The sequence below is a fragment of the Streptococcus sanguinis SK355 genome (assembly GCF_000212855.1).
Classification (GTDB): domain Bacteria; phylum Bacillota; class Bacilli; order Lactobacillales; family Streptococcaceae; genus Streptococcus; species Streptococcus sanguinis_A.
Genome location: NZ_GL890993.1, coordinates 1336696 through 1394366 on the forward strand (window position 1 = coordinate 1336696; position 57671 = coordinate 1394366).

A 57671-nucleotide genomic window follows, 5' to 3' on the forward strand; every position below is an offset into this window, starting at 1 on the left:
AGCGAAGGAAATCGCTGGTTTGAAGGTACCAGCCATGCGATTTACCAAAATATCGACTATATCGACAGCATCAATCCTGAATATGTCCTGATTTTGTCTGGGGACCATATCTACAAGATGGACTATGATGACATGCTTCAGTCTCACAAGGACAACAATGCCAGCCTGACAGTTGCCGTTCTGGATGTGCCTCTCAAAGAAGCCAGCCGTTTTGGAATCATGAATACAGATGCTAATAATCGGATTGTTGAATTTGAAGAAAAACCAGCAAATCCTAAGTCAACCAAGGCTTCTATGGGGATTTATATCTTTGATTGGCAGCGTCTGCGCAATATGCTGGTAGCTGCTGAAAAGAGCAATGTGGATATGTCTGACTTTGGTAAGAATGTTATCCCTAACTACCTTGAATCTGGCGAAAGCGTTTATGCTTATGATTTTGCAGGCTATTGGAAAGACGTTGGTACAGTAGAGTCTCTCTGGGAAGCCAACATGGAATACATCAGCCCAGAAAATGCTCTGGATAGCCGCAATCGTCGCTGGAAAATTTATTCTCGCAACTTGATTTCTCCGCCAAACTTCATCAGTGAAAATTCCCATGTAGAAGATTCGCTGGTCGTTGATGGCTGTTTCGTTGACGGTACAGTAAAACACTCTATTCTTTCTACTGGCGCTCAGGTCAAAAAGGGCGCAGTCATTGAAGACTCTGTCATCATGAGTGGAGCTGTTATTGGCAAAGACGCTAAGATTAAGCGGGCCATTATCGGCGAAGGTGCTATCATCTCTGATGGTGTAGAGATTGATGGTACAGAGGAAGTATATGTTGTCGGATACAACGAGAAAGTGGGGGTACCAAAAGATGAAGATTGATAAATATTCAGCAATTTTAGGAAACACAGTCGGCTTCCATGATATGTCAACTCTGACAAATCATCGTCCAGTAGCCAGCTTGCCATTCGGTGGGAAATACCGCTTGATTGACTTCCCGCTTTCAAGTCTTGCCAATGCTGGTATCCGCAGTGTCTTTGGTATCTTCCAGCAGGATAATATCAGCTCTGTCTTTGACCATATTCGTTCTGGTCGTGAGTGGGGATTGTCTACTTTGCTTAGCCACTATTACCTGGGAATCTACAATACCCGTGTAGAAAGCTCTACAGTCGGTGAGGAATACTATAAGCAGCTTTTGATCTACCTCAAACGCTCTGGTTCCAACCAAACGGTCGCTCTCAACTGCGATATCTTGGTTAATATTGACCTCAATCAAGTTTTCCACTTGCACAATACAACAGAGCAGCCGATTACAGTTGTCTATAAGAAATTGCATAAGGAAAATATTTCGGATGTGAATGCTGTCCTAGATATTGACGAAACGGACCATGTCAGAGGGCATAAACTCTTTGATGGCCGAGAAAATACTGAGCTCTTCAATATGTCTACAGACATCTTTGTGGTAGATACTCCATGGCTGATTGAAAAACTGGAAGAAGAAGCTAAGAAAGAGCATCCCCAAAAACTGCGCTATGTCCTGCGTGATTTAGCAACTCAGGAAGGGGCATTTGCCTACGAATATACAGGCTATCTGGCGAATATCTATTCTGTAGAGACCTACTACAGATCCAATATCGATATGCTTGAAAGTAAAAAATTCTACTCTCTCTTCAGTCCGAACCAAAAGATTTACACCAAGGTTAAGAATGAAGAGCCAACTTACTATGCTGAGTCTTCAAAAGTATCTCGCTCCCAGTTTGCGTCAGGAAGCATTGTGGAAGGTGAAGTCATCGATTCTGTGATTTCACGGAATACCAAGATTAAGACTGGAAGCAGTGTTAAATCCAGTGTTCTCTTCCCTCGAGTCAAAGTTGGAGAAAATGCAACTGTTGAGTACGCGATTGTGGATAAGGGTGTTGAAATTGCCGAAGGAGTGGTGATTCGAGGAACAGCAGAAGACCCAATCGTAGTCAAGAAGGGCCAAAAAGTTACAGAGGACATAATTCGATGAAGATTTTATTTGCAGCAGCAGAAGGAGCCCCATTTTCTAAGACAGGTGGTTTGGGAGACGTTATCGGCGCTCTCCCCAAATCACTGGTCAAGGCTGGCCATGAAGTTGGTGTTATTCTGCCTTACTATGACATGACCCATGCTAAATTTGGCGACCAAGTGGAAGACCTTTTCTACTTTGAAGTCAGTGTTGGTTGGCGCCGCCAGTACGTCGGGGTCAAGCGACTGGTCTTGAACGGTGTGTCCTTCTATTTTATTGACAATCAGCATTATTTCTTCCGTGGCCATGTTTATGGGGATTTTGATGATGGTGAGCGTTTTGCTTACTTCCAGTTAGCAGCCGTAGAGCTGATGGAGCGGATTGATTTCATTCCGGATGTTCTGCATGTTCACGATTATCATACAGCTATGATTCCTTTCTTGGTTAAGGAAAAATACCATTGGATTCAAGCCTATCAGAATATCAAGACTGTCTTAACCATCCATAATCTGGAGTTCCAAGGTCAATTCCCTGATAGTATGCTTTGGGAACTGTTTGGAGTGGGTTATGAGCGCTATGCAGACGGAACCCTACGTTGGAATGACTGTCTCAACTGGATGAAGGCTGGTATTCTATATGCGGATCGAGTGACAACTGTATCGCCAAGCTATGCAGGTGAAATCCGTACACCAGAATTTGGTTGCAATTTGGATCAAATCCTGCGGATGGAGTCCGGTAAGCTGGTCGGAATTGTCAATGGGATTGATACAGATATCTATAATCCAGAAACGGATCCGCTATTAGCTCACCACTTTGACAAATCTGACTTATCTGGTAAACTAGAAAACAAGCGAGCTTTACAAGAGCGAGTTGGTCTGCCTGTGCGTGACGATGTGCCGGTTGTTGGGATTGTTTCCCGCCTGACACGTCAGAAAGGCTTTGACTTGGTAGTGGAAGAGCTGCACAATCTCCTGCAGGAAGATGTGCAGATTATCCTCTTGGGAACAGGCGATCCAGCTTTTGAGCAGGCTTTCGCTTGGTTTGGTCATGCCTATCCTGATAAGCTTTCAGCTAACATCCTCTTTGATGTGACCTTGGCTCAGGAGATTTACGCTGCCAGCGATATTTTCCTCATGCCAAGCCGCTTCGAGCCTTGTGGCCTGTCACAAATGATGGCTATGCGCTATGGAACCTTGCCTTTGGTGCACGAAGTGGGCGGTCTGCGTGATACCGTAGAGCCTTACAATGCCTATACAGGACAGGGAACTGGCTTTAGCTTCAATAACTTTTCTGGCTACTGGCTGACTTGGACCTTCAAGGAAGCACTCAGGCTTTATGTCGATGACAAGGAAGCTTGGAAATCTCTGCAAGAGCAGGCGATGGAGAGAGACTTCTCTTGGGATACAGCTAGCCAGGCTTACAGTGATTTATATCAATCACTTCTATAACATTTACTTCGGAATCAGTGTAAACAAATCCTCTCTTGTCCATGGGACAAGGGAGGATTTCCGTGAGAATTACATTTTTATATATTATCATACTGTTTTGGAGCTCTGTTTTTAGCTTGTGGCTGAAGCGAGTACTTCTCATCTTGATTGAAAAAAAGTATTCCTGCGTTTAAAAACTGTTTCCCACTTTTAAGAAAGGGAGATAACCACCCACCATGGAACTGACAAAAGAACGTTTTATTAGAGATTTTAAGGACATGCTGCACGAACGAACGCTGATTAAGGTTGCCGATGCGACTTCAGTGGAGCTTTTTCAGGCCTTAGCCAGCACTGTCCGCAAGTATATCACGCCCCTATGGCTGGAGCGCCGTAATCAGTTGATTGAGCAGCAGCAAAAGACAGCTTATTACTTTTCTATCGAGTTTCTTCCAGGACGCATGCTGGAAACCAATCTGCTCAACTTAGGTATCCTCGATACGGTCAAGGAAGGCTTTGCTGATTTGGGCGTTGACTTTGAGGATGTTAAGAATGCTGAGTATGACATGGCCTTGGGCAATGGCGGTCTGGGCCGCTTGGCGGCTGCCTTTATGGACTCGCTGGCAACCACTGGCTATCCTGGCTTTGGAAATGGGATTCGCTATCGCTATGGTCTCTTTAAGCAACGCATCGTAGATGGCTATCAGGTAGAAATTCCTGATGATTGGTTTGGCAGTCTGGGCAATGTCTGGGAAACCCGTAAGGACCATGATATTGTTGATGTTAAAATCTTCGGAAATGTTTCCCTACATGCTAATGAAAAGGGCCGGATTGTGCCTCTTTATGAGAATTCCAAAATCTTGCGGGCCGTTCCTTACGATGTGCCGCAGATTGGCTTTGGCAATGATAATGTCAACAATCTCCGTCTTTGGGATGTTGAAATCCCAGAAGAGCATGAACTGGATTATCCGACCATTGAAGCTCGTCGCCGGGTGCAAGACATCACTGCTATTCTCTATCCAGACGACTCTAGCTACGAAGGAAAAGAGCTGCGCCTAATTCAGGAATACTTTATGACCAGTGCAGGTCTGCAGACCATTATCAAATCCTACCTCAAGCAAGGTCGTCCGCTCAAGGATATCCATGAAAAGGTCTCTGTCCATATCAACGATACCCACCCAGCTGTCGCACCGGCTGAATTTATGCGTCTCTTGATGGATGAGTACGATTTGGAATGGGCAGATGCTTGGAATGCTACGGTTAAGACTATGAGCTATACCAACCATACCATCTTGTCTGAAGCCTTGGAAAAATGGGATGCAGAGCTCTTTAAGAATGTCCTGCCGCGGGTTTATCAGATTATCCTAGAAATCGACAACCGCTATGTAGCTGAAATGGCTGGGCGTGGCCTTGATCCGCAAGTCATCGAAAACACTCGGATTGTCAAAGACAATCAAATCCACATGGCCCACTTAGCCATCATTGGCGGTCATTCGATTAACGGGGTTGCCAAACTTCACACCGAACTGCTCAAAGAAGACACCTTGCGTGATTTCTACAGCATTTACCCAGAGAAGTTTAACAACAAGACCAACGGGATTATCCAGCGCCGCTGGCTGCAGATTGCGGATGAGCCTCTGTCAGCTGAGATTGATAAACTAATTGGTAAGGGCTGGAGAAGTGATATCCATGAGCTGCGTAAGCTTTTGGAATTCAAGGATGATCAGCAAGTGCTGGGTGATTTCTACCGAGTGAAGCAGGAAGCCAAGGCCCGTCTGGCTGACTTCATCAAGGAATCAACAGGAGTAGAAGTTTCTACAGAAGCCATCTTTGATGTGCAGGTGAAACGGCTCCACGCTTATAAACGTCAGTTGCTCAACCTGCTTCATATCATCAAGCTTTATTGGGACCTCAAGGACAATCCTGACAAGGATATGGTGCCGCGCGTCTTTATCTTCGGTGCCAAGGCTGCTCCAGGCTACCACTTTGCCAAGTCTGTTATCAAGCTGATCAATGAAGTGGCTAATCTGGTCAACAAGGATGAAAGCCTGCAAGGCAAACTCAAGGTGGTTTTCCTAGAAAACTACCGCGTCAGCCTGGCTGAGCTCATCATTCCAGCTGCGGATGTATCAGAGCAGATTTCTCTGGCTTCCAAGGAAGCTTCTGGTACTTCCAACATGAAGTTCATGATGACAGGTGCCATTACCTTGGCCACTCTGGACGGAGCCAATATCGAAATCAAGGACGAGGTTGGTGACGACAACATTGTCATCTTTGGGATGGACAAGGACGAGGTTTACGAGCACTATGCCCGCCACGATTACTACTCACGCGGTGTCTATGAGAGCAATCCAGACATTCGCCGGGTAGTCGATACCTTTGTCAACGGCACCATTCCAAACGTCCGTGAAGAAGGCTCAGAAATCTACGAAGCCCTCATCACCCACAATGATGAATATTTCCTCTTGGAAGACTTCCATGCCTATGTAGAAGCTCAAGAGAAGATTGATGCTCTCTATCGTGACAAAGAAAAATGGGCTCGTATGAGCTTGATCAATATCGCTACGTCTGACAAGTTTACTTCAGATGATACCATTGAGCAATATGCCAAGGAAATCTGGAACTTGGAGAAATAATACTCTTCAGAAAACATGAACAATAAGAGATTGGGGCCTGGGTCTCAGTCTCTTTTGCTATTCATCTACCATCTTGTCGAGAAATATGCTATAGTAGAGAAAGTATGAGAGTCCAACTTTTAGAAAAGCAGGGTAAGCAAGCATGAAAGACTACACCATTTTTTATCAACAATTAACGGCTCCCTTTCGTAGCCGCCCTCAGTGGCTGAAAGGGCTGGTTTACTTCAATAGGGGAATGACCCTGTTCATACCTATTGTTTATGGTCTAGTTCTAATCAGTGCCTTTCTGGCAGAAGGCTGGAAAGGGCTGCTTGCTTTTTTCTTCCTGCCAGCTATCGGATTTGGTCTGTTATCAGCTATTCGCAAACAGCTGAATCAAGCACGCCCTTACGAGAAATGGCCTATTCAGCCCTTGCTAGCCAAGGATACATCAGGCAAGTCCATGCCCAGCCGCCATGTCTTTTCGGCGACTATTATTTCCATGTGCCTACTCTACTTTTTCTGGTTGCCGGGACTCCTCTGCCTCTTGCTTTCAGCAGGGCTGGCCCTAGTGCGTGTGATTGGCGGAGTGCACTATCCAAAGGATGTTCTAGTAGGCTATCTTTGCGGCATTTTCTGGGGAATTTTACTTTTTTTATTATAAAGGACCTGTTTTCGGCAGAGAGTAGACAAAGGGCCTCCAGCTATATTATAATAGAAGCAGCAACAACCGTTTTGACACCAAGGGCTATTCCTTGCTGGATGTAAAAAATATTTAAGGAGAATACTATGTCAGAACCATTATTTCTACAGTCTGTGATGCAGGAGAAGATTTGGGGCGGCACCAAGCTGCGCGATGTCTTTGGCTATGAAATTCCCAGCGACCATGTAGGGGAGTACTGGGCAATCTCGGCTCATCCCAATGGTGTGTCAACCGTCAAGAACGGACGATTTGCCGGCCAGAATCTAGACGTTCTCTATGCCGAGCACCGTGAGCTTTTTGGCAATCGCCCAGAGCCAGTCTTTCCGCTTTTGACCAAGATTTTAGATGCCAATGACTGGCTCAGTGTTCAGGTCCATCCTGATGATGCCTATGGACTAGAGCACGAAGGGGAGCTTGGTAAGACTGAATGCTGGTATGTCATAGCTGCAGACGAAGGAGCAGAGATTATTTACGGTCACAATGCCAAGAGCAAGGAAGAGCTGCGCCAGCAGATTGAGAGCAAGGACTGGGACCGTCTCCTGACTAAAATTCCAGTAAAAGCTGGCGATTTCTTCTATGTACCAAGCGGAACCATGCATGCCATTGGCTCGGGGATTTTGATTTTAGAAACTCAGCAGTCCAGTGATACAACCTATCGTGTCTATGATTTTGATCGCAAGGACGATGCTGGCAATCTTCGTGAACTGCATTTGGAGCAGTCTATTGATGTTTTGACTATCGGTGAGCCAGCCAATAGCCGTCCTGTTACCATTCAGGCAGATAGTTTGACTTCTACTCTTTTGGTGGCCAATGACTTCTTTGCTGTTTACAAGTGGGATATTACTGGTTCAGTTAATTTTAAAAAGACAGCAGACTATAGCTTGGTTAGTGTCTTGGAAGGTGTCGGTGAGCTGGAAGTTGATGGAGCAGTCTACCCACTCGAAAAAGGAGAGCATTTCATCCTGCCAAGCGACGTCACAGAATGGACCTTGTCTGGAGATTTGCAGCTGATTGTCAGCCATCCATAACTATAGAAAAATCAAGAGCAAATAATCGCTTTGCTCTTTTTTCTTTTAAAAATATAGGAAATAAGTAAAATTCTAGACAGTTTCTTCTTATTTATATAGCAGAATAGTTTGTATGTTGATAGTTATTCAATTGATTTTGGTAAAAAATTTTATATAACAAAAGAAAAAAACAAAAAACGCTTACAAGTGTGTAAAAGATTGACTATTCGATATTTTAGGAGTAAACTAAGGAAGTAATTAAAAAATATTAAGGAGAAGTCATCATGAATTTAACATATTTAGGACTTTGTTTTGCCTGCTTTGGCGTATCAATTGCTGAAGGTTTGATTATGAGTAATTTATTTAAGGCAGCGTCTCGTCAGCCAGAAATGATTGGTCAATTGAGAAGCCTCCTAATCTTGGGAATTGCCTTTGTCGAAGGTACTTTCTTTGTAACGCTGGCTATGGCCTTTGTTATCAAATAAGAAAGAATTCTCTTTAGAAAAGGGGGTGTCATCTGTTGGAAGAAAGTATCAATCCAACTATCAATGTCGGTCCTGTGACCTTTGATTTGACCCTGCTGGCCATGACTCTGCTGACGGTGTTTGTAACTTTTGGACTTGTTTATTGGGCAAGTCGAAAGATGACGATTAAGCCGTCAAGAAAGCAGAATGCTTTGGAATATATCTATGATTTTGTCATTGATTTTACCAAGGGAAACGTTGGCGAGCATTATATGAAGAATTACTCGCTTTTTCTATTCTCCCTCTTTCTTTTCGTGGCTGTGGCGAATAACTTGGGATTGATGGCTAAGGTTCAGACAACCAATGGCTTTAATCTCTGGACATCGCCGACAGCCAATCTCGCTTTTGACCTGGGTTTCTCTCTTTTGGTGACGATTTTCTGTCATGTTGAAGGAGTTCGACGTCAAGGGATAAAAGGATATCTAAAAGGTTTTGTGACTCCGGGTATCATGACACCCATGAATATCTTGGAAGAATTTACCAATTTTGCTTCTCTAGCCTTGCGGATTTATGGAAACATTTTTGCAGGTGAAGTATTGGCTGGTTTGCTCTTGACTTGGGCACATCAAGCGGCGTATTGGTATCCGATTGCCTTTATTATGAACATGGTTTGGACTGGTTTTTCCATCTTTATTTCCTGTATCCAAGCCTATGTTTTTACCATGCTAACATCTATGTATCTTGGTAAAAAAATTAATGGTGAGGTAGAATAAAAAGAAAGGATAGATAAAATGAATATAACCGTAGGTGAAATTATTGGCAACTTTATCTTGATTGCCGGCTCCTTTCTTCTTTTAGTATTTCTCATTAAGAAGTTTGCTTGGGGCAATATTATCGGGATTTTAGATCAGCGTGCTCAAAAGATTTCAGACGATATTGACGGTGCGGAATCGGCCCGTAAGAAAGCTGAAGACTTGGCGCAAAAGCGCGAGGAAGCTCTGGCAGGTAGTCGGGTCGAAGCAGTTTCTATCGTTGAGACTGCTAAGGAGACAGCTGAGAAGAATAAGGCTGGAATCCTAGCTAATGCAGCAGAAGAAGCAGGGCGCTTGAAGGCTAAAGCCAATCAGGAAATTGCCCAAAATAAGGCAGAGGCTATGAGCAGCATCAAAGGAGAAGTGGCCGACTTGACAGTGACTCTGGCTAGTAAGATTTTGAGTCAGGAGCTGGATAAGGAAGCTCAGAGCGAGCTCATTGACCGCTATATCAAACAGTTAGGAGATGCCTGATGGATAAGAAGCAATATGCAATCATTGAGAAATATGCTTTGCCTTTTGTTCAGACGGTCTTTGAAAAAGGTCAGCAAGAAGATGTTTTTGAAAAACTGAGTCAGATTAAGGCTGTTTTCGCGGAGACCGGCCTTGCTGACTTTTTGTCACATATCGGCATCAGTGACCACGAGAAAGAAAAGAGTCTGCGGCTCTTTCAAAACTCAGGCTCCCAGCTGCTTGATAATCTGATTGAAATCGTCATTCTCAATCATCGTGAGGACCTCTTTTATGAGATTGTGCTGGAGAGTCAGCACCAGCTTGAAAAGATCAGCAATGAGTTTGAGGTGACGCTACGCTCTGTTCAGCCTTTGACAGCCAGTCAGAAGGAGAAGATTCGGCCGATTATTGAGCAGAAGATGGGCCTAAAGGTCCGCTCGCTCAAGGAAGAATTGGACAGTAGCTTGATTGGCGGCTTTGTCATCTCTGCCAATAACAAAACAATTGATGCAAGCATAAAACGTCAATTGCAAGTCGTAAAAGAAAAATTGAAATAGAAAGTGGTGTGAATTTTGGCGATTAACGCACAAGAAATCAGCGCTTTAATTAAGCAACAAATTGAAAATTTCCAGCCAAATTTTGACGTCACAGAAACAGGGGTCGTCACTTATATTGGTGATGGAATTGCGCGCGCTCATGGACTGGATAAGGCTATGAGCGGAGAGCTCTTAATCTTTGAAAATGGCTCTTATGGTATGGCGCAAAATCTAGAGTCAACCGATGTTGGGATTATCATCTTGGGAGACTTTACAGACATTCGCGAGGGAGATACCATTCGCCGGACTGGTAAAATCATGGAAGTTCCTGTGGGAGAGGCCTTGATTGGGCGGGTTGTTGATCCGCTGGGTCGTCCTGTCGATGGACTTGGTGACATTGTCACAGACAAGACACGTCCGGTTGAAACACCGGCTCCGGGTGTCATGCAGCGTAAGTCAGTATCTGAGCCTTTGCAGACAGGTCTCAAGGCAATTGATGCCTTGGTTCCGATTGGCCGTGGCCAACGGGAGCTGATTATCGGGGACCGTCAGACTGGGAAGACGACCATTGCTATTGATACCATCCTGAACCAGAAAGGTCAGGATATGATTTGTATCTATGTGGCGATTGGTCAGAAAGAATCTACCGTCCGTACACAGGTAGAAACGCTGCGTCAGTATGGTGCTTTGGACTATACGATTGTCGTGACAGCCTCTGCTTCACAGCCGTCGCCTTTACTTTTCTTGGCGCCTTATGCTGGTGTAGCGATGGCAGAAGAGTTCATGTACAATGGCAAGCATGTTTTGATTGTCTATGATGACTTGTCCAAGCAGGCGGTGGCCTATCGTGAATTGTCCCTCCTGCTCCGTCGTCCGCCAGGCCGTGAGGCCTTTCCTGGAGATGTTTTCTATCTGCATAGCCGTCTCTTGGAGCGTTCAGCCAAGGTTTCTGATGAGCTGGGCGGTGGTTCGATTACAGCTCTGCCATTTATTGAAACGCAGGCAGGAGACATTTCGGCCTATATCGCGACCAACGTGATTTCAATCACTGACGGACAAATTTTCCTCAGCGACAGCTTGTTCAATGCTGGGGTACGTCCGGCCATTGATGCAGGTTCTTCTGTATCACGGGTTGGGGGCTCTGCCCAAATCAAGGCTATGAAGAAAGTAGCTGGAACTTTGCGTATCGATCTGGCTTCTTATCGGGAGCTTGAGGCCTTCACTAAGTTTGGTAGTGATTTGGATGCGGCAACGCAGGCCAAGCTCAATCGTGGCCGTAGGACTGTAGAAGTCTTGAAGCAGCCGATTCATGAGCCGCTGCCAGTTGAAAAGCAGGTGGTGATTCTCTATGCTTTGACCCATGGTTTCTTAGACAGTGTGCCAGTAGATGATATTCTGCGCTTTGAGTCAGAATTATTTGCCTACTTTGATGCACATCAAGAAAGCATTTATGAAACCATTCGGACAACGAAAGACCTTCCAAGTGAGGAAGTCTTGGATGCTGCCATTACTGAGTTTATAGATCAGTCTAACTTCAAATAAGAATAGAGGTGTCAGATGGCAGTTTCATTAAATGATATTAAAAATAAAATTGCATCCACGAAAAACACCAGTCAAATCACCAATGCCATGCAGATGGTTTCTGCTGCAAAGCTGGGAAAGTCTGAGGAAGCAGCTAAGAATTTTCAGGTCTATGCCCAGAAAGTGCGTAAGTTAGTTACGGATATGCTGCATGGCCACGAGGCAGAAAATGCCCGTCATCACTCAATGTTAATCAGTCGGCCAGTCAAGAAATCAGCCTATATTGTCATTACTTCTGACCGCGGTCTGGTAGGTGGCTATAATGCAACCATTCTCAAGGCATTGATGGAGCTGAAAGCTGAGTACCATCCGACAGGAGAGGACTTTGAAGTCATCTGTATCGGAAGTGTCGGTGCTGATTTCTTCCGAGCTCGGGGCATTCAGCCGGTTTATGAACTGCGTGGTCTAGCAGATCAGCCTAGCTTTGATGAGGTTCGTAAAATCATTAGCAAGACCATTGAGATGTATCAGAATGAGCTCTTCGATGAGCTCTATGTCTGCTATAACCACCATGTCAACAGTCTGACCAGTCAGATGCGGGTGGAGCAGATGCTGCCAATCATTGACTTGGACCCCAATGAAGCGGATGAAGATTATACGCTGAATCTGGAACTGGAGTCCAGTCGGGATTCTATCTTGGACCAACTGCTGCCCCAGTTTGCAGAGAGTATGATTTACGGTGCCATTATTGATGCCAAGACGGCTGAGAATGCTGCCGGTATGACTGCTATGCAGACAGCGACAGACAATGCTAAAAAGGTCATCAGTGATTTGACTATTCAGTACAACCGCGCTCGGCAGGCTGCCATTACGCAGGAAATTACTGAAATCGTGGCGGGTGCAAGTGCCCTAGAATAAGGCCACAAATGAATTAGAAATTAAACGAGGGAAAAAACATGAGCTCAGGCAAAATTGCTCAGGTTATCGGGCCGGTCGTAGACGTTGCGTTTGCTGCTGGAGACAAGCTACCTGAGATAAATAATGCACTTGTAGTCTATAAAAATGATGAGAAAAAATCAAAAATCGTCCTTGAAGTAGCTCTTGAGCTTGGTGACGGTGTGGTGCGGACCATTGCCATGGAGTCGACCGATGGTTTGACGCGTGGTTTGGAGGTCTTGGATACTGGTCGTCCGATTTCTGTGCCAGTTGGCAAGGAAACTCTGGGGCGGGTGTTCAATGTCCTAGGAGACACTATTGACTTGGATGCGCCTTTTGCAGAGGATGCAGAGCGCCAGCCGATTCATAAGAAGGCACCGACCTTTGATGAACTATCGACTTCATCAGAAATTCTGGAAACAGGGATTAAGGTTATCGACCTTCTAGCTCCTTATCTGAAAGGTGGGAAAGTCGGTCTCTTTGGTGGTGCCGGAGTAGGGAAAACAGTCCTGATTCAGGAATTGATTCACAATATTGCCCAAGAACACGGGGGGATTTCTGTCTTTACAGGTGTTGGTGAACGGACGCGTGAAGGGAATGACCTCTACTGGGAAATGAAAGAGTCTGGCGTTATCGAAAAGACGGCTATGGTCTTTGGTCAGATGAATGAACCGCCAGGAGCTCGGATGCGGGTTGCTCTTACCGGACTGACTATCGCGGAATATTTCCGTGATGTGGAAGGTCAGGACGTGCTGCTCTTTATTGACAACATCTTCCGCTTCACGCAGGCTGGTTCGGAAGTATCTGCCCTCTTGGGGCGTATGCCGTCAGCCGTTGGTTACCAACCAACACTTGCGACAGAAATGGGACAGTTACAAGAACGGATTACCTCAACCAAGAAAGGTTCCGTTACTTCTATCCAGGCTATCTATGTGCCAGCGGATGACTATACTGACCCAGCGCCAGCGACAGCTTTTGCTCACTTGGACTCTACGACCAACCTAGAACGGAAATTGGTTCAGCTGGGGATTTATCCAGCCGTGGATCCCTTGGCTTCCAGCTCGCGTGCCCTTTCTCCTGAGATTGTAGGAGAGGAGCACTATGCAGTGGCAGCAGAGGTTAAGCGGGTTCTGCAACGTTATCATGAATTGCAGGATATCATTGCTATCCTTGGTATGGATGAGTTGTCAGATGATGAGAAGACTCTGGTTGCGCGTGCGCGTCGGATCCAGTTCTTCCTGTCACAAAATTTCAATGTGGCAGAGCAGTTTACCGGCCAGCCTGGCTCTTATGTACCAGTAGCTGAAACGGTTCGTGGCTTCAAGGAAATTCTTGAAGGCAAGCACGATAAGTTGCCAGAAGACGCCTTCCGTGGTGTGGGGTCCATCGAGGATGTATTGGCCAAGGCTGAGAAAATGGGATTCTAAGAGGTGAATGATGGCTCAAATGACAGTACAAATCGTGACACCGGATGGTCTTATTTATGATCACCATGCTGCATTTGTTTCCGTAAAGACCATTGATGGTGAGCTGGGGATTTTACCTCGTCACATCAATACAATCGCTGTTTTAGAAGTAGATCAGGTCAAAGTACGCCGGGTTGACGATGACAAGCATATCGACTGGATTGCGGTTAATGGCGGAATCATTGAAATTGCAGATAATGTCATTACCATTGTGGCGGACTCAGCTGAGCGTGCGCGTGATATCGACATTAGTCGGGCTGAGCGGGCTAAGCTCCGAGCTGAGCAAGAAATCGAAGAAGCACATGATAAGCATTTGATTGACCAAGAACGCCGGGCTAAGATTGCTCTGCAGCGGGCGATCAACCGGCTTAATGTCGGGACAAGATTATAAGAAGCTATTTTACATAGAATTGATGGAAGTCATTGATCATCTGGTAAGATGCTTTCATGAATATAGACTGAATACGCAAAACTGAGGCAAATCTGTCTCAGTTTTCTTTTCCAAAGAAAAAGGGGGGACTATTTAGTTCGTCCCTAACTGGAGTCTTGTGGTATAATAAAAGTTATGGTAGAAGTTATATTTAAATTATGCAGTCATTTGCTCTTTATTTTCTTTGCCTTTCATCTGCTGTCAACGGTTGTTGAGTGGGAGAGGTTTTTCAAGGTTAATGCCGATAATGCGATGAAGATTCGCTTTTTGGTTCTCTTGTTTAGCATTGCCTTGGGCTATTTAGTCAGCCTTTTCTTCATTGGTATTTACGATATGAGCCGGGCGATTTTTAACGGTACTTTATAAGGTCATATTTTTGATTTTATGGTATGATAGTATGGATGATTTTAAAAATTTAGAGTAAGGAATCGGTATGGAAAAAATTATTATTCAAGGTGGAGATAATCGCTTGGTCGGAAAGGTCAAGATTGAAGGAGCAAAAAATGCGGTCCTGCCTCTTTTAGCAGCGACAGTATTGGCCAGCGAGGGCCAGTCAGTTTTGAAAAATGTTCCGGTCTTGTCCGATGTCTTTACCATGAACAATGTGGTCCGCGGTTTAAACACTCAGGTGGATTTTAATCAGGAAGAAAATACAGTTGTTGTAGATGCCACTCAGCCTTTGTCTGAGGAGGCGCCTTACAAATACGTCAGCAAAATGCGGGCGTCTATCGTTGTTTTGGGTCCAGTCCTGGCTCGTAATGGTCATGCTAAAGTTTCTATGCCAGGCGGTTGTACGATCGGCAGTCGGCCTATTGACTTGCACCTGAAGGGCTTAGAAGCCATGGGTGCTCAGATTACCCAAACAGCGGGTTACATCGAAGCGAAGGCAGAGCGGCTCAAGGGGGCCCACATTTACATGGACTTTCCCAGTGTGGGAGCAACGCAAAACATCATGATGGCTGCAACGCTGGCTCAAGGAACGACAGTGATTGAAAATGCTGCTCGGGAGCCTGAAATCGTTGACCTAGCTCTCTTTTTAAATGAAATGGGAGCCAAGGTCAGAGGAGCAGGTACCGAAACTTTGACCATTGTCGGAGTGGATCAGCTGCGCGGGGCTAAGCATAATGTGGTTCAAGACCGTATCGAAGCAGGGACTTTTATGGTTGCTGCAGCCATGACCAGTGGTGACCTGCTGATTGAGGATGCCATTTGGGAGCACAATCGTCCTTTGCTTTCCAAAATGCAGGAAATGGGAGTGGAAGTGACAGAGGAAGATGAAGGGATTCGGATTAGTTCCGATGTTTCGAAGCTGAGACCGGTTTCGGTCAAGACTCTTCCTTATCCGGGCTTCCCTACCGACATGCAGGCTCAGTTTACAGCGCTCATGGCCATGGCCAAGGGTGAGTCTACGATGATTGAGACTGTCTTTGAGAACCGCTTCCAGCATCTGGAGGAAATGCGTCGGATGGGGTTGCACTCTGATATCATGCGTGACACAGCTCGCATCTGGGGTAGCGGCAGTCTTCAGGGAGCTGAAGTCATGTCAACAGACCTTCGGGCCAGTGCGACTTTGATTCTGATGGGCTTGATTGCCGAAGGTGAGACTAAGGTCAGCAAGCTGGTACACTTAGACCGAGGCTACTATAAATTCCATGAGAAATTGGCAGCCTTGGGAGCCAAAGTGAAGCGTGTAAAGGAAGAAGACGATGAGTGAAAATCTTAAATATTTAGGCCGGCAGATTGGCCTTGTTTTACTGGTTCTCCTGGTAGCTGTGATTCTCTTTTTCGTGGCTCTGATGATTGGTTATAATGTTATCGGAAACGGTAAGGGCTCTATCTGGTCACCAGAAACCTGGCAAGAATTAATCGGGAAGTTTACTGGAAACTAGCTCCTAGTTGAAAAGACTGGCTGAAATGAATCCAGTTTGCTAAGTTGAAAGAAAGAAGATGAAAAGAAAGACTAGTCAGAAAAGGAATTCTAAGAGTCTGCAAGGCTGGGCTGGGCTGACTCTGGCCTTGATTTTGGCTCTGGCTGGCTATTTCTGGGGACAGGATGGTCAGCAGCCACTTCAGAGTCCAAATTCAGAAATCAGGGTTGAGCAAGTCCAAGATCAGGGCACTCCTAGTCAGGAACTGGCTGAGAGCGTTCTGACGGATGCTGTCCGAGCTCAGCTCAAAGGCAGCATTGAATGGAATGGAGCTGGCGCTTTTATCGTGAATGGGAATAAGACAGACTTGGATGCGGGGATTTCTAGTAAGCCCTACGCTGACAATAAGACCAAGCTTGTTCAAGGGCAAACCCTTCCGACAGTGGCAAATGCCTTTTTATCCAAGTCTACCCGCCAGTACAAAAAACGAGAAGAAACTGGAAATGCCAACACTTCGTGGGTACCAGCAGGATGGCATCAACTCAAGAACCTCCCTGGTGAGTACAATCATGCTGTGGATCGAGGACATCTCTTAGCCTATTCGCTGATTGGTGGTTTGAAGGGCTTTGATGCCTCTACCAGCAATCCTGCCAATATCGCAGTGCAGACGGCTTGGTCCAACCAAGCCAATGAAACGGATTCGACAGGGCAGAATTACTACGAGACAAAGATCCGGAAGGCTCTTGATAAGAACAAGCGGGTGCGCTACCGGGTAACCTTGATTTATGCCACGGAGACAGATGTAGTACCGGTTGGGTCACATTTAGAGGCCAAGTCCAGCGATGGCAGTCTGGAATTCAATGTCTTTATTCCGAATGTGCAAAAAGGGATTCGCTTGGACTATAATAGTGGCAGGGTCAGTCTGGATAGAGGTTCTTAATTTTATACTCAAAAATGGATTTGCAAAGAGTATTCAATAGTATGAAAAGAAATGGTTGCAGATTTGTAGTCATTTTCTTTTATAATAATAGATAGAAAGAAGGCTAATTTTTCAGTCTTCTTTAAGAAAGCGGTGGTAAAATCAACGTTCTCTTACAATCTAGTAAAGGAGGTTGCGATGGGACTTATTTTTAAAAGCATCCGGTTCCTCATGCGTCTGATTGGGCGCGTGGTTTGGGGACTTGCCTGGTCCTTTGTCCTGAGCTTTATGGTTATTGTCGGAATTTTCTATTTTACCACTTCGACAGAACCGGGTACAGAGGGACTGACGCAGGCTGTTCAGACAGCTGTTGGCAGAGTGGATCAATTTTTAAATAACCAAGGCATTTCCACGGGGCTTCACAGCAGTGAGGAGACGCAAACAGATCAGCTGACAGATGAGCATGCAACAACAGGGGCTCGTTGGGATCAGCCAAGCGCCACGATTTATATTGATACAAATAATGAAACCTTCCGTTCAGCCTATAAGGAGGCCATTGATTCTTGGAATCAAACAGGTGCCTTCACCTTTCAAATCATCAATGACAAAGACAAGGCGGACATTGTTGCAACGGAGATGAACGATGGCAATGTCAGTGCAGCTGGTGAAGCTGAGTCGCAGACTAATCTCCTAACCAAGCGGTTTACCCATGTCACAGTTCGCCTTAATAGTTACTACCTGCTAGACAGTCGCTATGCTTATTCTCATGAGCGGATTGTCAATACAGCGGCGCACGAATTGGGCCATGCTATCGGATTAGACCATAATGAGGAGGAATCAGTGATGCAGTCAGCAGGCTCATTTTACAGTATCCAGCCGACAGATATCCAGGCTGTAAAAGACTTGTATCAATCGTAAGCCTATGTTAAAATCTATTTTTTACTTGATTCGACACTTTCCAGAGCAAGTTTTTCTCTTTGTTTTTAACTCGGGAATCTTTGTCTGGCTATGGAAAAGCGGCAATGAGATTGCCAACCAGCTAGGAGTGACAGCGGCTTGGGAAAATCATGTTCCGGCGCCCATTCAGGTCTTCTTCGGCCAGAATATTGAAGCAGTTCAGGGATTTTTTCACAATTCCGCCTTTATGTGGCTAGTCGGGTCCATGATTATCCTTCTGGTTATTCGTCTGATTAAGGGAATGATTAAATTTGTTGTCTTTGCAGTTCTGATTCTGCTGGGAATTTATCTGATTTTGCAGAATCAATCTATTCTCAATAGTTTTATGTAGAGGCTGGGACAAAAGTCCTAGCCTCTCAATTGTCTTTGGATTGTCGAGCAAGACGCAGTGGTTGAGTGGGCTCTACTACACTGATTTCATCAGCTTTTACAGCCCTACTCAACTGTGCGGAGGTGGGACGACGAAATCGAATTCTAACGAATTACCGATTTCTGTCCCACTCTCTTTTTCTTTTGGGGAGCTGAGTTTGCTTTCTCTTGAATTCTGATAGCTGTGCTTCTGGAAATCTGCTATAATGGTCTTATGATTATTTTACAAGCAAGCAAGATTGAGCGCTCTTTTGCAGGGGAGCTTCTTTTTGACAATATTAACCTGCAGGTGGATGAGGGTGATCGGATTGCTCTCGTCGGTAAAAATGGAGCTGGGAAGTCAACCCTGCTCAAGATTTTGGTGGGCGAGGAAGAGCCTACTTCTGGTCAGATCAATAAAAAACGAGACCTGTCCCTGTCCTATCTGGCACAGGACAGCCGCTTTGAGTCGGAGAATACTATCTACGACGAGATGCTGCTGGTCTTTGATAGTCTGCGTCAGCAAGAAAAACGCTTGCGGCAGATGGAGCTGCAAATGGGAGAATTGTCAGGGGAAGAGCTGACTGCTCTCATGACCCAGTACGATCAGCTGTCAGAGGACTTTCGCCAGAAAGGTGGTTTTACCTACGAGGCCGATATTCGAGCTATTTTGAATGGCTTCAAATTTGACCAGTCCATGTGGCAGATGAAAATTTCTGAGCTGTCGGGCGGGCAGAATACCCGTCTGGCTCTGGCCAAGATGCTTTTGGAGAAGCCAGAACTGCTAGTGCTGGATGAGCCGACCAACCATTTGGATATAGAGACCATTGCCTGGCTAGAGACTTACTTAGTCAACTACAGCGGTGCCCTGATTATCGTCAGCCACGACCGCTATTTCCTAGACAAGGTTGCGACTATCACGCTGGACTTGACCAAGCATTCCTTGGATCGCTATGTGGGCAATTACTCTAGCTTTGTGGTCCAAAAGGAGCAGAAGCTGGCCACTGAAGCCAAGAACTATGAAAAGCAGCAGAAGGAAATCGCAGCCTTGGAGGACTTTGTCAATCGCAATCTAGTTCGGGCCTCCACTACCAAGCGGGCTCAGTCCCGTCGTAAGCAGCTGGAAAAGATGGAGCGTTTGGACAGACCCGAAACCGGCGGTCGCTCGGCCAATATGACTTTCAAAGCCGATAAAGTTTCGGGAAATGTTGTTCTGACCTTGGAAGATGCGGCTATTGGCTATGGTGAGGAAGTCCTGTCAGAGCCGATTAATCTGGATATTCGCAAGTTTAATGCGGTAGCCATTGTCGGGCCAAATGGGATTGGAAAGACAACCCTGATTAAATCACTAATCGGTCAAGTGCCCTTCATCAGAGGCAAGGAGCAGCTGGGGGCTAATGTAGAAGTGGGCTACTATGACCAGACCCAGAGCAAATTGACTCCCAGCAATACGGTACTTGACGAGCTATGGAATGACTTCAAGATGACGCCAGAGGTCGAAATTCGCAATCGCTTAGGCGCTTTCCTCTTCTCGGGAGACGATGTCAAGAAGTCTGTCGGCATGCTATCAGGTGGAGAGCGGGCGCGGTTGCTTCTAGCAAAGCTGTCTATGGAAAACAACAATTTCCTCATCCTAGACGAGCCGACCAACCACCTGGACATTGACAGCAAAGAAGTGCTGGAAAATGCCCTGATTGACTTTGACGGCACCCTACTCTTTGTCAGCCATGACCGTTACTTTATCAATCGAGTGGCCACCCAGATCATCGAGCTTTATGAAACAGGCTCCACCCTTTATCTGGGTGATTATGACTACTATCTGGAGAAAAAGGCAGAGCAGGAAGCCTTGCGTGAGGAGACGGAGCAGGCCAGTCCTGACAAGCCAGCACCTACCAATGACTATCAGCTTCAAAAGGAAAACCAGAAAGAACAGCGCCGTCTGGCCCGTCGCCTCGAACAACTGGAAGCGCAAATCGAGGATTTGGACAGCCAGATCAGTCAGCTTCAGGAAGCCATGGAGGCCACTAATGACGCCGCCGAACTCATGGAGAGCCAGCAGCAAATCGACCAGCTGACCGCTGCCCAAGAAGAAGCCATGCTAGAATGGGAAGAACTAGCGGAGAAGGTGTAGGAGGAGCCAATCGAAGCTGCGCAAAAATGTCTAGTTTCCGTGTAAAATGAGCTCCCCAGAGCTCATAATGCTTAATTCACATGTGAAATCAGCTAAAAAAGAGTAAAAAACGAATTTTTACATGTGTTCTGAGATTTTTTCGAGGAAAATAAACTATTCTTCATGCAATCTAAGTTCTTTTAAAGACAAGTCAGTCCGTCAGATTTTCTGAAAAGCTATTTTGGAGCAAAATGACTCTGTCAGATTTTCTGACGGTTGGTCTGAGAGCAAATCCCGAACTTTCTATTTTCTGACGAGTTCTTTTAGCAGAATCTGCCTTTTCCGATTTTCAGCCGATAAGATTTTGACGAAAAGAGCCTCGTCTGAAAATAAAATCCGAACAAGGGGCGGTGAAGATAGTTTTGAAAGAGCGAATAGCCGAGTTTTCTCAACGATCTACACGCTGGCAATTCTTTTCATGCCTCTTGCGACTTTTCTGATGACTCTTCTGCCGAGTGTCCATACCTTTTCCTTTCTTCTGATTGGTTTCGGAGTGATGGGATTGGCTTTGATTTCCTACCTTTACCAAAAGAGAATACAAAAAGACTAGGCTGGATTTCCAACCTAGTTTGTTTGTATAGTATTTTAGGAAAAGGCAGCAAGCTACAGGCCAGTTCTGCCTGCTCAACATCAATACTGAGAGCAACCGTTTGTCCCGGCTGGACATTGGTACCATAAGTAACTAGAATTTTAGCATATTTGCGTAGGTTTTCTTGAAAATGTGATAGAGTTATGTTTGTTTTCCTTTCTTGTAGGGAAGTAGCGAGTGATATAGCATCTCACTCGAAAGCAACGAATATCTTTTTTATAGCACCCACCACTGATAAAGCGACCAATAGAGAATGTTGGCTATGATGGTGAGGGCAGCTAGGCTGGTCAGGACTGTCAGGAAGAGACGTCCCTTGCTTAATCGGCTTTTGGCCCTAGCTATCCAAGGATAGAGGAGTCCTGCTAGCAGTAAAATTCCCAGTCCAGCGAAGACCATATAGCGCCAAGGTTGCATGATACCAGTCTTGCTGACAGTCATAACAGTAAAGATGAGATAAGAATTGAATCCAACGGCGAGAATAGTAAGCGAGGTCAGATAATTCCAGATTTTCAAATCTACTGGAGTCTTGGCAGGTGTCTTTCTGACCAAACGAATCAGGTCTGTCACTCCGCTGATGACAAGACTGATAAGAGCATAGACCAGCCCGACAAAGAATAAGGCGTACATGGCATAGTCTTTGTAGATCTCAATGTCCGCAATCTTGTAGCTATCTCCGTAGGCATTTGTGATAGTCTCTTGGTTATTCGCATGGCTAAGGACCGCATAGCCTTGAGTGAGGAGAGGATTGTCTGAGTTTTTAGGGGCATAGCTGGTGTATAAAAATCCTCTGGTAATGGATATCGGCCCAGTCTCGAAGTAGCGGGCTTTGCGATAAAAGCCAGGCTGAAAATTTTTAAAGGCTGTTTTGTCAGTCTTTTTCTTGTCTCCGAAAATCAGCTGGGGCATCTCGCTATTATAGATTTGCTCTTGGGATTGATTGGTCATGACGACGTAACCGATACCGTTTTTCAAGTCAAGCAGGATATTGGAGGAGAAGGCGTCGGTATTCCCTCCATGGCCGACAAGAGTCGTGCCGTACTCTTGGGTCCAGAAGCCATGCATGTTGAGCGGTATATCTGTGCCAGGATAGGTGGAGCTAGCTGTGTAAAGAGTTGCCCAGGTTTCCTTCCGCTTAAATAGCTTGTCCTGACTCAGGAGTGCTTGGGCAAATTTTTGGAAATCTGCCATAGTACCGGCGGCCTGACCTGCTGGATAGATGTCCATGTAGAAGTTGGATGCTCCAAGAGACTGTCTTTCTGTACTGTAGCCCTTGTCTTCCTTCCGCTTTTCGCGCACATAATCATTATCTGTAAAGCCTGGTAGGATAGCTGTCTTATCCATGTCCAGTGGCTGGAAAATATGCTTATGGACATAGTCTGAGAAGCTCTGACCGGAAACCTGCTCCACGATATAAGCGGTCAAGGCCGCGCTGTAGTTTGAATAGGCGGTCTTTGTGCCAGGTTCAAAGATTTGGGCAGGCTGCTTAGTTGCTAGGAATTCTTCCATGCTGATGTCATGGTAGTTCATGGCCGCACCAGACTCTTCAAAGCCAGCTTGATGATTCATCAGATCCAGCATGGAAATAGGCTTGTCGTAGCGAAGAGTCTTGAGAAAGTCCTTTGGCAGATAGGTTTTTATGTCAGTTTCTAGGTCTATCTTGCCTTCTTCCCAGAGTTGCATGACTGAGATCCAAACAGTCAACTTGGTCACAGAACCCCATTCAAAAACGCTTTTGTCATCCACTTTGATGCCTTCTTCTTTGTCCGTATATCCAAAGTTGGCATGGTAAATCGTACCGTTCTTGTCAAAGACTGCCGTTGTCATACCGGCTGTTGTCTTTTCATGCTCCTTGACAAAGTCTTGGATTTTCTGCCCAATTTGGCTGCGCTCTATGCCTGATGGCAGCTTTTGTGATTCATCAGCTAATGCAGTGACAGGTTGGAAAATTCCTAGGCTGAGAATAGCCAGAAGCCATAAAAACATTCGTTTTGTCATCATATTCATACTCCTTTTTGACATGTTTCAGATTTAGCTATTGCAGCAATAGATCAAAAGGCCGAGGACTAGGATGATTAAAATAATTAGGAGTTTTGATTTTTTCATAAAAATTCCTTTCTGTTCTATGTAGATAATAATTGGTCATTTTCTAATACTCAATGAAATTCAAAGAGTAAACAGGGAAGCTAGCTGTAGGCAATACTGAAGTACGAAAATTTGGTGCTGATCTAGTTAGAATATAGTGTAAACTATTGGAAAACCCACCATTGATAGAGAGACCAATAGAGGATATTGGCTATCATAGCTAGGGCAGATAGGCTAGTCAGAACTGTCAGACAGACATGACCTCGACTGAGTTTCTCTGATGATTTTTTGAAAATGGGCAGCAGAACAGCAAGGGTCAGTAGGAGTCCTAAGATAGCAAAAACCATATAGCGCCAAGAGCTAACGCCGCTAAAATCATTTTTTAAAACTGCTTGGAAAACCAATAGGAGTTGAAGTGGAACAGCCATGATGCCTAGAGAAGTCAGGTAGCTCCAAACCTTCCAAGAGCGAGGCAGAGTTTTTTTCTGCTTGTGCCAAATTAGATGACTAATGTCTCTAAAAATATTACACAAGATATTTCCCAGAGCAAAAAAGCTAGCAAGGAGTCCTAAGCCTGTGACGGCATAGTCTGTAAAGAGCTCGGAATCAGAAATCTTCTTAAAGTCAGAGGAAGTCAAGGACAGCGTAGTTTGCCCATTTCTATCGTCAATAGTCCAAAATTCATCTTTTAATAAGTCTTCATTCGGACTATTCAGTCGATCAATAAATGGAGGTACAATTTTAGCTATAGACAAGGGGCCACTATTAAAAATTCTGTAGGAAAGATAATATCCAGGACTGAATCGTTCCTTAGTAGCTTCGCTAGCTGTTTTTCGCTGTCCAAATACTAATTCCGGCATATAGAGATTATAGCGTTCTTCAATTGATTGATTGGTCATGACAATCATGCCAACTCCTGACTCAAGGTCCAACAAAAGATTGCTAGAAAATCCGAACGTATGTCCTCCTTGACCTAGAACAGAAACATTATACTTACTTACCCAGAAGCCGTGAGCATTGCGTACTATATCTGTACCTGGATATGTTGAAGTAGCAGTATAAAGGGTTGTCCAAGTCTCTGGACGATGGAAAAGGGTCTCCTTTTTGAGAAGTGTTTGAGCAAACTTTTGTAAATCCTCTAGCGTGCCTGTAGCTCTGCCGGAGGAGTAGAGGCCGAGTTCGGAATTAGCGCTTCCTAAGAGCTTGCCTTCGCTATCGTATCCCTTTGCTTCCTTGCGCTTAGCCTGTACAAAAGCATTGTCAGATAAATCTGGTAAAATGGCCGTCTTGTTCATCTTTAGAGGTTCAAAAATATGCTCGTGAACGTAATCGGAGAAACTCTGACCAGAAATTCGCTCTACGATATAAGAGGCCAAGCCTGTCCCGTAATTTGAGTTAGCTGTGACCGTACCTGGCTCGAAAGATTGGATCGGCTGGTAAAAAGCCAAAATTTCTTCTAGATTCTTGTCGCCATGTAGGTAATTGGGAATCGTATCAAAGCCTGCCTGATGATTCATCAGATCGAGCGTGGTGATAGGCTTTTCAAAACGAAGATTTTTGAGAAAGCCTTCTGGCAGATAGGTGCGGATGTCTTCTTCTAAATCAATCTTGCCCTCCTCCCAGAGTTGCATAGCAGAAATCCAAACAGTAAGTTTAGTCACTGCTCCCCATTCGAATACGCTGTCTTTGTCCACTTTGATACCTTTTTCCTTGTCCATATAGCCGAAGCTGCCTTGGTAGATAGTTCCATTGGTATCAAAGACGGCTGTTGCCATACCAGCAGTGGTCTTTTTGTGCTCCTTGACAAAATCTTGAATTTTCTGGCCGATTTGGTCGCGACTGGCTCCAGATGGCAGCTTTGTTCCCTCCTCGGCTAGCGCTTTAGCTGGGTAGAGAAGGCTGAGAGTTAAGAAACTTAGCATAAAGCATAGGGTCAATTTTTTCATTACGAGATACTCCTTTTCTATCGGTCTTTAGAGACAGAAGCAGACTAGGAACGATCGCCCAGCGTCTTCTACAGAAGAAAGTCCCTTCAAGCAAGGAAAATTTTGTGGAGAACTGACTCGGTTTGTCGGATCTATTGTATTCTCTTCGAAAAACGGCTTAAAATCACATCAACGCTGTCTTGCTGTACTCTGATACTGTCTGTGCTTGCTCTTTAGTTTGCATTGAGTATTAAAATCTCCTCAGCTATGTCTTCGTTGAAAACGAAGTCAAAATACGCTATACTAGGAGCAAATTGTCACTAAGATTATAACCAAGCCAGCAGCCAAGTTCAAGGGAAAACGGCCTTTAGCCTACAAGAGATACTTTTTGGCTGCTTCTGTATACCATTCAAGGAGGACAAAATGGACGGCAAGCAATTGCAGGTGCTGGAAACGAAAGAAATGCTGAAACAGGGACTCTTAACCTTGCTGCAAAGTCAGGATTTCTCAGAAATCTCAGTCACAGATATTATAGAGGTTTCGCAGACTTCCCGACGGACCTTTTACCGCCATTTTCGCAATAAAGGGGCTTTATTGGACTATTACCTTCAGGAGCTGATGAAGGAGTATTTTCGTGTAGAAGAGGATATGCTGAACAAGCCAAACCAGTATGAAGCCTATCTTTATCTTTTTCGTTTTTGGTACAACAAGCGTCAGGAGCTGAGAGGACTGGTTAAGAGTCAGCTTTTTTCCTCCTTTATTTCTGCATGGAATGCCCATTCCCCAGCAGTGCTTCAGCCTTTCTTTAAGGAGCAGATGGATATGCAGCTTTTTAGGATACACTTTCTCATCGGAGGCTACAGTAATGCTATTTGGAACTGGCTGCAAGAGGAAGAGCCAGAGCAGCCAGAAGTCATTACAGACTATTTTTTCAAGATTGTAGGCTATTTCACCTGTGATAAAGATGATTCGACAAGCAAGAAGGAGTAATGGATAAGGGGAAAAAAGATGGCCTGAAGGTTTATTGGTTAGAAAGGGAAGCAGCGATTTCCATTGTTCAAAAAGCAAAAAAACTAGGCTGGAATAATTTCCAACCTAGTTTTCTGTATGGGAATTTTTAAGTGCTTCTTTGGTTTTCTTAAGCTCTTTTTTCAGTGAGAAATTTTTCACCATGCTGATGAGAAAGGTCGTGACAGAGCCTAGGAGCACTGAGACCAAAATCAATATGATTAAGGGGAGTTTGAAGCTAAATAGGATAAAGCTAACATTAACGCTCTGCATATTTGCCAAGGAAATACTGGCAACCAATAGAATGGTAATTAAAAGCAGAATATAATGCAATTTTTCTTTCATAGTGATTCTCCTGTTTATCTATTCAAACTCAGCCTTGCTCTTGATATCTCCGTATTCTTCTGGGATTTCTTGGGCAAGGATATCTTCATAAGCTGCTAGTTTAACATCTGAGCCATACTTGTTTTTCAGAGCAGTGGTCACCAGACGGTAGGCCAAGTTGGCATTGCGGGACAAGATAGGGCCGTGAAAGTAGGAGCCAAAGACATTCTTATAGTGGACGCCTTCATTGCCGTCTTCTTGGTTGTTGCCACTTCCATAGACGACTTTGCCCAGAGGTTTTTCGTCGTCAGAGAGGAAAGTCCGTCCTTGGTGATTTTCAAAGCCGTAGTAGGTTTCGTTGAATTCTTCGTTATGAATCTTGATGTCACCGATATAGCGGTTTTTGGTCTGGTTGAGGGTATAGTGACCCATGATGCCCAGACCTTCGATTCGTCGGCCAGAAGCTTCGATATAGTACTGGCCTAAGAGTTGGAAGCCACCGCAGATAGCTAGCACTACGCCGTTTTCATTGATAAAGCTTTCCAAAGCTTCTTTTTTAGCTGGTAAGTCACGAGCCACGATCGTTTGCTCATAGTCTTGACCTCCGCCAAAGAAGACGATGTCGTAGCTGTCCTTGTCAAAGTCATCTTCTAGAGAGACGATATCGACTTCAACCCTAGCGCCTAGTTTTTCAGCCACATACTTGAGCATGAGAATATTGCCGTTATCGCCGTAGGTATTCATGAGATTGCCATAGAGGTGGGCAATTTTAATATCGTAACGGTAATCCTGGTTTTCAGGAGAAGTGAGGGATCTGTAAACCATTAGTTCATTTCCTTTCTGACCACTTGTCGTTCTGCCAGTAGTTCGCGGAATTCCAGCATAGCAGTATAAGTTGCTAAGATATAGGCATGCTTGGTTTCTTGCTGTTCAATGGCCTTAAATACTGCTTCTAAATCTTTGACTTCAGTAATCTGATCTGCTGGATAGCCGGTTACCCGCAATCGACGTGCAATCTCTGAGTGGCGCACACCACCTGCAATGACATGAGGAATCTCCATCTCTAAAATCTTCTCAAAGTTAGCATCCCAGATCCAGCTGGTATCAATGCCGTCCGCATAGTTGGCGTTGAGCAGGACAGACAAGCTAAAGTCAAAGGGTGCAAGTCCAATCATATCTAAAGCTTGGGTCGCCCCAACAGGATTTTTAATCAAGACTAAGGTACATTCCTTATCGCCGATTTTGAAAGTTTCCTGACGGCCAAAGACAGCTCGGCTCTTGTCAAAGCCAGCCTTGATAGTAGCCGGCTCGACACCAAAGAACTGAGCTACTGACACTGCGGCCAAGGCATTGTAGATATTATAAAGACCACCAATATTGATCTGATAGTCTTGCCCATCAATGGTAAAGGCAGAGCGGTTATGCTCAAGTGTTTTGAGAGCGGTCAGGCTGTAGTCAAGCTTAGGACGCTTGAAGCCGCAGTCCTCACAGATATAAGCCCCCAGATTTGCATAGGTGTTGAGCTCGTATTTGAGGATATGCTCGCACTTGGGACAGAGGATGCCCTCAGTATTGTAGTGAGCCAGCTGAGCCTGGCCTTTCTCGGTATCAAATCCATAGTAGCGAACAGGGTTCTTCAGGCTTACTGAGTTAAAGAGGGGGCTGTCGCCATTCATCAGTACAGTCGCTTCAGGCACTTTAGCTGCAGCATCCAGAATCATCTGGTAGGTCGTGTAGATCTCACCATAGCGATCCATCTGGTCGCGGAAAATATTGGTAAAGACGAAGAGGCTAGGTTTGATATAATCACAAATCCGGGATAGGCTGGCTTCATCTATTTCCAGAACAGCGATATTTTTGCCAGATTTGCCTTTCTTAGCGGTCAGGAAAGTTGTGGTAATCCCGGTAATCATATTGGCACCGCTGGGATTGGTCACCACTTCTCCGAAGGCTTCCTTGAGAATGCCTACTGTCAGAGCTGTAGTCAGAGTTTTACCATTGGTTCCGGTAATAACCACGACCTCATAGTTCTTCGCTAGATTTTGTAAAATGTTTTTATCAAATGTCAGGGCAACTTTCCCCGGCAGAGTCGATCCACGCCCCATTTTGCTGAGAACAAAGTGGGAGGACTTGCCTGCCAAGAGGCCCAATGCTGTATTTATCTTCATAAGAAATATTTTATCATAAAAAAGTAAAGAAGGTTACAGAAAAATATTGACAAACGTGATATAATGGGTTGGTAAGTCTTTAAGCATTAAGACCCACTGTAAAATAAAAAGAGAGAAGTTAATTGAGTGAACTCTAATTACAAGGTAAAATCAAGCTGTGACTAGATTTAATATGTTCGATTTGTTGCTATAGCTGTTTGATTTTGCTTGTACTGGAGTAGGAAGTCTAAGTATGAATTTTCAACAACTAACCAATCTCCAATATTGGGCCAGTTTGTTTTCTGACCCTTGGAGGATTGTAATTAATATTATTGACGTCGCTATCGTTGCATGGATTCTATATTATCTAATCAAGGCCATTGCTGGTACGAAGATTATGATTTTGGTCCGCGGGGTGCTCTTCTTTATCTTGGCACAGTTTTTTGCCAATATCATCGGCTTGACCACCATTTCTTGGCTGATTAATCAGGTCATCACTTACGGGGTCATTGCGGCTGTGGTGATTTTCTCGCCTGAGATTCGGGCAGGATTGGAAAAGCTGGGCCGAGCAACGGATATTTTTTCTGTGACGCCCATCAGTAACGAAGAAAAAATGGTTCAGGCCTTTGTCAAATCTGTTGCCTATATGAGTCCGCGGAAAATCGGGGCTTTGGTGGCCATTCAGGGAACCCGTACCTTGCAGGAGTACATTGCAACAGGGATTCCTTTGGATGCAGATGTGTCCGGAGAGCTGCTAATCAACATTTTTATCCCCAATACGCCATTGCACGATGGAGCTGTCATCATAAAAAACAATAAGATTGCGGCTTCCTGTGCCTACCTGCCTCTGACAGAAAGCAGCGGCATCTCTAAGGAGTTTGGAACCCGGCACCGCGCAGCTATTGGCCTGTCTGAAGTATCCGATGCGTTTACTTTTGTCGTTTCAGAAGAAACAGGTGGGATTTCCACCACGCACAATGGAATTTTCAAGCATGATTTGACTTTGGATGAGTTTGAGATAGAGCTGAGAAAGGTCTTCTTATCAGAGCAGGACAAGCCAGCAGGTTTGAAAAAACGCTTCATGGGAGGATGGAAGAAATGAAAAAACGTAAAAAAATTCTTTATATCATCTCTTCGTTTTTCTTTGCCCTAGTTCTTTTTGTCTATGCAACCTCTAGCAGTTATCAAAACAATACTGGAGTTCGACAGGTCACATCTGAAACTTATACCAATACGGTCTCCAATGTGCCAATTGACATCAAATATGACAGCGAAAATTACTTTATCAGCGGCTTTACTTCTGAAGTATCCGTTGCCCTGACAGGCTCCAACCGGGTCAATCTGGCCAGTGAAATGCAGGAAAGTACTCGGAAGTTTCGAGTCGTAGCTGATCTTTCCAAGGCTACAGAAGGAACAGTAGAAATCCCGCTAAAGGTTGAAAATCTTCCAAGCGGTCTGACTGCTACAGTCACTCCGCAGAAGATTTCTGTTAAGATAGGAAAAAAGGCCAGCAAGAAGGTTGAAGTCCGCTACCTCATCACAGACAGTCAGGTAGCTGAAAATGTGTCTATTAGTGGTGTGACCTTGGAAAATAAGGAAGCTACAGTTACCAGTGACGAGGAGACCCTGTCTAAGATTGAGTATGTCGTAGCCATTCTTCCGACCAATGTCATTATCACTGGCAACTATAGCGGGACAGTACCACTGCAGGCTGTTGATGGACAGGGGAATGTCATGCCAAGCGTGGTGACACCATTTGAAACGACGATGCGTGTCAACACTAAAACAGCAGACAACTCAGGCTCGTCCTCCTCTAACAGCAGCTCAAATACGAGCTCATCAAATAAAAACTAAATAAAATTTTGAAAATAAACTTGGATTAAAGCGGTCTGCCTTGCTTGTAGCCTAAATCTTTACATCCAGGTCTTATGAAAGGAAACTATTTATAATGGGTAAATACTTTGGAACCGATGGTGTTCGCGGAGAAGCAAATGTGGAATTAACGCCGGAATTGGCCTTTAAACTCGGCCGCTTTGGTGGTTATGTTCTGAGCCAGCACGAAAGTGAAGTTCCTCGGGTTTTTGTTGGCCGTGATACTCGAATTTCAGGAGAAATGCTGGAAAGCGCCTTGGTTGCAGGACTTTTGTCCGTTGGGATTCATGTTTATAAGCTGGGTGTCATTGCAACGCCTGGTGTGGCTTATCTGGTCAAGTCAGAGAAGGCCAGCGCAGGAGTCATGATTTCTGCCAGCCACAATCCAGCTTTGGATAATGGGATCAAATTCTTTGGTGGTGACGGCTATAAGCTGGATGACGAGCGTGAGTTGGAAATCGAAGCTTTGTTGGACGCAGAAGAAGATACCTTGCCACGTCCAAGTGCAGAAGGATTGGGTGACTTGGTAGACTATCCAGAAGGACTGCGCAAGTACCAACAATACTTGGTTTCAACTGGTTTGGAACTAGAAGGAATGCATGTAGCCTTAGATACGGCCAACGGTGCAGCTTCTACCAGTGCCCGTCAGATTTTTGCAGACCTTGGTGCACAGTTGACGATTATCGGAGAAAATCCAGACGGCCTCAATATCAATCTGAATGTCGGGTCTACGCATCCAGAAGCTTTGCAGGAAGTTGTTCGTGAGTCTGGTGCAGCGATTGGTCTGGCTTTTGATGGAGATAGCGACCGCTTGATTGCAGTAGATGAAAATGGTGAGCTGGTAGACGGTGACAAGATTATGTACATCATCGGTAAGTACCTGTCTGAGAAAGGCGAGCTGGCGCAGAATACCATTGTTACGACTGTCATGTCCAACCTAGGCTTCCATAAGGCTTTGGATCGCGAAGGTATCCAAAAGGCTGTGACAGCAGTTGGTGACCGCTATGTAGTAGAGGAAATGCGCAAGAATGGTTATAATCTTGGTGGCGAGCAGTCTGGACATGTTATCATCATGGACTACAATACGACAGGTGACGGCCAGCTGTCAGCTGTGCAATTGACCAAGGTCATGCAGGAAACAGGTAAGAAACTATCCGAATTGGCTGCTGAAGTAACCATCTATCCGCAGAAACTGGTCAATATCCGTGTGGAAAACAGCATGAAGGATAAGGCGATGGAAGTTCCAGCTATCAAGACGGTGATTGAGAGAATGGAAGCCGAAATGGCTGGCAATGGCCGGATTTTGGTTCGTCCGAGTGGAACTGAGCCTCTGCTGAGGGTCATGGCTGAAGCACCAACTGACGAAGAAGTAAATTATTATGTAGATACCATTGCCAATGTTGTTCGAGATGAAATTGGAATAGACTAATAAACGTAAAGAAACTGAGACATAACGTCTTGGTTTTTTTACATTTGTGTGAATATTTAAACACTTTGACACAAAATGTTGATAAATTGCAATACTCTTGGTATAATAAGCTATGAAAGGAGCATAAAATGAAAGATAAGAAGACGATCATTCTTAAAATTTTAATCTTGTTAACGGCTATTGTTACAGGTATTGGTTTTGCTGCTAGGACTCAGGCTGCTGAGGTAACAGACTATACTCAACAAACCAGTATCACTAAAAATGGTGTGCCATTAACAAGTGACTCAACGGTTATGACTAATGAAACTTTGTCCGTAACAACTAGTTTCACATTCCCGTCATCTCAAACTATCGCTGAAGGGGACACCCTCACTTTCTCACTGCCACAGGAATTAACCCTGATTACTCCCTTAAACTTCCAAGTATCTGATGTTGTCAATCACAAGGGAGAAGTAGTCGGAAAAGCTCAAGCGAATCCAGCGACTCAGACGGTTACGGTAACGTTTAGTAATTACTTTACTAACTACACCGAACAAAAAGAAATGTCCCTGACTTTTAATGTACGAGTTAATAACGACAAGGTGCAAAATTCAGGGCCAGTTTCCTTCAAATTTGGCCAGACAGATTTTTCTTTCCAATACGAAAAGGTAGAAGGAACTGCTGGTGAATATGAAATGAAATATGGTTACCAAGACAGTAGCGATCCAAAGATTGTCAAATGGCGCATTATCCTGAATGCAAGACAAGACATGCTTCGTAACATGGTGATTTCAGACAACTTTGGCGATGGTCTGACACTGGTACCAGGTACACTGCGCGCAGTTCGTTATGCTCCTGTAGAAGGTGGTATCCGCAATGAAGCGCACTTGCTGACTCTGCCTGTTTTGGATAACTTCACTAACAAGGCGGTTCTTACGCAAAATGCTAATGGTGATGCTAATGGCTTTACCATCAACTTTGGTGATAACTACAATTGGCCAATGTACATCGAGTACTCTACTCGCGTACCAGATGGTGTTCAAGTAGGCGATGTGGTTAACAACACCTTGTCTTGGACAGCTAAAGGCTTCCCAGAGCGTACTATTACTAAGTCAGTCCGCTTAGAAGATGGTTCTGGTAAAGGAAGCGGATTGTTGGCAAAAGACGTAATGATTAAGGCTCAGAAGAAGCTTGTTAACAAAGAATTAGAAAAGGGTCAGTTTACCTTTGGTCTCTTTGATGAAAACGGTAATTTGCTTCAAACAGTGACCAATGAAGCGGATGGATCTATCAACTTCAAGGCTTTAAACTACAGTGCTGCTGGTACTTACCGCTACAGCATTAAGGAAATCCCAGGAAACGATCCTAACTACGTCTATGATGACAAGGAAGCACAGCTGACAGTTACTGTAACAGATGTTAATGGTGAGCTTTTGGGCTCTGTCAAGTATGACTTGGATCCGGTCTTTACAAATACCTATAGAGGTAATGATCCAGGCAAGTCAGTTCAGCCACCAACTCCTGGCAATAACAACAATCCAAACAACAACCCAAACAATAATCCAAATAACACCCCAGGCAATGGTAACAATACCCCTGGTAACAGTTCCGACAATCCAAAGGGTGGAACAGACAATCCAGGGAATGGAAATAACAATTCAAACAATGGTACCAATGATCCGGGTGCTGCAGGAGGCAACAAAAAAGTTCTGCCTAAGACTGGTCAAGAAACTACACTTTGGCTGTCGGTTGCAGGTTTGGCAATCTTAGTTGGCTTTGGAAGCTATGTCTTTCTTCAAAAAAAGATTAGATAAAATTCAAAGGTTTTAAGAGTTTTCTCTTAAAGCCTTTTTGCATGGTTTTCCATTTGAAAAAACGGAGCAATCGTGTTAGAATAGACCTAGTAATTTTTAAAGGATAGAGGTGTTATCGTGGCTTTTGGAGATAACGGACAACGCAAAAAAACAGGATTTGAAAAATTGACGATGTTGGTAGTGATTATCATGCTCATCGTGACGGTCGGAGCAATCTTTGCTTCTGCTCTCAGCGCAATCTTTTAATCCAAACGCTTCAGGGCGTTTTTTTAGACTAGAAAAAGAGAATAGAAAAAATGAGTATGTTTTTAGATACGGCCAAGATTCAAGTCAAGGCTGGCAATGGTGGCGATGGCATGGTGGCCTTTCGCCGTGAAAAATATGTTCCTAATGGCGGTCCTTGGGGTGGCGATGGCGGTCGTGGCGGCAATGTTATTTTTGTTGTAGACGAGGGTCTTCGTACCCTGATGGATTTTCGCTACAATCGCCATTTCAAGGCTCAGTCTGGTGAAAAGGGCATGACCAAGGGCATGCATGGTCGTGGCGCTGAGGACTTAATTGTTCGTGTACCTCAGGGAACGACGGTTCGTGATGCGGAGACTGGCAAGGTGCTGACGGACTTGGTAGAAAATGGTCAAGAATTTATCGTAGCTCGTGGTGGCCGAGGCGGTCGTGGAAATATCCGCTTTGCGACGCCTAAAAATCCTGCTCCTGAGATTTCTGAGAATGGAGAACCAGGTCAAGAGCGTGAGCTTCTGCTGGAGCTCAAGGTCCTAGCAGACGTTGGTCTGGTCGGCTTCCCTTCTGTCGGGAAATCCACTTTGCTTAGTGTCATCACAGCAGCTAAGCCTAAGATTGGTGCTTATCATTTTACGACAATCGTGCCCAATCTAGGTATGGTTCGCACTCACTCTGGAGAGTCCTTTGCGGTGGCGGATTTGCCAGGTTTGATCGAAGGTGCCAGTCAAGGGGTCGGACTGGGAACTCAGTTTCTCCGTCATATTGAGCGGACACGGGTTATCTTGCATGTTATCGATATGTCAGCTAGTGAGGGACGTGATCCTTATGAGGACTATCTAGCTATCAATAAAGAGTTGGAATCCTACAACCTTCGTCTCATGGAGCGTCCGCAGATTATTGTTGCTAACAAGATGGACATGCCAGATAGTGCTGAAAATCTCAAGATATTCAAAGAGAAATTAGCGGCTAATTATGACGAGTTTGCGGACTTACCGCAAATCTTCCCAATTTCCAGTCTGACCAAGCAGGGACTTGCGACGCTCTTGGATGCGACCGCAGAATTATTGGATAAAACACCAGAGTTCTTGCTCTATGATGAGTCTGAAATGGAGGAAGAAGCATACTATGGCTTTGACGAAGAAGCACCAGCTTTTGAAATTTCTCGTGACGATGATGCGACTTGGGTGTTGTCAGGTGACAAGCTGGAGAAACTCTTTAATATGACCAACTTTGACCGCGATGAAGCAGTCATGAAATTTGCCCGTCAGCTTCGTGGTATGGGAGTTGATGAAGCCCTTCGCGCTCGCGGAGCCAAGGATGGAGATCTGGTTCGTATTGGCAAGTTTGAGTTTGAATTCGTTGACTAAGAAGGAGGTTTGCAATGGGTGATAAACCGATATCCTTTCGCGATGAAAATGGGAATTTTGTCTCTGCAGCCGACGTCTGGAATGCAGAAAAGCTAGAAGAGCTCTTTAATAAACTTAATCCCAAACGCAAGCTGCGTCTGGAAAGAGAAGCATTAGCGAAAGCGGAAGAAGAATAAGACTTTCGCTTTGGGAACAAAAAACGCTGGGAAAGATTTCTCAGCCTTTTTAAATCTTAAAAAGTGGGTTCTGATAGGTAAGTAGATTTCCTTTTAGCTTCTAAGGATCTCATCAATGAAAAAATGGAAAAAGGCAAGGCTTATCAATCTGTCGTGGCCATTGCTTGCTATTTTATGGTATAATGAAAAAAATAAGTAGGAGAAGTGATAATTATGGCAAAAACGATTCATACAGATAAAGCACCAGCAGCGATTGGACCCTATGTGCAAGGAAAAATTGTCGGCAACCTTTTGTTTGCGAGTGGGCAGATTCCTCTGTCTCCTGAAACTGGGGAAATCATTGGGGCGACTATTGAAGAGCAGACCCAGCAGGTGCTGAAAAATGTTTCAGCTATTTTAGAAGCTGCTGGAACAGACTTTGATCATGTGGTCAAGGCTACTTGCTTCTTGAGTGATATCAATGATTTTGTGGCCTTTAATGAAGTTTACAAAACAGCTTTTACAGAAGCATTTCCAGCTCGGTCGGCAGTAGAAGTGGCTCGCCTGCCTAAAGATGTGAAAATTGAGATTGAGGTTATTGCCGAGATTCTCTAAAAAAGAGCAGGGGAAAACAGCTCTTTGACGGATTCTATCTGATGAAAGGATTATAATGTCTGAAAAGAAGATTAAACTTGTCATTGTGACTGGAATGAGCGGAGCAGGGAAAACCGTAGCCATCCAGTCCTTTGAAGACTTAGGTTATTTTACCATTGATAATATGCCGCCAACTCTGGTGCCGAAGTTCTTGCAGTTGGTCGAAGGAACCACGGACAATGATAAATTGGCTCTGGTTGTCGATATGCGCAGCCGTTCCTTCTTTATGCAAATCCAGCCTGTTTTGGATGAATTAGAGCAAAATGAGAACATTGATTTCAAGATTCTTTTCCTAGATGCGGCGGATAAGGAGCTAGTGGCTCGTTATAAGGAAACGCGTCGCAGTCATCCGCTGGCAGCTGATGGTCGGATTTTAGATGGGATTAAACTGGAGCGCGAACTCTTAGCCCCTCTGAAGAATCTCAGCCAAAATGTTGTAGACACAACAGATTTGACACCGCGGGAGCTTAGAAAAACGATTTCTGAACAGTTTTCCAATCAAGATGAAATGCACAGTTTCCGAATTGAAGTCATGAGTTTTGGTTTCAAATACGGTCTGCCTTTGGATGCAGACTTGGTCTTTGATGTGCGCTTTCTGCCTAATCCCTACTATAAACCTGAGCTGCGCAATCAGACAGGTTTGGACAAGGATGTCTTTGATTATGTCATGAACCATGCCGAGTCAGAAGAATTTTACCAGCATCTGCTGGGCTTGATTGAGCCAATCTTGCCGGGCTATCAGAAGGAAGGCAAGTCTATCCTGACCATTGCTGTGGGTTGTACGGGTGGTCAGCACCGCAGTGTAGCCTTTGCTCAGCGCTTAGCAGATGATTTGGCTAAAAATTGGCCAGTCAATGCCAGCCACCGCGATAAAAACCGTCGGAAAGAAACGGTGAACCGCTCATGAGGAAGCCAAGAATTACAGTCATCGGCGGTGGAACAGGGATTTCTGTTATTTTAGACAGCCTACGTAAAAAGGACGTAGAGATTACAGCCATTGTCACAGTAGCAGATGATGGAGGCAGTTCTGGTGAATTGCGGAAAAACATCCAGCAGCTGACTCCACCGGGTGATTTGAGAAATGTCTTAGTAGCCATGTCTGACATGCCAAAGTTTTATGAGAAGGTCTTTCAGTATCGCTTTGCTGAAGGAGACGGCGTTCTAGCGGGGCATCCCTTGGGCAATCTGATTATTGCCGGTATTTCTGAAATGCAGGGCTCAACCTATAACGCCATGCAGCTTTTAACCAAGTTTTTCCATACAACAGGTAAAATCTACCCTTCTAGTGACACCCCTCTGACTCTGCATGCTGTGTTTACAGATGGGACAGAAGTTGTCGGTGAAAGCAATCTGACCAGTAAGAGCGGAATGATTGAGCGGGTCTATGTGACCAATACCTACGATGATAAGAAGCCTGCTGCCAGTAAAAAGGTGGTTGAGAGCATCTTGGAGAGCGATATGGTGGTTCTGGGGCCGGGTTCACTATTTACCTCTATCTTGCCTAACCTCGTTATCGAGGAAATTGGCCAAGCGCTTCTAGACACCAAGGCAGAAGTGGCCTATGTCTGCAATATCATGACCCAACGCGGCGAAACAGAGCATTTTTCAGACAGCGATCACGTCCAAGTTCTGCACCGTCATTTAGGCAGGAAGTTTGTAGATACAGTCTTGGTCAATATCGAACCTGTTCCTCATGAGTACATGGACAGCAACCAGTTTGACGAATATCTGATACAGGTGGAGCATGATTTTCAAGGACTGCAGGAGCAGGTTCCGCGCGTTATTTCTTCGAACTTTCTGCGTTTGGAAAATGGCGGAGCTTTCCATGATGGTGAGCTGGTCGTTGATGAATTGATGCAGATTATACAGGTACGCAAATGAGCTTTACAGTAAAAGTAAAAGAAGAACTGCTGAGTCTGGCAAGCAGAGATAAAAATGAGCTGTCAGCCATGATCAAGATGTCTGGCAGTCTGGGCTTGGCCAGCAGTGGTTTGACCCTGTCTGTTACAACAGAAAATGCCAAGATTGCCCGCCATCTCTATGAGTTGCTGTCGGACCTTTATCAGGTCAAGTCAGAAATCCGCCACCATCAGAAGACCAATCTGCGCAAGAACCGTGTATACACAGTATTTCTGGATCAGAAAGTAGAAGAAATCCTTTCTGACCTGCACTTGGCTGACTCCTTTTTTGGTATCGAGGCCGGGATTGACCAGGCCATTTTGTCAGATGACGAAGCTAGCCGGGCCTACCTTCGGGGGGCCTTTCTCTCAAATGGCAGCATGCGGGAGCCAGACTCAGGCAAGTACCAGCTGGAAATCCTGTCCGTTTATCTGGATCATGCTGAGGATTTGGCTGCCTTGATGCGGCGTTTCCTGCTGGATGCCAAGACCATTGAGCGCAAGAAAGGGGCTGTCACTTATCTGCAGCGGGCTGAGGATATCATGGATTTTCTCATTGTCATCGGTGCTATGGAAGCCATGGCTGAATTTGAATCTCTTAAGCTCATGCGGGAAGCGCGCAATGACCTCAACCGCGCTAATAATGCTGAGACAGCCAACATCGCCCGTACGGTCACAGCTAGTATGAAAATCATCAATAATATTGCCAAAATCAGCGACAATATCGGCATTGAGAGTCTACCTGTAGACCTGCAGGAGGTAGCCCAGCTTCGTATCCAACATCCGGACTACTCCATCCAGCAGCTAGCTGATAGTCTGAGCCGACCTCTGACTAAGAGCGGTGTCAATCATCGCTTGAGAAAAATCAATAAAATCGCAGATGAATTATAAAAGCTGCTGAGCTTGAGCTCGGCAGCTGTTTTTTATAGGCTTGTAGAATGTTTAGGTTGGACTTTTTGCTCAGGATAGATATGGTTAATGGCATTGTTGACAGCAGTAGGTGCCTCACCTAGCCCAGTTGCAATCAGGTCAATCTTCCCCTCGTAGCTGCAGCAGTCTCCGGCTGCATAGATACCTGGCACAGAAGTTTCTTGCTTGCTGTTGACCAAAATCTTGTGACGGTTGAGCTCCAAGCCCCAATCTTTGAGATTGCCGACAGAGGATTTAAAACCGTAGTTGACAAAGAGATGATCAAGAGGCAGAAGCTGACTTTCCTCTCCCTTGACTTGGCTGATTTCCAAGTGGGTAATCTTGCCATTTTCGCCGACTAATCGACTCGGAACAAATGGTGTCTTAATCTCAACACTAGAAGCCTTGAGTTCTTCCACACTATGCTCTAAAGCCCGGAAGTTATCCCGACGATGAACCAGGCTGGTTTCTGCAATCTTTTCAAAAGCTAGCGCCCAGTCAACAGCCGAGTCGCCGCCGCCCAGAACAACAACCTTTTTGCCAGCGTACTGACTGATGTTTGAAACGTGATAGTGAAGGTTGCTGTAGCTTTCAGCATTATCCAACTCTAAGACCCTCGGTTTAAAGGCGCCACCACCCATAGCGATGATGATGGTTTTGGTCTGATGCTGGGCTTTAGAAGTTGTGATGGTGAAGCCATCATCAGATTTAACGATATCCAGAACCGTTTCATTGAGGCAAATCTCAGTCTGGAAAGTTTCCAGCTGCTCAATCAGACGCTGTGTCAACTCTTCGCCACTTAGATTGGTAAAGCCTGGTACATCCAGAATCTTCTTTTCTGGATAGAGAATAGCCGGCTGACCGCCCAGCTGAGGCAGGGAATCAATGATTTTAACCTTGGCTTGGCGCAAATGAGCGTAAAAAGCTGCGAATAGGCCAACTGGACCGCCACCGACAATCGTAATATCATACAGTTCAGACATAATCTTCCTCAATCTTTTTAAAATAAACTAGCATTATTGTACCACAAAAAGGGGTTGAAATGTAGGCAAATGTTTTGAAGACATCTTAAAAGCCCCTGATGGGGCTTGAAATTAGATAGCAAATAAATCGTTGAGGTTTTCAGACAACGTTGGGTGGGTGAAGATTTGCTTGCTCAAGTAGGTGTAAGGAATCTTATTATCCATGGCTACAGTCAGGATATTGATAATTTCCTGAGCCCCTGCTGAGAAAATTGTTGCTCCGACGATTTCCTTGGTTTCAGTGTTGACAACGGCCTTGAAGGCACCGCGTAAGTCAGCATTGACATGTCCACGAGGCATTGCTGCGACTGGAATCTCCTTAACTGCAATCGGTAAACCTTGCTCTTGGGCTTCCTTTTCAGTCAATCCGATTTGAGCCAAAGGTGGTGTGATGAACATGCTGGTAGGGACGTTTTTACGGTCTTCCAGTGTGTAGCTGCCATCGCCAGCCAGATAGCTATAAAGGATACGGAAGTCATCCAGTGAGATATAAGTAAACTGCAGACCGCCATTGACATCGCCCGCTGCAAATACACCAGGTACAGATGTTTCCAAGTGCTTATCGACCTTAATCGCTCCGCGCTCTGTCAGCTCAATGTCAGTATTTTCCAACTGCAGTGGCTCAACATTCGGCTTGCGGCCAGTAGCATAGAGCAGGGCATCAAAGCGGAATTCTCCATCCTCTGTCACAACCACAACTTCAGCACCATCATTTTTAATCTGCTTGGTTTGCACATTTTGCAGGAGCTGGATTCCGTCTTCTTCCATGTATTGCTTAGCTAGAGCGGCGATAGAAGGCTCTACTCGAGGGAGAAAGACAGGTGCAGCATCCAGCACAGTCACCTGACTGCCCAATTTATTGTAGAGTCCGGCAAATTCTAGGCCGATGTTACCGCCACCCAGAACTCCTAAACGTTTAGGAAGTTCCTTCAGATTTTGAATGCCGGTTGAGTCATAGACATGCTCGGTCTCAGTCAGTCCTGGAATTGGCAGGACATTGGAAACAGCACCGGTATTGATGACAATAATCTCAGCAGTCAGTTCCTTTTTCTCATCGCCAGCTGTGATTTCGATGACTTTATTGGAAAGGAAATGAGCTTCCGCATCGATGATGTCAACACCAGCGCCACTGATTGCTGCGTAGTTCTTCCCGTTGAGACGGCTGGTTACAGCGTTCTTTTCAGCCATGACTTGGTCGAAAGCCAGGCCTTTTTCAGCTGCGACAAGCAGGGTCTTGGTTGGGATGCAGGCGATATTAATACAGGTTCCTCCATACATAGCCTTGCTTCGCTCAATCAAAGCAACTTTTTTTCCTTGGGCCGCCATTTTGGCTGCCAATGTTTTACCGGCCTTCCCAAAGCCGATGACAATTAAATCATAGGTTAACATAATTTACCTCCATTTTTCAAAAAGATTGTATCACATCTAGTCAGAAATTGCTGATTTCTGCTACGCTTTTTTTCTTCAGTATTTTTATCCACACTTTTTATACAGATTGTCCATTTTTTGAGCAAGATTTTCGCAGTTCCAGTCAGTCTATGTTATACTCATTTTTGTTATTTATTTTAGGAGAGCAAAATGTCTATTATTACATTGATTTTGGCAAGCTTGGTTGCCTTGGAATTTTTCTACATCATGTATTTGGAAACGATGGCAACGACTTCAGCAGCGACAGCTCGGGTTTTCGGCATGTCGCAAGAGGAGTTGGAGCAGCAGTCGGTCAATACACTTTTCAAAAACCAAGGAGTTTATAACGGGCTGATAGCTGTTTTAGTGCTGATTGCGGCCTTTGTGCAGCCTAGTCCGGTTTGGCTGGGAATTTTTATGGTTTATATCATCTTGGTAGCAGCTTACGGTGCAGTGACCAGTGACCCGAAAATCCTTTTCAAGCAGGGAGGGCTGGCTATGCTGACCCTGCTTAGTTTATTTTTCTAAAATAGAGTGAGGAAAATTGATTTCCCACTCTTTTTTTATATAATGATTGACTTTTTTATTAGACAAGTGTAGAATAAAAATAGAAATAGCATTATTTAGAAAGCGCGTAGGAACGATGAAAAGATCTATTAAACGTTTGCCAGATGGGGAATTTACTATTTTAAAAGTAATTTGGCAGCTACCTACCCCAACGACCTCTGCCCGTATAATGGAAAAGCTAGGACCAGACAATCACTGGAAGCCCCAGACTTTGCTGACAGTCTTGGCTCGCTTGACTGAAAAGGGCTTTTTAGAAAGTGTCCGCAAGGGACGTGAAAGGCAGTATACAGCCTTGATCTCAGAAGATGAGTATCTGGAAGTTGAGGCTTCGGATTTCTTGAAGCGTCACAGCGGCCGTTCTATGGGTGGGTTTGTCAAAACACTCTTTTCTTCTAACTCCTTTTCGGAAAATGAATTGGATGAGCTGCGCAGTCTGCTCAACCAAAGAAAGTAGGATGGAGGGATAAGCATGAAACAATTCCTTCTTTCTTTTCTTCTGACCAGTTTGTCGACATCTATTTTGGTGCTTTTGCTTAGTCTGCTTTTTACGGCCTTTAAGACTAAGATTTCGGTCAGAGTGAAGTATTTTATTTGGTTTTTGATATTGCTGAGTTTTCTGTTTCCGTTCCGTCCTCAGTTCGGCTCAGGCCTGATCCGTCTGAATACAGGATCGGTAGTTCAGACAGCAGTGACTGTCACCCAGACAGGCGGTGGAGCTCAGGGTGCTTCTCCAGCGGTTGAAAAAGCTAGCCAGTCAAATCTCTGGGACTTTTTCCTAGGTCTGCCTTGGTTTGAGATTCTCTTTGCCATCTGGCTGATTGGCTTTGTCTTTAGTATAGGAAGATACGCTTATTCTTATATTCGCTTCAGAAAGATGCTGAAGCGCTGGGGCACGGAGTTTCAGGACGAAGAAGCGATGGCTCAGCTGCAGGCTGTTCAGCAGGAGATGGGAGTTAAGGGCCGGATTCGTCTGCTCCACTATCCTATGTCCCAAAGTCCTATGCTGCTAGGTTTTAGAGATATTTTAATCGTGCTGCCAGAGTTGGACTACACAGAAGAAGAGCTGCAGCTGATTTTCAAGCATGAGCTGACCCACTACAAACACCGAGATGTGTTAATCAATCTCTTAGGGATTTTTGCCAAGAGTCTGCACTGGTTTAATCCGGTTGTCCGCTTTGCTTGCCGTGAAACCCAGGAAGCAGGAGAAATGTACTGTGACTACGATGTTCTGAGCTGTAGAGATACAGAGTATCGGACGTTCTACGGTGAAACGATTTTGACCATGATAGACCGCAGTAAGAAGACCCCAATTGCCCTGACGACCTGTTTTTACTCTGACAAGTTTAATCTCAAGCGGCGGATTGTCGGTATTATGGATAACCGCCTGCCTATGAGATTTCTGTCTGCTGCCTTTGTAGTAGCAGTTCCTCTCCTTTTGCTCTTGACTAGCTCGGTCTTTGCTCTAGAAAGCCCAGCTGCTCAACAAAGCCGACCTGTTGCTGGTCAAAAACAGTCTCAAGGACTCAGTCAGCGTCAGGCTCTAGCATCCGTCTTAAAAGAGCTGTCGCTTTCTGAAAAAGATATTAAAGATTTACAAATTTCGCGTGAGAAAGACACCTATAAGATTCGCTTCTCTCACGGGCAAACGGCCCATGAAACCATTGTCAATGCTAAGGATGGAAAACTGGTCAAATCCAAGCAGCATACCATTGTCGAAAAGACAGTAACGGTTGAAAAAGAAGTTAGTCCATCGTCGTCAGCTGCATCAACTCCAGCTGACAACAGCGCTACTGCAGGCGCAGGGAATACGGGAGCAGCGGGCTCTACCGGAGCAAGTACTGGAGCTAGTACAGCAACAGTTCAAACTCCGTCTCAGAACAGTGCCTCTCATACGACAGACAGCGATGATCCGGACGATGATGATGACCATGATGACGATTAAATAGAGGATTCTGCCAGTTTAAGTTTCTTAAAAGCTTAGACTGGTAGAATTTTATTATCTTCTCAAAGGGGGATTTGGCAATCCTCCGAGAGCAGTTAGTCATCAGTTTATCTTTTATTTTAGGTCGATTTTGCTTACAGTTTGCACTTCGTTTCCTAATGCTAAAAAAACTGAAAGATTATTTATCTTTTTTCTTGACATTTAGAAACGACAAATGTAGAATATAATTATAAACTACATTTGTAGAATGTTTTTGAAAAATACTGCTTGGAAAGGAGAAGAAAGAAAGCTTATCCAGACGCTTGTAGGATGCAGAGCGGAAGCTCTATTTCTTTTAAAAGCACAAACTACATTTGTAGAATAAAAGGAGAATTCAAATGAAACAAAAGCAAATCCAAACAAACTTCCAACGAATCGAAACGAAGTATATTCTTGACCGAGCAATGTTAGCTCGTCTTGAAGCTGACATGAGACCTTACCTCACCGCAGATGATTATGCGACTTCAACCATTTCCAATGTGTATTTTGATAATGATGAGTTCCAGATGATTCAGGATTCCATTGCCAGAAAAGGTGGTCGCGAAAAAATGCGGATGCGCACTTATGCTGAGCAGCCGAATGATGATAGTCAAGTTTTCTTGGAAATCAAGAAGAAACGTAGTGAAGTAGGCTTCAAATACCGTTTGGTTTCGAATCCGCTCTCTGTGACCAACTATATTGTGAACAGTGTAGCAGACCATACTATTTCCGATGATCGGGTCAAGGCAGAAGTGGAGCAGTTGCAGGAGCGCTATATAGACTTGAAGCCAAAAATGGTGATTAGCTATGACCGCTACTCTATGAGAGGCTTGGAAGATAAAAAGGTACGTGTGACAGTTGATTCCAACATCCGCTACCGTGATTATGATGTAGACTTGGCTTTAGGCCGCTATGGACTGCCCTTGCTGGAAGACGACAAGGTGATTATGGAAATCAAGGTTCCTGGTCAATATCCTCAGTGGCTGGCTGATATTCTGAACAAATACGGTCTTGAAGACCAGTCCTTCTCAAAATACGGCAAAGCCTACCTGAAAACTAAAGAAAGGCTGACTCAAACAGTCAAGGCTTAAGGAGGTAGTCTATGCTCAATCAGTTATTTAACAGTATCTACTCCTCTACGGAAGTCAAGATAAATCCTTTAGCATTGATTTTTTCACTAGCAACTAGTGTGGTTTTAGGAATTATCTTGGCCAAGGTCTATAAGCGCCAAACCATTTATACTAAGGAATTTGTCGTCACTCTCTCCCTTTTGCCAGCCATTATTTCCATTATCATCTTCTTGGTTAATGGAAATTTGGGTACCAGTGTCGCCGTAGCAGGAACTTTCAGCTTGATTCGCTTCCGGTCGGCTGCAGGTGGCTCCAAGGAGCTTCTAGCCATCTTTATGGCGACAGCTATCGGGATTACAACAGGGATGGGCTTTGTAGCACTGGGAATTGTCTTTACTCTAGCTATTTCAGGCATCTGGATGCTCTTTGAAAAGATGAGCTTCACTTCAGTCAGTCAGACCAGACGTTATGTTCAGGTTCAGGTTCCAGCTGATTTTGACTACGAAGTACTCTTTGATGCTATCTTTGAAACGGCTTGTAAATCAGCCGAACTGACCTCTCTCAAGTCGGCTGAAAAGAAGTCTATCAAGCTGGACTATGTTGTTGACTTGAATCCGGATATAAGCGACCGAGAACTCATTCAGCAGTTCCTGTTCTACGATAAGGTTCAGGATATTTCCCTTTCCAAAGCCGCTAAGAAGCGTAAAACTCTCTAAGCAAAAGAAGACCAGCTGCAGCATAGCAGTTGGTTTTCTTGTTTGTATAATAGAAAGGAGCTACATCATACTTACAGAAAATACTTGACACTCTTTTCTATATGTGGTATGATTATATAGATTTTGGACTTGAAGGGAGTGAAAAAAATGTCAAAAACAGTAGTACGCAAGAATGAATCACTTGATGATGCACTTCGTCGTTTCAAACGTGCGGTTACTAAAGCTGGTACTCTTCAAGAAACACGCAAACGTGAATTCTATGAAAAACCTTCTGTAAAACGCAAACGCAAATCAGAAGCAGCTCGTAAACGTAAAAAATTCTAATTGAACAAAAAAGCAGACTCCGGTCTGTTTTTTGTTTTCACCCTTTGGAGAAGGTCGCACTTACTTCCAGCGCGATTAGCATGGCAAGAAAAAAACACTGATTTTCATCAGTGAATTCTCTTTATTTTTTCTCAGCCAACAAAGCTTTGATTTCTTGCAGGACTTCCAATTCAGTTGGTCCAGCAGCTTCTTCAGCAGCTTCCTCCTTCTTCTTAGCAAGGCTTTGAGCTTTTTCAGCAGACTTGACGATGAAGAAGAGAACAGTACCGATTACCAAGAAGTTAATCACGGCGCTCAAGAAGTTACCATAAGCAATCCCGTTCCATTTCAATTGAGAAATTTGCTCCAAGTTTGCAGCTTTCAAAATTGGATTGAGGAAGAGAGGAGTGATTACGTCAGTAATCAAAGAAGTGACGATTGCTCCAAAGGCGTTGGCGATGATCACACCGACTGCCAAATCAATCACATTCCCACGCAGCAAGAATTCTTTAAGATCCTTTAACATTCTTTCTTTCCTTTCAAGAATTTATTAATGAGATTATATTATAGCTTATTTATATGACATCTACAAGATATTTGCTTGTCAAATATTTTACATTTGCTTCATTTTAGTATAAAATATAGAATGATATTCTATGATAAATTGGAGGTATTGTCTCTTGATTGATAAAGAACTCATTTCTGAAATTAAAAACAGCGTCAATATCGTCGATGTCATAGGAGAAACAGTGGCCTTGACAAAGGCTGGGCGGAATTTTCTGGGACTCTGTCCCTTTCATGGTGAAAAGACGCCCTCTTTTAACGTTGTAGAGGATAAGCAGTTTTATCACTGTTTTGGCTGCGGCAAGTCGGGCGATGTCTTCAAATTCATTGAGGATTATCGAGGCGTTTCCTTTATGGATGCTGTGCAGATTGTAGCAGAACGGGCAGGGATTCCCTTGGCTGTGGAGACAGTGGGCAATGACCGACCGAGACAAAGTCATCCGCATCAGGCTCTCTACGATATTCATACCGAGGCAGCCAAGTTTTATCATGCGGTCCTGATGACGACCAAGATGGGAGAGGAAGCGCGGGCTTATCTCTACCAGCGGGGGCTGACAGATGATGTTCTCAAGCATTTTCAAATTGGGCTGGCTCCCAATGAGGGGAATTATCTTCATAAGAGTATGGCTGGCAAGTTTGATGAGAATACCATCATGAACTCAGGCCTCTTTAATCTGGCGGAGAATAATCTGGTCTATGATGCCTTTCAGAACCGAATTATGTTCCCCCTGACCAATGACAGCGGGCAGGTTGTGGCCTTTTCCGGACGGATTTGGCAGGCAGTGGCTACTGATGGCCATCAGGCCAAGTACAAAAACAGTCGCAGCACCGCTATTTTTAATAAAAGCTACGAGCTTTATCATCTGGATAAGGCCAAGCCGGTTATCAAGAAGAGCCATGAGGTCTATCTGATGGAAGGTTTCATGGATGTGATTGCGGCTTATCGAGCCGGGATTGAAAATGCGGTTGCCTCGATGGGAACAGCTCTGACCCCTGAGCATGTCCAGCACCTGAGCAAGTATTGCAAGAAGATTATCCTGTCTTACGATGGAGATAGGGCAGGGCAGGCAGCAACTGCCAAGGCTTTGGATGAGCTGAGAGATATGACGGTGGAAATTGTTCGGATTCCGGATAATTTGGATCCGGATGAATTTCTCGCTAAAAATTCTGAGGAAGATTTGCAGCATTTGCTGAGCAAAACGCGAATAAGTAATGTGGAGTTTCTGCTGCGTCATCTGAAGCCGGACAATATTGAAAATCTGCAGGCTCAGATTGAGTTTGTAGAGAAGATGGCACCGATTATTGCGAAGACCAAGTCCATCACAGCGCAGAACTCCTATATTTACATGCTGGCTGAGTTGCTGCCGGACTTTGACTATCAGCAGGTGGAGCAGACGGTAAATAACAGCCGCCTGGCTGAGCGCTCTAGTCGCAGTCAAGAGGCGTCCACTCAGCAGTCTCAACCAGTTGTCATGCAGTTTTCGCCCTCAAATCGGCTGAGTCGTCTCATGAAGGCGGAAAATCATATCTTCCACCGCATGATGCATCATCCTTTGATTTTGAACCAATACCGGCTGAGAGAAGACTTTTTCTTTGACTCTGAGGAGTTACAGGCCTTGTATGAGATTTTGCTGGCAAATGGCGAGGTGACACCGCAGGATTTGTCCCAGCTGCCGGATCATGTCCAGCAGGCTTGGTACCGCGTTTTAGAAGAAGACTTGCCTGATGAGGTTTTGGAAGATGAGTTGAAAGAAGTGGAAGAAACCAGAGAGCGGGAGATTTTGCGCAAGCATAATCAGTTCATTAGTAAGAAGATTCGAGAAGCCTCTCACAGCGGAGATACGGACACAGCCCTGTCCGAGCTGGAGCGCTTGATTGAGCAAAAAAGAAGAATGGAGTAGGAATGGCTACAAAACAAAAAGAAGTAACAACATTAGATGTTCAAATTGCAGAATTTATCCGCAACCACAAGCAGACTGGAGTTGCGACAGATGATGAAATCAATGATCAGTTGGTCATTCCTTTCACTTTGGACGCTGATGGGATTGAGGATTTGCTGCAGCGCATCCAGGATGCTGGTATCTCAATTACAGATAAAGAAGGAAATCCCAGCGCGCGTGTCTTAAATAATGAAGAGGAAGAAGCAGAACTGACGGATGAAGAGCTCTTGGGCAGCAATTCAGCCAAGGTCAATGACCCAGTCCGCATGTATCTGAAAGAAATCGGGGTTGTGCCCCTTCTCAGCAATGAAGAAGAGCAGGAGCTGGCTATCTTGGTAGAACAGGGAGACTTGGAAGCCAAGCAGCGTCTGGCTGAGGCCAATCTTCGTCTAGTTGTTTCCATTGCCAAGCGCTATGTCGGCCGTGGTATGCAGTTCCTTGACTTGATTCAAGAAGGAAACATGGGGCTGATGAAGGCCGTTGATAAGTTTGACTACACCAAAGGATTTAAGTTTTCAACTTATGCGACTTGGTGGATTCGTCAGGCCATTACCCGTGCGATTGCTGACCAAGCTCGGACTATTCGGATTCCGGTCCACATGGTGGAAACCATTAACAAGCTAGTCCGTGAGCAACGCAATCTCTTGCAGGAATTAGGTCAAGACCCAACACCAGAGCAAATCGCTGAGCGTATGGATATGACACCTGACAAGGTTCGTGAGATTCTCAAGATTGCTCAGGAGCCGGTTTCTCTGGAGACCCCTATCGGTGAGGAAGATGACAGTCATCTGGGAGACTTTATCGAAGATGAAGTGATTGAAAATCCAGTCGACTATACAACTCGTGTCGTTCTTCGTGAGCAGCTGGATGAGGTCTTGGATACGCTGACAGACCGCGAGGAAAATGTCTTACGTCTGCGCTTTGGTCTGGACGATGGAAAAATGCGGACACTGGAAGATGTCGGCAAGGTCTTCAATGTCACTCGCGAGCGGATTCGCCAGATTGAAGCCAAGGCCCTGCGTAAACTCCGCCATCCAAGCCGCAGCAAACCACTCAGAGACTTTATTGAAGATTAAGAAATGAAAAGCAGCAAGGGGCAGAGCAGGAAAGCGTTAAGTCGGCAATCCTAGCTGAAAACAAAAGCTCCCTCAAGCTAACTTGAAGTTTCTGCTATATCTATAAGGAGGATATTGCATGTCAGAACAAAAATACAGCCCTGAAGAAGTTGAAAAAATCAAAACTCGTATCTTAGAGAGCTTGGAGCAGGTTATTGACCCAGAGCTGGGGATTGATATTGTCAATCTAGGCTTGATTTATGAAATCCGTTTTGATGAGACCAATGGAGAAACGGAAATCGATATGACCCTGACAACCATGGGATGCCCTCTGGCGGATCTTCTGACTGACCAGATCTATGATGCCATGTCAGATGTTCCAGAGGTTACCAAGACTGATGTTAAGTTGGTTTGGTACCCAGCTTGGACGGTGGAAAAGATGAGCCGTTATGCTCGGATTGCTTTGGGGATTCGCTAAGAACTGATAGTAAGTGCTGGCCTGCTGCGTGCAGGCTTTTGCTTTTTTTAGCAGATTCTGTTATAATGTTGCTATTGTCTTGGGGTCGTTACGGATTCGACAGGCATTATGAGGCACATTTTGCGACTCATCTAGCGGATGTAAAACGCCAGTTAAATATAACTGCAAAAAATAACAATTCTTACGCTGTAGCTGCCTAAAAACCAGCCAGCGTGACCCGATTCGGATTGCTTGTGTCTGATGATAGGTCTTATTATGAGCAAGCTACGGCAAAATCTGGTCTAGGGATTTTGCAAGAGATTGATAGACTCGCTTGACTTGGGCCTGAGCTGTGTGTCAAAGTCAAGTTAAATCAATACATAGCCTATGGTTGTAGACAAATGTGTTAGCAGGTGTTTGGACGTGGGTTCGACTCCCACCGGCTCCATTATTTTAAGCATTCCTAAAGCGTTGAGAAATCAGCGTTTTTTGCTTTTGCTATGTTCAGGGAATCTTGATTTCTGTTTGAAAAAGTAATACAATGATGTTAGTGATGACAAAGAAAATATTGGTATTTCTAGTTGGTTAATTCATAAATATTAAGGGAAGTTTGATATGAGTTTTTTTAAGAATCTGTTTGGTAAGAAACAAGAGGAAGAGAAAGTAGAAAAGGTAGAAGAAGCAGTGCTTGATGTGCCTTCTGAAGATCCTTTTCCGAGTGAGTGGGGATCTTTCTCAACCTATATAGATGACAAGTTGGCTAGTATCCGTCTGAATCTAGCTCTTGCTGATGAGGCACCCTATCCTCTCTATGCCTATGCTATGAGGCTCAAGATATCGCTCCTCCAGTACGATGGGGAGACGGGTTTTCCATCTAGTGATGAGTTTAAGGAGCTGAATGTAATTGAGGATCGGCTTTCTGAGGCTTTGGGCCAGGTCGGTGGCATTCATGTTGGTGTGATTACGACAGATGGAAATATTGAGTTTTACTACTATCTGCAAGACAAGAAAGGCCATCTAGAGCCGATTGCAAACGTGATGCGCGACTTTCCAGACCGCCGCTATGACTCAGCTACCTTGGAAGATGAGGAGTGGGATCAGTACTTTGACTTTCTCTATCCTAATGAATACGAGTATCAGACCATTCTTAACCAGCGGGTCTGGTACCAGCTGGAGCAGGACGGAGATGACCATAGTCAGGAGCGCGAGATTGACCATTGGGCCTATTTCGCTTCGGAGGAAGATCGAGATGGTTTCCTAAAGGAAGTAGAAGAGCTGGGCTATAGTCTCGTATCTGCTGAAAAGATAGAAGATGCAGACAAACCTTATCAGCTGCACGTGATTCGGATGGATACGACAGAAATCTTTGATTTGAACCAGAATGTTTGGACTTTGGTCGAATTTGTGAAAAAATTTAACGGAAACTATGGCGGTTGGGGCTGTAATGTGGTATAATGGTTAAAGTTTTGAGAAAGCTGGACTTTCTCTTTTGTGGAAGATTACTCAAGAGGCTTAAGAGGCTGTGTTGGAAACGCAGTAGGCGTGTAAAAGCGTGCGTGGGTTCGAATCCCATGTCTTCCGTCATAAGATGCAAGAAACGCTATTTGGCGTTTTTTCTATTGCAAAAGTTTATGGAAGAAAGGCGATTCTTTTTAAATATGAATATCTTTGGAAATACTTGAAAACAATTTCAGCAAAAAAAATAAGTATTTTATTGTTCATTTTATTTAATAGTGTGGTAAAATGAGAGTAATAGAGTTTTAAAAGGATATAAATTAAAGGGAGAATTATGTTTTTTAAACGTCAAAAAGGTAAGTACCACGAAGTAGAGCGTGTGACTCGTTTTAAGCTGATTAAATCGGGCAAGCATTGGCTGCGTGCTGCGACATCACAGTTCGGCCTTTTTAGATCAATGAGAGGGGGAGGCCTTTCATCGATCGAGCTCAAGGTAACGGAAGAACAAGTTACCGATAAGAAGAGCGGCATAGACTTTTTGAGGGGCATTGTCGCCACGGGGGCTGTGCTGGGCGGAGCTATTGTAACAAATACAATCGTCCATGCGGAAGAAGATCAGGCTCTGGAAAAAGTCATTGACACGACAGACGTTTTAGCGACACGTGGTGAAACAGTTTTAGGAGAAGAAAGCAGTGCTGCTGAGGCAGCGACCGCAACGGCAAGCTCACATACTGAGTCAGAGTCTGTATCAGATACCTCCTCAGCCAGTGCCAGTGCTTCTGCTAGTGCGTCTATCTCTGCCAGCATCTCAGCTTCAGAGTCAATGTCACAGTCTAGCTCTGCTTCTATCAGTGCCAGCACATCTCAGTCAGTCTCAGATTCCTTAAGTGTATCTGAGTCTCTTTCAGTGTCTTCAAGTACATCTGATTCAGTGAGTGCAAGCACTAGCGCGTCTGCTAGTGCATCAGAGTCAGTCTCAGCTAGTCAGACATCTACCACCTCTACATCAGAGAGTGCAAGATCCGAAAGCAGCCAGCAGTCTACAGAAGCTTCTAGCCAAACTAGACGTAGAAGAACGCGTCGGGATGTAACGGACTCAGGTCCTAATGTCGAATATCGTGATATTAAAGGCGATATGATTCAAGGTGTTACTACAAGTTTTGATGATGTTAATCGACTTTTGACTTGGACGATAACTCTGACACCAAGACAGGTAAAGACTAACTTTGGTGCACTTGTATCTATCAGTGGCAACCAGGAAACTCGTACAGTAACGATTAATGGTAAAAATGCTGCAAATGGTGGAGTTTACAATTCAGGCGGTGCTTGGAATCTATATACAGGTGAATCTGTCAGCGATAATATTCTAAGAATTACTACGCGCGTAAATGATGCTGGTGGTGAAGTCAAGCTAGGCCTCCGCTTAGTAACTAGCGATAAGAAAATTACCAATAAAAATCTACCGCTTGAGTTTGAACAAGTTGCTGCTACGACAAATGGAAGTTGGGATAAGGCAGGATTTAATACAACTGTTGCGGAAAAGGATACGGAAGCTCCCCAAGTGAAATCTGGGGATTATGTAGTATATCGTGGTGAATCCTTTGAATTTAATGTAGAAACTACCGACAATAGTGGTCAAGTTAATAGAGTTGTCATCCGAAATGTTGAAGGCGGTCCTCAGAGTACTTATCTTTCTCCTAATTGGGTACAATATTCTACAGAGAATTTAGGACAACCGGGTAATGCTACAGCACAGAACCCACTTCGAACTAGAATGTTTGGTTTGGTTCCTACAGATACAGTTATTGGTTATTATACTCGTTATATAGTTGCGTGGGACCCTTCAGGAAATGCCACTCCAATGGTAGATAATGCTAATCGGAATGGACTCGAAAGATTTATCCTTACTGTTAAAAGTCAAAATGAAAAATATGACCCTGCAGATCCATCTATAACTTATGTAAATAACGTTTCTAGATTATCTACAACTGAGAGAAATGCTGTAGCTGCCGCGGTAAGAGCAGCAAATCCTGAGATACCAGCTGCAGCTACGATTACTGTTTCTGCTGATGGAACGGTTACCATTACTTATCCAGATAGATCTACAGATACTATTTCTGCGGATAGAGTAGTAAAGGATTTTGCATCAAGTCGTTCAGCTTTAACGTCTGCGTCAACATCCGCCTCCACGAGTGCTTCTACGTCTGCTAGTACTTCTGCATCCCTAAGTGCGTCGACCTCTGCGAGCCAGTCTATTGTAGATAGTAAATCGGCTTCTGTAAGTGCATCAACATCCGCAAGTACGTCTGCCTCGACCAGTGCATCAGTTTCTGCCAGCACGTCGGCTTCAACGAGCGCGTCAGTATCTGCAAGTACATCAGCATCGACGAGTGCGTCAGTGTCCGCAAGTACGTCGGCTTCAACGAGCGCGTCTGTATCTGCAAGTACGTCGGCATCAACCAGTGCATCAGTATCCGCAAGTACCTCAGCATCGACCAGCGCGTCCGTAAGCGCAAGTACGTCCGCATCGACGAGTGCATCTGTGAGTGCAAGTACGTCCGCATCAACGAGTGCCTCAGTATCTGCAAGTGCGTCTGCTTCAACGAGTGCATCAGTAAGTGCCAGCACATCCGCATCAACGAGTGCATCTGTGTCAGCAAGCACGTCCGCTTCAACGAGTGCATCTGTGTCAGCAAGCACGTCTGCTTCAACGAGTGCCTCAGTATCTGCAAGCACGTCCGCATCGACAAGTGCGTCAGTAAGTGCAAGTACCTCGGCCTCAACGAGTGCGTCAGTATCTGCAAGTACCTCAGCCTCAACGAGTGCGTCAGTATCTGCAAGTACCTCGGCCTCCACGAGTGCGTCTGTAAGCGCAAGTATGTCAGCTTCAACAAGTGCTTCTGTCTCAGCAAGCACGTCCGCATCAACGAGTGCGTCAGTATCTGCAAGTACGTCGGCTTCAACGAGTGCATCAGTAAGTGCAAGCACGTCCGCCTCAACCAGCGCGTCAGTAAGCGCAAGTACATCCGCATCAACGAGCGCGTCCGTAAGCGCAAGTACGTCCGCATCAACGAGCGCGTCAGTAAGCGCAAGTACATCAGCGTCAACGAGTGCGTCCGTAAGTGCAAGCACGTCCGCGTCTACTAGTGCGTCAGTAAGTGCCAGCACGTCTGCATCGACGAGTGCATCAGTAAGTGCAAGCACGTCCGCATCGACGAGTGCGTCTGTCTCAGCAAGCACGTCTGCTTCAACGAGTGCATCAGTAAGTGCAAGCACGTCCGCATCGACAAGTGCGTCAGTATCTGCCAGCACGTCAGCCTCAACAAGTACATCTGTATCAGCAAGTACGTCCGCCTCAACAAGCGCATCAGTTTCCGCAAGCACTTCAGCGTCTACGAGTGCGTCTGTAAGCGCAAGTACTTCAGCATCGACAAGTGCGTCAGTTTCCGCAAGCACTTCAGCGTCTACGAGTGCGTCAGTGAGCGCAAGTACTTCAGCATCGACAAGTGCCTCTGTATCTGCAAGTACTTCAGCGTCTACGAGTGCGTCAGTAAGTGCAAGTACATCAGCGTCTACGAGTGCGTCTGTAAGCGCAAGTATATCTGCATCGACGAGTGCATCTGTGTCTGCAAGTACGTCCGCATCGACTAGTGCGTCAGTATCAGCAAGTACATCCGCCTCAACGAGTGCGTCAGTAAGTGCCAGCACGTCTGCATCTACGAGTGCATCCATGAGTGCAAGTACGTCAGCCTCCACGAGTGCGTCAGTAAGTGCAAGCACATCGGCTTCCACGAGCGCGTCCGTAAGCGCAAGCACGTCCGCGTCGACTAGTGCGTCAGTAAGTGCAAGTACCTCGGCTTCAACGAGTGCATCAGTAAGTGCAAGCACGTCCGCATCGACTAGCGCATCCGTATCTGCAAGTACCTCGGCCTCCACGAGTGCGTCAGTAAGTGCAAGTACGTCAGCCTCCACGAGTGCCTCTGTATCCGCAAGTACGTCAGCGTCGACCAGTGCGTCAGTGTCTGCAAGTACATCCGCGTCCACGAGTGCGTCAGTGTCTGCAAGTACATCAGCATCGACCAGCGCGTCCGTAAGCGCAAGTACATCCGCGTCGACTAGCGCATCAGTATCTGCAAGTACGTCCGCTTCAACGAGCGCGTCTGTGTCAGCAAGCACGTCCGCATCAACGAGTGCGTCAGTAAGTGCAAGCACGTCAGCATCGACGAGTGCGTCAGTAAGTGCCAGCACATCTGCTTCAACGAGTGCCTCTGTATCTGCGAGCGAATCAGCCTCAACAAGCGCATCAGTGTCTGCAAGTACATCCGCGTCCACGAGTGCATCCGTAAGTGCAAGTACGTCTGCGTCGACCAGTGCATCCGTAAGTGCAAGTACCTCAGCCTCAACAAGCGCGTCAGTAAGTGCAAGTACCTCGGCTTCAACGAGTGCATCAGTTTCAGCAAGTACGTCAGCGTCGACGAGTGCATCAGTTTCAGCAAGCACGTCCGCCTCGACAAGTGCGTCAGTGAGCGCAAGTACCTCAGCCTCCACGAGTGCGTCAGTGTCAGCAAGCACGTCCGCCTCCACGAGCGCGTCTACAAGTGCAAGTACATCAGCGTCGACCAGTGCATCTGTGAGTGCAAGTACATCAGCTTCAACGAGTGCATCAGTAAGCGCAAGTACATCATCTTCAACGAGTGCATCAGTAAGCGCAAGTACGTCAGCGTCGACTAGCGCGTCCGTATCAGCAAGTACGTCCGCCTCAACAAGTGCATCTGTATCAGCAAGTACGTCCGCCTCAACGAGTGCGTCAGTAAGTGCAAGTACGTCAGCGTCTACTAGTGCGTCAGTAAGTGCAAGTACGTCAGCGTCGACTAGCGCGTCCGTATCAGCAAGTACGTCCGCCTCAACAAGTGCATCTGTATCAGCAAGTACGTCCGCCTCAACAAGCGCATCAGTTTCCGCAAGCACTTCAGCGTCTACGAGTGCGTCTGTAAGCGCAAGTACTTCAGCATCGACAAGTGCGTCAGTTTCCGCAAGCACTTCAGCGTCTACGAGTGCGTCAGTGAGCGCAAGTACTTCAGCATCGACAAGTGCCTCTGTGTCTGCAAGTACGTCCGCATCGACGAGTGCGTCAGTATCTGCAAGTACCTCCGCGTCCACCAGCGCGTCAGTGAGTGCAAGTGAATCAGCCTCAACGAGTGCATCCGTGAGTGCAAGTGAATCAGCCTCAACGAGTGCCTCAGTAAGCGCAAGTACGTCGGCCTCAACGAGTGCATCAGTATCCGCAAGCACATCTGCGTCGACGAGCGCGTCAGTAAGTGCAAGTACGTCGGCGTCCACGAGTGCGTCAGTAAGTGCAAGTACGTCGGCGTCGACAAGTGCGTCAGTAAGTGCAAGTACGTCAGCCTCAACGAGTGCGTCAGTTTCTGCAAGCACGTCCGCGTCGACAAGTGCGTCAGTCAGCGCTAGCACGTCCGCATCGACTAGTGCTTCAGTGAGTGCAAGTACATCTGCATCGATGAGTGCATCGGTAAGTGCAAGCACCTCAGCTTCAACGAGCGCGTCCGTATCCGCAAGTACGTCCGCGTCAACTAGTGCATCTGTATCTACAAGTACGTCAGCATCGACTAGCGCGTCTACAAGTGCAAGTACATCGGCATCCACAAGTGCGTCAGTATCCGCAAGCACCTCGGCTTCAACGAGTGCGTCTGTATCCGCAAGTACATCGGCTTCCACGAGTGCGTCAGTATCAGCAAGCACGTCCGCGTCTACAAGTGCAAGTACATCGGCATCCACAAGTGCGTCAGTATCTGCAAGTACGTCCGCTTCAACGAGTGCATCCGTATCAGCAAGTACCTCAGCTTCCACGAGTGCATCAGTTTCTGCCAGCACCTCAGCATCGACGAGTGCGTCCGTGAGCGCAAGTACCTCGGCGTCTACGAGTGCGTCGGTAAGTGCAAGTACGTCTGCATCGACGAGTGCATCCGTATCAGCAAGTACCTCAGCTTCAACGAGTGCATCAGTTTCTGCCAGCACCTCAGCATCGACGAGTGCATCTACAAGTGCAAGTACGTCGGCTTCCACGAGTGCATCAGTATCAGCAAGCACCTCAGCGTCCACAAGCGCCTCTGTATCAGCAAGTACGTCGGCTTCCACGAG

General features: G+C 45.4%; 52 protein-coding genes, 1 tRNA gene, 1 other RNA gene and 2 pseudogenes (2 of these 56 only partly in view). 47 read left to right on the forward strand and 9 right to left on the reverse strand.

What is annotated here, in order from left to right:
* The 22 genes and pseudogenes from HMPREF9389_RS04745 to HMPREF9389_RS12235 all read left to right on the forward strand — a co-directional run.
* A protein-coding gene (locus tag HMPREF9389_RS04745) for a glucose-1-phosphate adenylyltransferase (RefSeq protein WP_002929892.1) crosses the window boundary here: on the forward strand, positions 1-867 show its 3' portion. It extends 276 nt beyond the left edge of the window; the window shows 867 of its 1143 coding nt (coding positions 277-1143); its start codon lies beyond the left edge, outside the window; the stop codon is at positions 865-867.
* On the forward strand, positions 857-1996 hold the full coding sequence (glgD, locus tag HMPREF9389_RS04740; RefSeq protein ID WP_002929894.1) for a glucose-1-phosphate adenylyltransferase subunit GlgD: 1140 nt from the start codon (positions 857-859) through the stop codon (positions 1994-1996). The genes HMPREF9389_RS04745 and glgD overlap by 11 nt, the downstream gene beginning before the upstream one ends.
* Positions 1993-3423, forward strand: coding sequence for a glycogen synthase GlgA (glgA, locus tag HMPREF9389_RS04735; RefSeq protein ID WP_002929895.1), 1431 nt, complete (start codon positions 1993-1995; stop codon positions 3421-3423). Before glgD ends, glgA begins: the two co-directional genes overlap by 4 nt.
* Positions 3424-3638: 215 nt before the next feature.
* Positions 3639-6035: a glycogen/starch/alpha-glucan phosphorylase gene (locus HMPREF9389_RS04730; protein WP_002929897.1), complete on the forward strand. Its 2397-nt coding sequence runs from the start codon at positions 3639-3641 to the stop codon at positions 6033-6035.
* A 142-nt stretch (positions 6036-6177) separates the two neighbouring features.
* The gene (locus tag HMPREF9389_RS04725) at positions 6178-6678 is read left to right on the forward strand and encodes a phosphatase PAP2 family protein (RefSeq protein ID WP_002929901.1); all 501 of its coding nucleotides are present in this window, start codon (positions 6178-6180) and stop codon (positions 6676-6678) included.
* Between the two features lie 125 nt (positions 6679-6803).
* A complete protein-coding gene (gene manA / locus HMPREF9389_RS04720; protein WP_002929902.1) occupies positions 6804-7745 on the forward strand; it encodes a mannose-6-phosphate isomerase, class I in 942 nt (313 codons plus the stop codon).
* 263 nt (positions 7746-8008) lie between these two features.
* Complete coding sequence (locus HMPREF9389_RS04715) at positions 8009-8209, forward strand: F0F1 ATP synthase subunit C (protein ID WP_002897908.1); 201 nt, start codon at positions 8009-8011, stop codon at positions 8207-8209.
* 35 nt (positions 8210-8244) lie between these two features.
* Entirely contained in the window at positions 8245-8961 is a 717-nt protein-coding gene (gene atpB, locus HMPREF9389_RS04710) for a F0F1 ATP synthase subunit A (RefSeq protein ID WP_002897906.1), read from the forward strand.
* Between the two features lie 18 nt (positions 8962-8979).
* Positions 8980-9474 (forward strand): F0F1 ATP synthase subunit B, encoded by a 495-nt coding sequence (gene atpF / locus HMPREF9389_RS04705; RefSeq protein ID WP_002921770.1) that lies wholly within the window; start codon positions 8980-8982, stop codon positions 9472-9474.
* Entirely contained in the window at positions 9474-10010 is a 537-nt protein-coding gene (locus HMPREF9389_RS04700) for a F0F1 ATP synthase subunit delta (RefSeq protein WP_002904151.1), read from the forward strand. Before atpF ends, HMPREF9389_RS04700 begins: the two co-directional genes overlap by 1 nt.
* A 15-nt stretch (positions 10011-10025) precedes the next feature.
* Positions 10026-11531 carry a F0F1 ATP synthase subunit alpha gene (atpA, locus tag HMPREF9389_RS04695; RefSeq protein WP_002929906.1) on the forward strand — a complete coding sequence of 502 codons (1506 nt, stop codon included), beginning with the start codon at positions 10026-10028 and terminating at the stop codon, positions 11529-11531.
* Positions 11532-11546: 15 nt separating this feature from the next.
* The gene (locus HMPREF9389_RS04690; protein ID WP_002895995.1) at positions 11547-12428 is read left to right on the forward strand and encodes a F0F1 ATP synthase subunit gamma; all 882 of its coding nucleotides are present in this window, start codon (positions 11547-11549) and stop codon (positions 12426-12428) included.
* A 38-nt stretch (positions 12429-12466) separates the two neighbouring features.
* On the forward strand, positions 12467-13873 hold the full coding sequence (gene atpD / locus HMPREF9389_RS04685) for a F0F1 ATP synthase subunit beta (RefSeq protein WP_002895993.1): 1407 nt from the start codon (positions 12467-12469) through the stop codon (positions 13871-13873).
* Between the two features lie 7 nt (positions 13874-13880).
* On the forward strand, positions 13881-14303 hold the full coding sequence (locus HMPREF9389_RS04680) for a F0F1 ATP synthase subunit epsilon (protein ID WP_002929907.1): 423 nt from the start codon (positions 13881-13883) through the stop codon (positions 14301-14303).
* Positions 14304-14477: 174 nt separating this feature from the next.
* Complete coding sequence (locus HMPREF9389_RS04675; protein WP_002929908.1) at positions 14478-14708, forward strand: DUF1146 family protein; 231 nt, start codon at positions 14478-14480, stop codon at positions 14706-14708.
* A 67-nt stretch (positions 14709-14775) separates the two neighbouring features.
* A complete protein-coding gene (gene murA / locus HMPREF9389_RS04670; protein ID WP_002929909.1) occupies positions 14776-16056 on the forward strand; it encodes a UDP-N-acetylglucosamine 1-carboxyvinyltransferase in 1281 nt (426 codons plus the stop codon).
* Positions 16049-16231 (forward strand): DNA-directed RNA polymerase subunit beta, encoded by a 183-nt coding sequence (locus tag HMPREF9389_RS04665; RefSeq protein WP_002917490.1) that lies wholly within the window; start codon positions 16049-16051, stop codon positions 16229-16231. The genes murA and HMPREF9389_RS04665 overlap by 8 nt, the downstream gene beginning before the upstream one ends.
* 58 nt (positions 16232-16289) lie before the next feature.
* Entirely contained in the window at positions 16290-17150 is an 861-nt protein-coding gene (locus HMPREF9389_RS04660) for a DNA/RNA non-specific endonuclease (RefSeq protein WP_002929910.1), read from the forward strand.
* 177 nt (positions 17151-17327) lie between these two features.
* Positions 17328-18047: a matrixin family metalloprotease gene (locus tag HMPREF9389_RS04655; protein WP_002929911.1), complete on the forward strand. Its 720-nt coding sequence runs from the start codon at positions 17328-17330 to the stop codon at positions 18045-18047.
* Positions 18048-18051: 4 nt separating this feature from the next.
* Positions 18052-18417, forward strand: a complete 366-nt coding sequence (locus HMPREF9389_RS04650) for a hypothetical protein (RefSeq protein ID WP_002906927.1) — start codon at positions 18052-18054, stop codon at positions 18415-18417.
* 252 nt (positions 18418-18669) lie between these two features.
* Positions 18670-20565 carry an ABC-F family ATP-binding cassette domain-containing protein gene (locus HMPREF9389_RS04645; RefSeq protein WP_032906465.1) on the forward strand — a complete coding sequence of 632 codons (1896 nt, stop codon included), beginning with the start codon at positions 18670-18672 and terminating at the stop codon, positions 20563-20565.
* A gap of 418 nt (positions 20566-20983) precedes the next feature.
* A pseudogene (locus HMPREF9389_RS12235) lies at positions 20984-21154 on the forward strand (MFS transporter); the annotation flags it as partial.
* Positions 21155-21212: 58 nt separating this feature from the next.
* On the opposite strand, the pseudogene HMPREF9389_RS11745 reads toward HMPREF9389_RS12235, so the two are convergent.
* From HMPREF9389_RS11745 to HMPREF9389_RS04635, 3 genes and pseudogenes are all read right to left on the reverse strand, one after another.
* Positions 21213-21338, reverse strand: a pseudogene (locus HMPREF9389_RS11745) (aminopeptidase); the annotation flags it as partial.
* A gap of 71 nt (positions 21339-21409) precedes the next feature.
* Positions 21410-23188, reverse strand: coding sequence for a serine hydrolase domain-containing protein (locus tag HMPREF9389_RS04640; protein ID WP_032906707.1), 1779 nt, complete (start codon positions 23186-23188; stop codon positions 21410-21412).
* Between the two features lie 251 nt (positions 23189-23439).
* Complete coding sequence (locus tag HMPREF9389_RS04635) at positions 23440-25221, reverse strand: serine hydrolase domain-containing protein (protein ID WP_002929916.1); 1782 nt, start codon at positions 25219-25221, stop codon at positions 23440-23442.
* A gap of 402 nt (positions 25222-25623) precedes the next feature.
* Between HMPREF9389_RS04635 and HMPREF9389_RS04630 the strand changes: the two genes are divergently transcribed.
* Entirely contained in the window at positions 25624-26190 is a 567-nt protein-coding gene (locus HMPREF9389_RS04630; protein WP_002929917.1) for a TetR/AcrR family transcriptional regulator, read from the forward strand.
* Between the two features lie 105 nt (positions 26191-26295).
* Here the strand turns inward: HMPREF9389_RS04630 and HMPREF9389_RS04625 are convergent, their stop codons facing one another.
* From HMPREF9389_RS04625 to murT, 3 genes are read right to left on the reverse strand one after another with little or no spacing between them, the layout of a single operon-like run.
* Positions 26296-26553: a LapA family protein gene (locus tag HMPREF9389_RS04625; RefSeq protein ID WP_002929919.1), complete on the reverse strand. Its 258-nt coding sequence runs from the start codon at positions 26551-26553 to the stop codon at positions 26296-26298.
* A gap of 18 nt (positions 26554-26571) precedes the next feature.
* The gene (gene gatD, locus HMPREF9389_RS04620) at positions 26572-27357 is read right to left on the reverse strand and encodes a lipid II isoglutaminyl synthase subunit GatD (RefSeq protein ID WP_002929920.1); all 786 of its coding nucleotides are present in this window, start codon (positions 27355-27357) and stop codon (positions 26572-26574) included.
* Positions 27357-28700, reverse strand: coding sequence for a lipid II isoglutaminyl synthase subunit MurT (murT, locus tag HMPREF9389_RS04615; protein ID WP_002929921.1), 1344 nt, complete (start codon positions 28698-28700; stop codon positions 27357-27359). The genes gatD and murT overlap by 1 nt, the downstream gene beginning before the upstream one ends.
* Before the next feature lie 232 nt (positions 28701-28932).
* Here murT and cdaA point away from each other — a divergent pair, with 232 nt between their 5' ends.
* From cdaA to whiA, 11 genes are all read left to right on the forward strand, one after another.
* Complete coding sequence (gene cdaA, locus HMPREF9389_RS04610) at positions 28933-29781, forward strand: diadenylate cyclase CdaA (protein WP_002929922.1); 849 nt, start codon at positions 28933-28935, stop codon at positions 29779-29781.
* Complete coding sequence (locus tag HMPREF9389_RS04605; protein ID WP_002929923.1) at positions 29769-30533, forward strand: YbbR-like domain-containing protein; 765 nt, start codon at positions 29769-29771, stop codon at positions 30531-30533. The genes cdaA and HMPREF9389_RS04605 overlap by 13 nt, the downstream gene beginning before the upstream one ends.
* 94 nt (positions 30534-30627) lie before the next feature.
* Entirely contained in the window at positions 30628-31980 is a 1353-nt protein-coding gene (gene glmM, locus HMPREF9389_RS04600; RefSeq protein WP_002929924.1) for a phosphoglucosamine mutase, read from the forward strand.
* A gap of 128 nt (positions 31981-32108) precedes the next feature.
* Positions 32109-33773 carry an Ig-like domain-containing protein gene (locus HMPREF9389_RS04595; protein WP_002929925.1) on the forward strand — a complete coding sequence of 555 codons (1665 nt, stop codon included), beginning with the start codon at positions 32109-32111 and terminating at the stop codon, positions 33771-33773.
* Positions 33774-33890: 117 nt separating this feature from the next.
* Positions 33891-34019, forward strand: a complete 129-nt coding sequence (locus HMPREF9389_RS11750) for a DUF4044 domain-containing protein (protein ID WP_002895969.1) — start codon at positions 33891-33893, stop codon at positions 34017-34019.
* 50 nt (positions 34020-34069) lie between these two features.
* Positions 34070-35380, forward strand: a complete 1311-nt coding sequence (gene obgE, locus HMPREF9389_RS04590) for a GTPase ObgE (RefSeq protein ID WP_002929927.1) — start codon at positions 34070-34072, stop codon at positions 35378-35380.
* Positions 35381-35394: 14 nt separating this feature from the next.
* A complete protein-coding gene (locus tag HMPREF9389_RS12160; protein ID WP_002895966.1) occupies positions 35395-35556 on the forward strand; it encodes a hypothetical protein in 162 nt (53 codons plus the stop codon).
* Positions 35557-35769: 213 nt separating this feature from the next.
* Entirely contained in the window at positions 35770-36150 is a 381-nt protein-coding gene (locus tag HMPREF9389_RS04580) for a RidA family protein (RefSeq protein ID WP_002929929.1), read from the forward strand.
* A 55-nt stretch (positions 36151-36205) separates the two neighbouring features.
* Positions 36206-37096: an RNase adapter RapZ gene (gene rapZ / locus HMPREF9389_RS04575; protein ID WP_002929930.1), complete on the forward strand. Its 891-nt coding sequence runs from the start codon at positions 36206-36208 to the stop codon at positions 37094-37096.
* Positions 37093-38070, forward strand: coding sequence for a YvcK family protein (locus tag HMPREF9389_RS04570; protein WP_002929931.1), 978 nt, complete (start codon positions 37093-37095; stop codon positions 38068-38070). The genes rapZ and HMPREF9389_RS04570 overlap by 4 nt, the downstream gene beginning before the upstream one ends.
* Complete coding sequence (gene whiA, locus HMPREF9389_RS04565) at positions 38067-38978, forward strand: DNA-binding protein WhiA (protein WP_002929932.1); 912 nt, start codon at positions 38067-38069, stop codon at positions 38976-38978. Before HMPREF9389_RS04570 ends, whiA begins: the two co-directional genes overlap by 4 nt.
* Positions 38979-39010: 32 nt before the next feature.
* Here the strand turns inward: whiA and HMPREF9389_RS04560 are convergent, their stop codons facing one another.
* Positions 39011-39979 (reverse strand): NAD(P)/FAD-dependent oxidoreductase, encoded by a 969-nt coding sequence (locus HMPREF9389_RS04560; protein WP_002929933.1) that lies wholly within the window; start codon positions 39977-39979, stop codon positions 39011-39013.
* A gap of 111 nt (positions 39980-40090) precedes the next feature.
* Positions 40091-41407, reverse strand: a complete 1317-nt coding sequence (locus HMPREF9389_RS04555) for an FAD-containing oxidoreductase (protein WP_002929934.1) — start codon at positions 41405-41407, stop codon at positions 40091-40093.
* Positions 41408-41596: 189 nt separating this feature from the next.
* Here HMPREF9389_RS04555 and HMPREF9389_RS04550 point away from each other — a divergent pair, with 189 nt between their 5' ends.
* The 6 genes from HMPREF9389_RS04550 to rpsU all read left to right on the forward strand — a co-directional run bounded on the left by HMPREF9389_RS04550 (position 41597) and on the right by rpsU (position 46062).
* Positions 41597-41953, forward strand: coding sequence for a DUF1304 domain-containing protein (locus tag HMPREF9389_RS04550; RefSeq protein ID WP_002929935.1), 357 nt, complete (start codon positions 41597-41599; stop codon positions 41951-41953).
* A gap of 115 nt (positions 41954-42068) precedes the next feature.
* A complete protein-coding gene (locus tag HMPREF9389_RS04545; protein WP_002929936.1) occupies positions 42069-42446 on the forward strand; it encodes a BlaI/MecI/CopY family transcriptional regulator in 378 nt (125 codons plus the stop codon).
* Positions 42447-42461: 15 nt separating this feature from the next.
* Positions 42462-43934, forward strand: coding sequence for a M56 family metallopeptidase (locus HMPREF9389_RS04540; protein ID WP_002929937.1), 1473 nt, complete (start codon positions 42462-42464; stop codon positions 43932-43934).
* Positions 43935-44311: 377 nt separating this feature from the next.
* Positions 44312-45043: a polyphosphate polymerase domain-containing protein gene (locus tag HMPREF9389_RS04535; RefSeq protein ID WP_002929938.1), complete on the forward strand. Its 732-nt coding sequence runs from the start codon at positions 44312-44314 to the stop codon at positions 45041-45043.
* Positions 45044-45054: 11 nt separating this feature from the next.
* A complete protein-coding gene (locus tag HMPREF9389_RS04530; protein ID WP_002929939.1) occupies positions 45055-45738 on the forward strand; it encodes a DUF4956 domain-containing protein in 684 nt (227 codons plus the stop codon).
* A gap of 147 nt (positions 45739-45885) precedes the next feature.
* Positions 45886-46062: a 30S ribosomal protein S21 gene (gene rpsU, locus HMPREF9389_RS04525; RefSeq protein ID WP_000048054.1), complete on the forward strand. Its 177-nt coding sequence runs from the start codon at positions 45886-45888 to the stop codon at positions 46060-46062.
* A 121-nt stretch (positions 46063-46183) separates the two neighbouring features.
* Here rpsU and mscL read toward each other — a convergent pair whose 3' ends face one another.
* The gene (gene mscL, locus HMPREF9389_RS04520) at positions 46184-46567 is read right to left on the reverse strand and encodes a large conductance mechanosensitive channel protein MscL (RefSeq protein ID WP_002910137.1); all 384 of its coding nucleotides are present in this window, start codon (positions 46565-46567) and stop codon (positions 46184-46186) included.
* A gap of 154 nt (positions 46568-46721) precedes the next feature.
* Between mscL and dnaG the strand changes: the two genes are divergently transcribed.
* From dnaG to HMPREF9389_RS11765, 7 genes are all read left to right on the forward strand, one after another.
* Positions 46722-48506 (forward strand): DNA primase, encoded by a 1785-nt coding sequence (dnaG, locus tag HMPREF9389_RS04515; RefSeq protein ID WP_328261979.1) that lies wholly within the window; start codon positions 46722-46724, stop codon positions 48504-48506.
* 2 nt (positions 48507-48508) lie between these two features.
* Positions 48509-49621: an RNA polymerase sigma factor RpoD gene (rpoD, locus tag HMPREF9389_RS04510; RefSeq protein ID WP_002897871.1), complete on the forward strand. Its 1113-nt coding sequence runs from the start codon at positions 48509-48511 to the stop codon at positions 49619-49621.
* Positions 49622-49739: 118 nt separating this feature from the next.
* A complete protein-coding gene (locus HMPREF9389_RS04505; protein ID WP_002897870.1) occupies positions 49740-50078 on the forward strand; it encodes a metal-sulfur cluster assembly factor in 339 nt (112 codons plus the stop codon).
* A gap of 81 nt (positions 50079-50159) precedes the next feature.
* Positions 50160-50508, forward strand: a transfer-messenger RNA (tmRNA) gene (gene ssrA, locus HMPREF9389_RS11755).
* A 164-nt stretch (positions 50509-50672) separates the two neighbouring features.
* A complete protein-coding gene (locus HMPREF9389_RS04500; protein ID WP_002929941.1) occupies positions 50673-51512 on the forward strand; it encodes a DUF695 domain-containing protein in 840 nt (279 codons plus the stop codon).
* Positions 51513-51550: 38 nt separating this feature from the next.
* Positions 51551-51638, forward strand: a tRNA-Ser gene (locus tag HMPREF9389_RS04495).
* Positions 51639-51846: 208 nt separating this feature from the next.
* Positions 51847-57671, forward strand: the 5' portion of a protein-coding gene (locus HMPREF9389_RS11765; RefSeq protein ID WP_080560819.1) for an accessory Sec-dependent serine-rich glycoprotein adhesin. Its footprint extends 2449 nt past the window's final position; the window shows 5825 of its 8274 coding nt (coding positions 1-5825); it begins with the start codon at positions 51847-51849; the stop codon falls past the right edge of the window.

Excerpts from the sequence above, each read along its gene's own strand:
- glgD (WP_002929894.1), top strand. The coding sequence starts at position 857 with ATGAAGATTGATAAATATTCAGCAATTTTAGGAAACACAGTCGGCTTC.
- glgA (WP_002929895.1), top strand. The coding sequence starts at position 1,993 with ATGAAGATTTTATTTGCAGCAGCAGAAGGAGCCCCATTTTCTAAGACA.
- HMPREF9389_RS04730 (WP_002929897.1), top strand. The coding sequence starts at position 3,639 with ATGGAACTGACAAAAGAACGTTTTATTAGAGATTTTAAGGACATGCTG.
- HMPREF9389_RS04725 (WP_002929901.1), top strand. The coding sequence starts at position 6,178 with ATGAAAGACTACACCATTTTTTATCAACAATTAACGGCTCCCTTTCGT.
- manA (WP_002929902.1), top strand. The coding sequence starts at position 6,804 with ATGTCAGAACCATTATTTCTACAGTCTGTGATGCAGGAGAAGATTTGG.
- HMPREF9389_RS04715 (WP_002897908.1), top strand. The coding sequence starts at position 8,009 with ATGAATTTAACATATTTAGGACTTTGTTTTGCCTGCTTTGGCGTATCA.
- atpF (WP_002921770.1), top strand. The coding sequence starts at position 8,980 with ATGAATATAACCGTAGGTGAAATTATTGGCAACTTTATCTTGATTGCC.
- HMPREF9389_RS04700 (WP_002904151.1), top strand. The coding sequence starts at position 9,474 with ATGGATAAGAAGCAATATGCAATCATTGAGAAATATGCTTTGCCTTTT.
- HMPREF9389_RS04690 (WP_002895995.1), top strand. The coding sequence starts at position 11,547 with ATGGCAGTTTCATTAAATGATATTAAAAATAAAATTGCATCCACGAAA.
- atpD (WP_002895993.1), top strand. The coding sequence starts at position 12,467 with ATGAGCTCAGGCAAAATTGCTCAGGTTATCGGGCCGGTCGTAGACGTT.
- HMPREF9389_RS04680 (WP_002929907.1), top strand. The coding sequence starts at position 13,881 with ATGATGGCTCAAATGACAGTACAAATCGTGACACCGGATGGTCTTATT.
- HMPREF9389_RS04675 (WP_002929908.1), top strand. The coding sequence starts at position 14,478 with ATGGTAGAAGTTATATTTAAATTATGCAGTCATTTGCTCTTTATTTTC.
- murA (WP_002929909.1), top strand. The coding sequence starts at position 14,776 with ATGGAAAAAATTATTATTCAAGGTGGAGATAATCGCTTGGTCGGAAAG.
- HMPREF9389_RS04665 (WP_002917490.1), top strand. The coding sequence starts at position 16,049 with ATGAGTGAAAATCTTAAATATTTAGGCCGGCAGATTGGCCTTGTTTTA.
- HMPREF9389_RS04660 (WP_002929910.1), top strand. The coding sequence starts at position 16,290 with ATGAAAAGAAAGACTAGTCAGAAAAGGAATTCTAAGAGTCTGCAAGGC.
- HMPREF9389_RS04655 (WP_002929911.1), top strand. The coding sequence starts at position 17,328 with ATGGGACTTATTTTTAAAAGCATCCGGTTCCTCATGCGTCTGATTGGG.
- HMPREF9389_RS04650 (WP_002906927.1), top strand. The coding sequence starts at position 18,052 with ATGTTAAAATCTATTTTTTACTTGATTCGACACTTTCCAGAGCAAGTT.
- HMPREF9389_RS04645 (WP_032906465.1), top strand. The coding sequence starts at position 18,670 with ATGATTATTTTACAAGCAAGCAAGATTGAGCGCTCTTTTGCAGGGGAG.
- HMPREF9389_RS04640 (WP_032906707.1), bottom strand. The coding sequence starts at position 23,188 with ATGACAAAACGAATGTTTTTATGGCTTCTGGCTATTCTCAGCCTAGGA.
- HMPREF9389_RS04635 (WP_002929916.1), bottom strand. The coding sequence starts at position 25,221 with ATGAAAAAATTGACCCTATGCTTTATGCTAAGTTTCTTAACTCTCAGC.
- HMPREF9389_RS04630 (WP_002929917.1), top strand. The coding sequence starts at position 25,624 with ATGGACGGCAAGCAATTGCAGGTGCTGGAAACGAAAGAAATGCTGAAA.
- HMPREF9389_RS04625 (WP_002929919.1), bottom strand. The coding sequence starts at position 26,553 with ATGAAAGAAAAATTGCATTATATTCTGCTTTTAATTACCATTCTATTG.
- gatD (WP_002929920.1), bottom strand. The coding sequence starts at position 27,357 with ATGGTTTACAGATCCCTCACTTCTCCTGAAAACCAGGATTACCGTTAC.
- murT (WP_002929921.1), bottom strand. The coding sequence starts at position 28,700 with ATGAAGATAAATACAGCATTGGGCCTCTTGGCAGGCAAGTCCTCCCAC.
- cdaA (WP_002929922.1), top strand. The coding sequence starts at position 28,933 with ATGAATTTTCAACAACTAACCAATCTCCAATATTGGGCCAGTTTGTTT.
- HMPREF9389_RS04605 (WP_002929923.1), top strand. The coding sequence starts at position 29,769 with ATGGAAGAAATGAAAAAACGTAAAAAAATTCTTTATATCATCTCTTCG.
- glmM (WP_002929924.1), top strand. The coding sequence starts at position 30,628 with ATGGGTAAATACTTTGGAACCGATGGTGTTCGCGGAGAAGCAAATGTG.
- HMPREF9389_RS04595 (WP_002929925.1), top strand. The coding sequence starts at position 32,109 with ATGAAAGATAAGAAGACGATCATTCTTAAAATTTTAATCTTGTTAACG.
- obgE (WP_002929927.1), top strand. The coding sequence starts at position 34,070 with ATGAGTATGTTTTTAGATACGGCCAAGATTCAAGTCAAGGCTGGCAAT.
- HMPREF9389_RS12160 (WP_002895966.1), top strand. The coding sequence starts at position 35,395 with ATGGGTGATAAACCGATATCCTTTCGCGATGAAAATGGGAATTTTGTC.
- HMPREF9389_RS04580 (WP_002929929.1), top strand. The coding sequence starts at position 35,770 with ATGGCAAAAACGATTCATACAGATAAAGCACCAGCAGCGATTGGACCC.
- rapZ (WP_002929930.1), top strand. The coding sequence starts at position 36,206 with ATGTCTGAAAAGAAGATTAAACTTGTCATTGTGACTGGAATGAGCGGA.
- HMPREF9389_RS04570 (WP_002929931.1), top strand. The coding sequence starts at position 37,093 with ATGAGGAAGCCAAGAATTACAGTCATCGGCGGTGGAACAGGGATTTCT.
- whiA (WP_002929932.1), top strand. The coding sequence starts at position 38,067 with ATGAGCTTTACAGTAAAAGTAAAAGAAGAACTGCTGAGTCTGGCAAGC.
- HMPREF9389_RS04560 (WP_002929933.1), bottom strand. The coding sequence starts at position 39,979 with ATGTCTGAACTGTATGATATTACGATTGTCGGTGGCGGTCCAGTTGGC.
- HMPREF9389_RS04555 (WP_002929934.1), bottom strand. The coding sequence starts at position 41,407 with ATGTTAACCTATGATTTAATTGTCATCGGCTTTGGGAAGGCCGGTAAA.
- HMPREF9389_RS04550 (WP_002929935.1), top strand. The coding sequence starts at position 41,597 with ATGTCTATTATTACATTGATTTTGGCAAGCTTGGTTGCCTTGGAATTT.
- HMPREF9389_RS04545 (WP_002929936.1), top strand. The coding sequence starts at position 42,069 with ATGAAAAGATCTATTAAACGTTTGCCAGATGGGGAATTTACTATTTTA.
- HMPREF9389_RS04540 (WP_002929937.1), top strand. The coding sequence starts at position 42,462 with ATGAAACAATTCCTTCTTTCTTTTCTTCTGACCAGTTTGTCGACATCT.
- HMPREF9389_RS04535 (WP_002929938.1), top strand. The coding sequence starts at position 44,312 with ATGAAACAAAAGCAAATCCAAACAAACTTCCAACGAATCGAAACGAAG.
- HMPREF9389_RS04530 (WP_002929939.1), top strand. The coding sequence starts at position 45,055 with ATGCTCAATCAGTTATTTAACAGTATCTACTCCTCTACGGAAGTCAAG.
- rpsU (WP_000048054.1), top strand. The coding sequence starts at position 45,886 with ATGTCAAAAACAGTAGTACGCAAGAATGAATCACTTGATGATGCACTT.
- mscL (WP_002910137.1), bottom strand. The coding sequence starts at position 46,567 with ATGTTAAAGGATCTTAAAGAATTCTTGCTGCGTGGGAATGTGATTGAT.
- rpoD (WP_002897871.1), top strand. The coding sequence starts at position 48,509 with ATGGCTACAAAACAAAAAGAAGTAACAACATTAGATGTTCAAATTGCA.
- HMPREF9389_RS04505 (WP_002897870.1), top strand. The coding sequence starts at position 49,740 with ATGTCAGAACAAAAATACAGCCCTGAAGAAGTTGAAAAAATCAAAACT.
- HMPREF9389_RS04500 (WP_002929941.1), top strand. The coding sequence starts at position 50,673 with ATGAGTTTTTTTAAGAATCTGTTTGGTAAGAAACAAGAGGAAGAGAAA.